This is a genomic window from Paenibacillus oryzisoli, assembly GCF_001653565.1.
In the GTDB taxonomy this organism is placed as follows: domain Bacteria; phylum Bacillota; class Bacilli; order Paenibacillales; family NBRC-103111; genus Paenibacillus_E; species Paenibacillus_E oryzisoli.
Genome location: NZ_LYPB01000071.1, coordinates 1 through 57,671, shown reverse-complemented (window position 1 = coordinate 57,671; position 57,671 = coordinate 1). Strand labels below are relative to the sequence as shown.

Here is a 57,671-nt window from a genome sequence, read left to right as displayed (position 1 = left end):
TTCTGCATCAGGGCGGTTGCCTGCTTTGAAGAATTCATTTTTGATCCAGTAGTCGTACCACTTGCGCTCCGCTTCTTTCGGGTCATACGTTGTAGGCATTTCCGTTTGTAATTTCGTTTCGGTCATCATAGTACCTCCATATCTGGCTAGTTGTTATAAACACAAAAAAACCTTTCGCCCCAAAAAGGACGAAAGGTATAGCTTCCGTGGTACCACCTTCATTTCATGCAATTGCCCAAATAGCAAATAACATGACACTTAAACAGATAACGGCTGCGACCGGAAAATGCTAATGCCTGCGAGAAATGAAACTCACACTTGCACTCACATTTACTGCTCCAGGGTGACTTCGATCGGATGTATCCTGAGGAACCTCTCAGCGCTGCAGTTCCACTCTCTGAAGGGCGTTCCGACTACTACTCCCTATCCTTGCAATTCCATATGTTGGTTTGAAAATGATTTACACTATATGATATCGAATTATCGACATATAGTCAATAATTACGAACCCACTTCTCAGGATTATTTTCTAGTATTGGGCGAAACGGTAGATTTTATACAAGGGCACAACATAAAGAGCCCCCAGCTGCGATCTGCAGCCAAAGGCTCTTGCCTATGTATAGGTATTTATTTGGGCAAATAAATAACTTGACCAACCACGATATCCTGATCGCCTAAACGATTCATCAATTGAAGCTCACGCGTCGTCAACTGATAACGCTTCGCGATTGAGTCTAGGGTGTCGTCTTTCTGCACGATACATAGTTTGAGCTTCCTGAACTCTTGCGACTCCGATCCCCTCTGGAGGAATAATCGCCGCCACTCTACCGGATCTACCCGCGATTCCGCCTCAAGAGCCGCTTGCGCCTCAGCTTCCGCAATCCGCTTGTCGGAAAGATACGTGCCTGCCTTAGATAATAGCGATTTGATGCCATATGGGTTAACCTCCACGGCGTCCGCTGCCTTCTTGCCAAAGGCAACTTTCAGTTCCTTTTTCTCCTCTGTAACGACGGTACTATCTCCATGCGGGGTCACTTTCAGCTCGATTTGTTCAAAATCCACACCTATCGAGCCATCTCCCGAAATGGCTTCTGGCTGAGCTGCAACCACCGTTGGTTCTGGTGTAGCAGCGATTAAAGTAGGAGTTGGCGTAGGCAAAGGCGTAGGAAGAACTGGCGTTGGCGCTGGTGGTGGTTGAATCACTTGTTGAACTTGTGGGACTTGTGGAGCTTGTTGGACTTCTGGAATCTGTGGCTCTTGATCATAAGGTGCTGGTATAGGTATAGGTCCTGATGCGTAAGGCATGATAGGCTCGGAACGTGGGTACTCAATTTGATGGACGAACGTAACCTCTTCATCCTCCCGCCAGCTTTCTTGCGGTACAGAAACCATTTCTACACCTTGCAAAGAAAGAACACCTGTTACATTAAGGCTTCGTGCAGATAAAAGGTCGATATCGAAATTCTCAATTTCCACCTGAATATCTTCTACACGATGAATACGATTCAAAGGCAGTGTAATTTCGACTGGAATCAAATGCTCAAGCGTGCGAGGACTCCCACCTTCTTCACTGAAATAGTTTCCTGTCAGTAGTAGATTCCCCTTCAGGATCGCTTGATCATCTAGCGTTATTACTTGAATATGCGGAAGTAATTCTACCTCATTCAATTCTTGTATAGCCGCCAAATTATCCTGTAAATGCACACGTTCATAAATATCAAAACGTAACCCTGGTTGTTGTTCAGACACCGAAATGTTCCTCCCTTCCGTTAATTCGAAACATCATGCAGCTCCGAATTGTTGGGTGATATACTTGATTGTCTCTCTAAGTATATGGGTGGATAAGGCCAGGCATGACTACATTTTTAATTCCTTGACATTTGATCCAACAACGTCTTGAAATCTAGTGGATACGGGGCGTGTACAACAACCTCATTTTGCGTAATCGGATGCTTATAAATTAGCCTTTCGCCATGAAGTGCTTGCCGTTCAAACAATCGCGAAGAGCCCCCATATAAGGTATCTCCAATGAGTGGATGTCCTAAATGACTGAGATGAACGCGAATCTGATGCGTCCTGCCGGTTTCCAGCTCCACTTCTACGAGCGCACCAGCTTTCATTTGCTGAAGAACGCGATAATGCGTAAGCGCTTGATCCCCATTAGGGGCCACTCTTCGTTTCCCTGGCTCATGTCGGTCCTTGGCGATCGGTTCATCAATCCATCCTTCCTTCTCTTTGAAAATTCCGTGAGCCAACGCAATATAGCGTCTATCAATTTGCTTCTCACGCATGGCTTCATCTAATAGGACATGCGCCCATTCATTTTTGGCATAAAGTACAACACCTGTCGTATCTTTATCTAGACGATGAATATGACGAACGCTGCATGCCTGTCCTGTCGCTTCATAATAGTAAGCTACCGCATTAGCCAGCGTCCCTCCTTGTGAGGCTTCAGCAGGGTGGACAGACTTACCAGCCGGTTTATTCACAACTAGAGTGAACTCATCTTCAAATATAACGTCTAATTGGTAAGATTCCGGTTTAAACACAGCTTTTTCCTGCGGAAATACTTTCAGCTGAATCTTATGATTGTCCGTGCGAATAAGCCCCTGAGAGGCTAAACGCAAGAAAAATTTGCGAGGCACAGGCAAATATGTCGCCAGTTCTTCCACAGCACCAGGTTTCAATGGTTTCCATTGTTCATTGGGAAGCGGTAACTCCATCCACTCCCCATCGCGCGACCAAGTCATCATGATTTCATACCTTTACGAAACGATAGGAAGATTGCTAGCAGCATGAGTAGAAATACAAAAACAATCGCCATGAGGTCGATCGGGAAATCAAAAAAGTAATAACGTTTCATAAGTAGAACGAGCTCCTTAAGGAAGAGGGATTATGTACACTTTATTTTAACAATTACCAATACCATTTGCATGCAAAAATATGATACTATTATACTTGTATTGTTTTTTTTCGACATTATCTATCATTTTATTAATAGAGCAGGAGAGGTTTACCTTGGGTAGTTCAATTGCAAATCATTTTCGAAATTATAGTTGGCTGAAGCGGACGTTACTTATCCTTGCAGCTTGTACATTTTTAAGTTCTAGCTTTCTATTTCTAACCCCACCTGGAACATTCATTCGCGAGTATTTGGCCAAAACCGTTATCACAACGCAGCATCGTGATTGGGCTTGGATCTTCGTAGGCGCACAGCGCCGAGACCAGATGGTTCTTGAAATGCAGAATCTAACCGAAGTTAACTCGATTGAGAAGCAAGATATAGAGGCAGTCCAGTTTAATACCAATCGTCCTATTGAAAGTCTCGTTAAAGTAGAAGATATTTCCGGCACCCTGTGGAAGGGTAAACGCATGTATGTATATGATCCTCGTTCAATCCGAGTAGTCGTGCCTTCCAAACAAGGTGAGGGTGAACGAATTACAGCTATGGTTCAACGAACAGGTGCTGTTGCCGGCGTCAATGGCGGTGGCTTCAATGATCCTGACGGCCTCGGAAACGGATTTGCCCCAATCGGTGCTATTATGTCCGGTGGCGAAATCCTTTATACCGACCAAGAGGGAAGTAACCCGCAACAAATTGTTGGATTTACCAAAGAAGGTACGCTTATTATTGGTAAATATACCATTAATGCCTTATTAGAGCTCGGTGTCACGGAAGCTGTGTCCTTCTACCCGCGTGTAATCGCGAACGGTAAACCGCTAATTACTAGTGGTGATGGCGGATGGGGACGTGCACCGCGTACAGCAGTTGGTCAAAAAGCAGACGGTACAGTTATCTTTATCGTCATTGATGGTCGTCAAACATCAAGTGTTGGCGCTACCCTGAAAGAAGTTCAGGATCTATTCTTAGAAGATGATGTAATCAATGCTGGATTCCTTGATGGCGGGGCATCCTCTGAGATGGTTTATAATAATGCACTGATTACCAAACCGTCGAGCCGTTATGGCGAGCGTCGCTTGCCTTCAGCTTTCTTAGTATTCGATCATCCTGAGAAAGTCGAAGTGAAGAACATCTGGGCTGGCTTGACGACGATTGATGCAGGCGGTGCTTCAACTCACCCTGAATTCTTGAAAGAACAAGCAGAACTGAAAGCACAAGGTAAATTACCTACACCAACACCGAAAGCAACGCCAACACCATCAGCGAAACCAGGAAACACATCAGAATCTGTCAAAGCAGGCGGGTCATCGTCACCTTCAAGCACGGAATCGACGAAACCGAACACGACGGATAAGCCGTCTACTGGAACACCAACGAATACAACTAATCCTACACCAACAAATACAGGCAACCCGACATCAACTCCTACTCCAACGCCAACGCCTAGTAGTGGGAATACGAATACGGGTGGTGTAAACACCGGTACCAACACGGGTAGTACCAAGCCAACGACGACGACAACACCGTCGCCTACACCTAGCACTACACCGAAACCAGCAACGAATGGAACGGAGACTGTACCGAACGCATCTACGTCTACTTCATCAACAGTTAAACCTAACTAGTAATTGAAATAGATGAGCAACAGCAATTTACTTATAGAAAGTTAGCATCCGTTTCAACGGATGCTAACTTTTTTTATACGTGTGTGGTCTCCTCTTCAGCGAGTAAAGCGCGCGGCGGGCGAGCTGGCGGGAACGTCAGCAGAAGGAAGTTGTATTAACTGGAAAATATGTAGGTAAAAATGCCGCTATTGTTGGGATCGAGTAAATTGGAAGTAACTAACTGTACTTTTTCCATCTATCTCTTAATTTGATTGAGAAATCGCAAATTTAACTGGAGATAATTTATCTATTCCCTTGAAGAACCCCCCTCAACTTTATCAGCATCCGTACATCGTACACTCATCACTCCGCACAAAATAAACGGCTACGCCGTCCTTTGAAGGACAGAAGCGTTTATCTAGAAATTCAGCATAATTCAGTAAGTAAAACTTATAAATTCTGATATTTTAAAATAAGAACAGCCCTCACGTAGTATATTCTACGGAGGGCTGCTCCTTTCTTATAATCGTTTCAACGCTTCACGATGAGCCTCGATCGTCGTTTCAATATCTGCATCGGAATGAACGGTAGACACGAACATCCCCTCAAACTGAGAAGGTGCTACCGACACACCTAGATCTAGCAAGTTGCCGAAGTAGGCATTGAATCGACCAAGATCGGATGTTTTGGCTGTGTCATAGTTAGTGACAGCTACTTCTGTGAAAAACGGACATACCATGGAACCTACACGGTTAATCGTGCTGGCAATACCGAACTCGGCAGCATTCGCAGCAAAGCCCGCTTCTAGTCTAGCTGATTTGCGTTCCAATTCATCATAAACATTTGGCTCACCTAGTAAAGACAAGGTTGCGAAACCAGCTGCCATAGCAAGTGGATTACCTGATAACGTACCCGCTTGGTAAATCGGACCTGCAGGAGCAATCTGCTCCATGATGTCTAAGCGGCCGCCATAGGCACCTACAGGAAGCCCACCACCGATCACTTTGCCAAGACAAGTTAAATCTGGAGTTACACCGTACAACCCCTGTGCACAGTTCTTATGCACACGGAAACCAGTCATAACTTCATCAAAAATCAACAAGGAGCCATATTGCTTGGTGATGTCACGAAGACCTTGCAAGAATCCATCTGCTGGAGGAACAACTCCCATATTGCCTGCAATGGGTTCTACGATAAGTGCAGCGATTTCTTCTCCGAACTTTTCAAATACAAGCTTCACAGATTCCAAATCATTATAGGGTACCGTGATTGTGTTGGATGCCACGCTGCTTGGGACACCAGGGCTGTCTGGTAAACCAAGTGTAGCAACTCCAGACCCAGCTTTGATCAACAGCGCATCTGCATGCCCATGATAGCTTCCTTCGAATTTGACGATCTTGTCACGCTTCGTGAATCCACGAGCCAGTCGCAACGCACTCATGGTAGCTTCCGTACCCGAATTAACCATGCGAACCATTTCAATGGATGGTACGCGTTCAATGACAAGCTTCGCCATCTCGGTTTCAAGCAATGTCGGAGCACCGAAGCTTGTACCTTTCATCGCCGTCACTTGAATGGCTTCGAGTACCTTCGGATGAGCATGACCTACGATAAGCGGGCCCCATGAGCCTACATAATCAATAAAAGTGTTCCCATCGATATCCGTTACACGCGAGCCCGAGCCACTCTCCATGAACAAAGGTGTTAAGCCCACCGATTTAAAAGCACGAACTGGACTGTTCACCCCACCAGGAATCAGCCCCCTTGCTTCTTGAAAAGCGGCCGCAGACTTTTTGTCGATTCTGCTCGAATTTACCATTATTTAGCCCCCAATATCGTAATCTTGTGATAAAATGAGGTCATATCCTACCCATAACTACCTATAAAGGCGGTACAACCTATGCTAGAGCTAATCAAGAAAGTTCCTTTGTTTGCCCAACTAAACGAGCATCAATTGAACGCGCTTATTGAAATTTGTACAAGACGTACTTATAAATCAGGTACAATCCTATTTCAGGAAAAAGAACTCGGTTCTGTTTTCTATATGGTCCTCAGCGGTTCCGTTAAGATCTACACAACCAGTACCTCTGGCGAGGAGAAAATACTGACGATCTGCAAAAGCACAGAAAGCTTCGGAGAGCTTTCGCTCATCGATGGCAAACCGCGTTCTGCCTCAGCCCAAACCTTGGAAGAATGCACACTCCTTACGATTACAGGCCAAAGCTTCCTTGATTTGCTTCGTAATCATTTTGACATTAGCTTAGGCATCATGCAAGAACTCAGTAATCGGTTGCGGGACACCAACCAACAAGTTTATGACTTAACGTTCGTCGATGCTAGAACACGGGTTATCAAAAGCTTAATCAAAATGGCGAACTCGCATGGCCTTCGTAAAGGAACCACAATCGTCATTAAGCTTGTTCTTAATTATGATGAAATATCTCAACTCGCTGGTGTTCAGAAATCAACGCTCATGCAAGTCATTCGCGATCTCGAAGAGAAGAAGATCCTAATGATCTCTCCAAGTGAATTCACTTTAGAGTTGACCAAGCTCCGTTAACAAACACGCAGTTGCTTATTATTTATCATGCATGTCTCAGAACAAGATCTCCAAGCAGCTTTGCCGCTTCTTTGCCTTGCCTTATGCAATCCGGCAGCCCGACACCATGAAACCCTGCACCCGTGACCAGTACGCGCGGCATGGCTGCAGTCAATTCTTTGTTGAAGTCCGCGATCGCTTCTAAATGGCCTACGGGGTATTGCGGCATGGAATGCATCAATCTTGTCACTTCAACGAAACTAGGTTCAGCCGTAATTCCAAGCAGATCACCTATATCTTGACGCGCTTTACTGATTAATTGTTCATCAGACCATGCCGGCCATTCCTGCTCGCCAGCGCGACCAATGTAACAACGAAGCAGCACCTTGCCTTCTGGGGCTGCATGCAGCCACTTGGCAGACGTTAACGTACACGCTGTAATGGTATACCCCTCATGCTTAGGAACAAGGAAACCCGAGGCATCTAGTTCAAATGGTATATCTTTACGATCGAACGCCATAATGACATTGGCTACAGATATATAGTCAATCTTCGCTAGCTTGCTTGCCGCCGGGAGTTCGGAAAGCAGCTTTGCCGCTTGATACGTTGGCGTGGTCACGATGACTCCGTCGACGACTTCACGATGACCGTCCTCGAAGATAACTTCCGTTTGCCCAGCCGCTACACGACGTACTGACACAACGCCAATGCCCGCACGTAAATCCACTGTACTTAACGCATCTACTAGACCTTCTACTAACGATTGCAGTCCTCGTCTGAACGTGACAAATACCGAGTTACGAACAGCCGCAGGCAAATGCGCGCTTTCCTCCGTCACATTCTTCCGGCTTGCCATCATCCCAAGAATTAGACTGCGATTCTTCTGCTCCATAGCCCGAAATTGCGGAAAGGTGGATTTCAAGCTCAGCTTATACGTATCCCCAGCGTAAATCCCTGCAAGCAGCGGCTCAACAATACGCTCAAGCACTTCCTTACCGAGTCGGCGCTCCAGAAAATGTCCAAGTGATTCATCCTCAGCAATATCCCTCTTTGGCAAAATCAAGTCCATCGCAGCGCGCAGCTTGCCAAGTGGCGAGAGAAGGCCTGTCTTCATGAAAGGTGTCATTTGAGTCGGGATTCCTAGAACCAAGCCAGGAGGCATCCTATGAAGTTTTCTCCCACGAACGATATACGTTTTCTTCGCTTTCGGATTCGTCCCTGTCAGCTCATTTTCCATGCCTAAATCATAAGCCAAATCAATAATGGGACGTTTACGAGCTAGGAAGGAATCAGGACCCTTTTCAATCACAAAACCGTCGTGCCCAATCGTATGAATTTTCCCGCCAAATGACGGAGATTTCTCAACGACAGAAATACGAAAGGGGCCACCTCCGCTGGCTTCATTCTCCGTCATCTGTTTTTTCAAATAAAAAGCAGCACTGAGCCCCGTAATACCTCCGCCAATAATCATATAATGAGGCACGTTGTTACTCATTGCGAACCAGCTGCCTCTTGCCATTTCTTGTAGACAACATCACTTAGTGTTTCCATATATAGCGGATCGGTGTTGAGTGACTCTGTACGTTCCAAATGAATTCCAAGCTCTTTGGCCAATCCTTGAGCTTCAATATCGATATCATAAAGTACTTCTAAATGATCAGAAACAAAACCGATTGGACAGAGGAGAATCTTATCCACGCCTTCTTCTAGCTTAATCATACGCATGACATCCATGATGTCCGGACCCAACCAAGGCATTGCGGTCTGGCCTGCACTCTGCCAACCGAACTGCCAATTCGTAAGACCAACCCGATCAGCAAGCGCTTTGGAAGTAGCTAGCAATTGATCCGGATACGGATCCTTCATTTCCAGAATTTTCTCTGGCAAGCTGTGCGCAGTAAAGATAACCTTCACGTTATCTCGATCCGCTTCAGCAAATCTCCCCAAAGCTTTCTCTACCCGCGTTTGCAGCGCATCCAGCAGCTTCTCATGAAGGTGATAATCCAGTACGAACGTTATGTTAAGTCCTAGCGCTTCCGCCTTATCCTTCGCTCTCTTCACATAGCCGCCAACACTCATTGTCGAATAATGAGGAGCTAGAACGACACCTACTGCCTCAGTGATGCCATCCTTAACCATCTGCTCAACACCATCTTCAACATACGGCTGAGCGTGCTTAAGGCCCTGATAACAGACAAATTCAAGCTCAGGATGCTCCTGACGAAGCGTAGCTTCGAGCCCCTTGACTTGTTTATTCGTATTTTCACGCAACGGGAAGAAGCCACCAACAATAGCCTCATAACGCGTTGTTAATTCATGCAATTGTTCAGGGGTAGGCGGATGACCACGACGGATATGGGTATAGTACGCTTCTACTTGATCTAAACTTTCCGGCGTACCATACGACATGACTAAGACACCTATACGTTTTGGGGCCATGTTAAACACCACTCTTTCCAGCTTGCTGGGTTAAAACGGAATGCGAGTAGGAATGAACAAACGTCGTTAATTCCTTTAATTTCTCAAGCGATGCTTCCGGGAACAAGCCATGTCCTAGGTTGAAAATAAACCCTGGCTGCTTCATCCCATCATCCATAATCGCCTTCGCTTGCGCTTCAATCACTGACATTGGTGCTGTTAAAATATAAGGATCCAGATTGCCCTGCACGGCATATCGGTTCTGAAGTCTTTCACGACCAACGGAAATCGGCACTCGCCAATCTAAGCCAATTACGTCGGCTTGAATCGTTGTCAAGTACGGCAGCAACTCACCTGAGCTAACGCCTGGGAAATAAATTTTCGGTTCTTTCAAATGGGATAGCTCTTTGAAAATCCGCATCATCGTAGGACGTACATAGACGTCGAAATCGGCTGGAGAGAGCGCCCCCACCCAGCTATCAAATACTTGAACGGCTTTCGCACCATTGGCGATATGTGCACGCAGATACGTAATGACCATATCTCCAAGCTTATCCATTAAAGCAAACCAGACTGCTGGTTCGGAATACATCATTTGCTTCGTGCGAATATAACTCTTGGAGGGTCTACCCTCAATCAAATAACTGGCGATCGTAAATGGCGCACCTGCGAATGAAATCAACGGTACTTCTAATTCTTTATCTAGAATACGAATCGTTTGAAGAATGTGGGACAAGTCTTTCTCCACATCAATTGGACGAAGTCGTTCAACATCTTGTGCCGTTCGAACCGGTGTATGAATGACAGGACCGATATCTTTCACAATATCGAAATCAACACCAAGCGATGCCACTGGGTTCATAATATCCGAGTACAAAATCGCGGCATCTACGCCCAGCTTTTTAATCGGCATCATGGTTACTTCAGCTGCAAGCTCTGGTTGCTGGCAAATTTCAAGCAAGGAATACTTTTCCTTGATCTTACGGTAGTCCGGGTCGTAGCGGCCAGCTTGACGCATATACCAAACAGGCAGCGTATCAACTTTTTCTTTCCGGCATGCTTTAATAAAATTATCGTTATAACTCATGAGGCACCTTCCTCTTGTTTCCATCTATTCTCATCCATTATGCCCTAATTATACCCCTCTCACAACCAACGTAAGCTTCTCTATTGCGACAAAAGTATGACAAAAGAACCACCCTCCTTCTGCTTAGGATCGCAGCGGACAAATGGTTCATGAATACATTACTTTTGCAAGTAGCGTGCGATATCTTTGGCGAAATAGGTAAGGATAATGTCGGCTCCAGCACGTTTGAAGCTCGTCATTGTTTCCATAACAATGGCTTCTTCGTTCACCCAGCCTTGCTGAGCAGCAGCCTTCACCATGGCGTACTCTGCGCTCACATTATAAGCGACAACAGGCAAATCGAAGTTATCTTTGAGCATACGGATAATGTCCATATAAGCAAGCGCTGGCTTCACCATTAGGAAGTCCGCTCCCTCAATCACGTCGCTTGATGCTTCGCGAAGCGCCTCACGGCCATTAGCAGGATCCATTTGATACGTTTTCCGATCACCGAATTGCGGCGTGGAATGCGCCGCATCACGGAAAGGACCGTAGTAAGCTGATGCATACTTAACGGAATAGGCCATGATCGGCGTGTTTTCATAACCAGCTTCATCCAGTCCAGTACGAATAGCTTGCACATAACCATCCATCATATTGGAAGGAGCAATGATGTCCGCCCCCGCTTTGGCTTGCGAAACAGCCGTGCGAACGAGTAGTTCCAAAGAAGGATCGTTTGCAACATCCGCTTGCCCTGTAATCGGGTGATGATGAATGACGCCGCAATGACCTGTATCCGTAAATTGACATAAGCAGGTATCCGCGATAATGAGCAAGTTAGGATTGATTTCTTTGATAAAGCGCGTTGCTTGTTGCACGATACCATCATCCATGAATGCGGACGTGCCTGTCGCATCCTTATGATCAGGTACGCCGAATAACAGAATCGCTTGAATGCCCAATTGCGTAATTTCATCGATTTCTTCTTTGACACGGTCTAGCGAGAAATGATACACACCTGGCATCGAGGCAATTTCTGACTTTACATTTGTACCGTGAGCAACAAAGATAGGTTGAACGACATCGTTCACCGTTACTTGATTTTCACGAACAAGATTACGAATAGCTGCATTACCGCGCAAGCGGCGGTTACGTACGATTGGAAAACTCATGATGGATTTCCGCCTCCTTGAATCATACTTTGTACCAAAGAAGCTACAGTCGCTTCCTTAGCCGTATATGTAATCGACAGACCAGCTTGAAGGACGGTTTCTGCCGTTTTGGGACCAATTACCGCAATCTCGACACCCTGCAACAGCGATAACGGATCTTCCGTACCGAGTTGCTTCAGTGCTTCCAGTAAATTTGTAACGGTTGATGAGCTTGTAAAAGTAATAATATGAATGCTTTGATTTTGCAAAAGATGAATAATCTCGTCCCCGTCATCCGTGGTCAGCACATTCTCGTAGAGGTCTACTTCTGTCACTTCAAGACCTAACTCTTTCAGTTTGGAAGGTAAATAATCACGAGCCAAATCCGCTGTCGGCAATAACACCTTCTGACCAGCGTTCAAATCCCCTTGAATGGCATCTAGGATGCCTTCTCCCTGGAACTTGGCTGGAAGCACGTCTGCCATGATACCACGCTCAGCAAGTGCTTCAGCTGTCTTAGGACCTACGGCAGCAATTCGTGCATTTCCCATTTTACGAACATCAATACGCAGCTCACGCATTCTGCGGAAGAAGAATTCAACGCCATTCACACTTGTTAGAACAATCCAGTCGAATTCCTGTAGTTTCTCAAGTGCTGAATCCAGGGCTTGCTGTACTTCTGGACGACTTGGCGCCTGTAAGCGAATCACGGGGAATTCAACAGGTTCTCCACCCAAATCATCAATCAGATCCACGAGCTCACTCGCTTGACTCCGAGCTCTCGTGACGAGCACTCGCTTGCCAAACAGCGGCTTCTTCTCCATCCATGCCAGCTTCTCACGAAGCTTAACAACTTCACCAACAATAATGACAGCCGGGGATTTGAAGTTCGCTTCTCGGACTTTATCTGTGATATCTGCAAGTGTACCTGTAATCGTCGCTTGATCTGCCCAAGTTCCCCAACGAACTAAGGCAACAGGCATTTCTGGGGGCTTCCCGCAACGAATCAATTCCCGGCAAATCTGCTCCAAATTGGCAACACCCATCAGGAACACCATCGTGCCAATTGCTTTGGCCAGATGTTCCCAATTCAAGCTGGAATACGTTTTATTCGGATACTCATGGCCCGTTACAATGGCAACTGATGAAGTGAAATCGCGATGCGTAACCGGAATACCTGCGTAAGCAGGAACAGCAATCGAAGAAGTGATTCCTGGGATAATATCATAGGTTATCCCGTTATCCACTAGAAGCTCCGCTTCTTCCCCGACGCGTCCGAATACACTCGGATCACCACCTTTGAGACGTGTTACGATCTTGCCTTGTAACGCCAAATCCACAAGCAACTGATTGATTTCTTCTTGTTTTAAAATGTGTTTATCTGGCAGCTTGCCAACAAAGATGAGTTCTGCTTCTGGTCTACGATGCTTCAATAAGCGTGGATTCGCCAGTCGATCATATACGATGACATCTGCTCTTTGGATCGCTTCCATCCCACGTACCGAGATGAGCTTAGGATCGCCAGGACCCGCTCCAACAAGAAAAACTCTTCCTTTGTTCACAGCAATCACTCCCTCACCTCAGCTAAAATCTTCTCGGCTCCTTGTGCGATGAGCATATCCGCAACGAGAGAACCCAGCGCTTCCGGATCGTTCCCGGAAGCCGTTTCCTTCAGCATGGTCACGCCATCAGGCGTCCCTACCATGCCCGTGAGGGTCAGCAGCGGGGCTTCGTCCCCGCTGCCGTTCTCGACGCTCGCGTAAGCGCCGAGCGGCACCTGGCAGCCTCCGTTGAGTCTGCCGAGGAAAGCCCGCTCCGCTCGCACAGCGAGCGCCGTTGGTTCATGCTGGAACTTGCCCAGCAAGTCCAGCACGAAAGCGTCGTTGCCGCGGCACTCGATGCACAGCGCTCCTTGCCCTACGGCAGGGAGGCATAGCTCGGGCGGCAAGTAGCTACTAATGCGATCTTGCCAGCCGATCCGGTGCAGACCGGCAGCGGCAAGCATAATCGCATCGAAGTTCTCTTCTTCGAGCTTGCGCAGCCTCGAATCAATATTGCCCCGGATCGACTCGATCCGGAGGTCCGGGCGGTGATGCTGCAGCTGGCTAGCACGGCGCAGCGAGCTTGTGCCGACGAGCGCGCCCTGCGGCAGCTCGTCCAGCGATCCAGCCCCGCGCGTGATCAGCGCATCGCGCGGATCTTCGCGCTTCGGGATCGCGCCTACAATAAGGCCTTCCGGAAGCTCGAACGGCATGTCTTTCATGCTATGAACGGCAATGTCAATCTCCCCGTCTGTCAGCGCTTGTTCGATTTCCTTCACGAACAAGCCTTTGCCACCGACTTTGGATAACGTGACGTCCAGAATACGATCGCCTTTGGTTACAATTTTCTTAATTTCAAATTGACATTCGATGCCATGTTCAGAAGCAAGCTGCTTCAAGAGTTCAACTGCTTGTCCTGTTTGCGTCAGTGCCAAGGCACTCTGTCTTGTCCCTACAATAATCGTTCTCATACGTCTCCGCCTCCTATACGTGCTGCCTAATCTCACTGATGAAAGACCAAGAAGGCAGTTCACTCTCTCCCTGCTCTTGCGTTTGCATCCAAACGGTATTATGTAATGCCGTAGTAAACTGCTGTTTCCAAGTTTCAAAGGTTCCCTCACGAATGTAACTCATGAGATCCCAGGCCAGCATTTCTTTAAATAATCGTTGTCGAGCTTCTTTATCTGTCACACGACTCTGAATCAACAGGCGGGTATCGGTAAGAAAATCCAAATAAATTTCATACTCATCACCATAAGCATTGTCGAGCTCCTTGGCAATTTTGCGAGCCGCTGAAGGACTTGCTCCTCCTGTAGACACTGTAATCACCAGCTTACCCCGGCGCACAACAGAAGGTAAAATAAAGGAACTAAGCTCAGGTTGATCCACAATATTGACGAGGCACCCAAAGCTATTCGCATCCCGTGCGATCTGCTTATTCACTTGTGCATCATTCGTTGCTGCAATGACTAATGTAAAGCGTCTCTCGCTATCAGCTTTCCAAAGTGACGGGTGATAAGATTGCCTGTGTACGATCACATTCGGTTGAAGAGCAAGCTCTCGTATACCCGTCGTGAAATCTGGACTGACTATAGTTACGATGGACCCAGCTTGCAACAACGAGCGCAGCTTCCGTTCAGCAATACGCCCACCGCCGATTATCAGGCACTTGCTATTCGCTAAATTCATCATAATGGGATACGGATACTGCCAGCTCATTAACTCCATATCCACCCATGAAAATCAGATACAAGGTTGGAAACAACGAAATTCAATACGACGATGCAGAAAGCTGCAAGGTTCCATACCGCTAGCCTATTCCCTGAAATCCGCATGGATTTATGTTGAAATAAATAAAACGAGTATGCTGCCAATACGAAGAAAGAATTAATTACTTTGGGATCGTAAAGCAGATTCCGATTTCCTTCAAGCACGACCCATACCACACCAAGACTTAAAGCCATGAGAAGCAACGGCCCTCCGATAATGACCGACAAATACGTATAGTGTTCAATTTTCTCAAGTGACGGCAGTCTCATAACCGCTTGAGAGAAATTTTTACTTTTTAACCTTGCATGTAGAAATATGTACATCCCTGAAAAAATAGCAGCAATTGAAAACGCGGCATAACTGCCAATCGCAAGCGAAATATGAATGAATAATAGCTCATCATTAATGTCCCAATTGGACTTGATCGGCACGACATTCGGATTTCCAAATATATTCAGTGCAAGGATTGCAAAACCAAGTACATTTACAAAAAATACGAACAATTCAATTCGGAAGAAACGGTTGATGACCAACGATATCGTGACAATCAGCCATGAAAACATAAAAAGAACGTCAGATCGAACGAAAGCCCATTCTGTCAAATGACCATATAAACTGATAGCCAAGTAAGCAGTTTGCAAAACCCATACAAACAAAAGCAGCCCCGTCCCCATCCGTTTCGCACTCCGGTTCGCATTGGCGAAATCCGAAAAGTAAAACAGTAGGCTCAGGGCATACATATAAATCATCGCATCAAACAACCAGCTACGTGTAACCATGGCACCTCTCCTAGGCGGTTAGCGCCTTATTATCAAGATGGGGCTAGAATATCCGCGTTCTGCAAACCACGAACAGACAACTTCTCATCCATTGTTTGTTTGCTTTCCACTTTGTTGAAGTGAGACTCTAGCTCTTGTGCTATTTGATCTGCCTGTTCTTGTTGTTTAAGCGTATCTTCTAATGCGAATAGCTTCGTGAAAATTTCCAATGCTTCGTCACCATGGCGCTCTCCGGCCATTTCTTTGATTCTTAGAATCGGATCACGCAACACTTGATTCACAATACTCTTCGTTAATTTGCGTATTACTTTAATTTCACGCTCATCCAGATCAGTCAGCTTATTCAGCATGTTCTCCATGGTTTCTTCGTGAATTTGATTCGCTTTCGTTTGCAGGGCACTAATCAGCGGACTGACACCAAGTGTCTTCGTCCATTGATCAAAAGCATTGATCTCCGACGTGATCATGATTTCAATCTTAGCCGCTTCTTTCTTCCTCTCCTGCAAATGCTTATCCACAATATGTTCCAAATCATCAATATCGTAAAGAAACACATTCGGCAAACCGCTAATCTCTGGATCCAGATCCCGAGGAACCGCGATATCCATCATAAAGAGCGGGCGAGATTTTCTCTTTTGCACATACGTTTGAATGTCCTTCTTCGTCAGAACGTATCCAGGAGCTCCTGTCGAGCTAATGATAATATCAACCTCAGGTAAATATTCCGGCATTTCTTCTAGCGTACAAGCCACACCGCTCCATTTGCCAGCTAACTCCATAGCTCTTTCCAACGTGCGATTCACAACGATAACTTTGTTGGCACCATTTGCATATAGATGCTTCACGGTCAACTCGCTCATCTTGCCCGCACCAATAATCATAATCGTCTTGTTCACATAGCTTCCGAAAATCCGTTTACCGAGTTCTACGGCTGCGTAGCTGATGGAGACAGGGTTATTACTAATGCCCGTTTCCGAATGTGCTTTCTTAGCAAGTGTGATCGCTTGTTTAAACAACGTGTTGAAATAAGAACCTGTTGCTTTCAATTGTTGAGACGCTAAAAAAGCATCTCTCACTTGTCCGAGAATCTGGGTTTCCCCGATGACCATCGAATCAAGTCCAGTTGTTACGTGGAACAAATGGTCGATTGCCTTTTCATTCTCATAATTATATAAATGCTTCTGGAACTGATCCTTCGTCACATGAAACCAACGCTCAAGAAAATGCGTCAAGTAATGACTGCACAGCTGAGGACGATCCACGACGGCATAAATTTCGGTGCGATTGCAGGTGGCAACAATGACACATTCCAAGATGCTTTTCGTTTCTTTCAGTTCCGCAATTGCCTTCGGTAAATCTTGATCTGAGAAAGCAAACTTCTCACGAATTTCTACAGGGGCTGTCCGATAATTCAAACCTACTGCGATAATATGCATGGGTACCACCTGCCTTTCCTTCTATTTAGAATCATTATAGCACAGCAAATCAGACATTCCGACAAAATATTTGAATAAATTATGAATGCTTGGGTTCTGATCGTTAGTTTTAACAGCTCTGTGCTCCTCTATACCTCTTAGGAAGAGAATCCCTTATTGCAGCCCTTTTTTTCTTAAAAAGGAAGTCAATTCCCGATCTAATTTCGACAGTTCGGTGTTCTGCGATGAAATGATATCGCCGTTCGAAGCCATCATTTTCGCATAGACTTCATACATCTCTCCAAATTGCTTCTGGGCTTCCTTCAATGTCACTGTCTCATCTGCTTTCAAAGCTCTGGCTCCACCAAGCTGCAACCGCTGTATGTATTGGGTTAATTGGTTCATGAAGCTAAGGGAGTCCAACTCCTCTTTACCCCCTGCTGCCAAAATCAGCCGCTCATGCGTGTATTCCGCTGAGTATAGCGCTCTCCTCACGGGATCGAGCTCATTGGTACTCTTACTCTGCAAGGCTTCTTCTAAAGAGCTCTTCAATATTTCCATTTGGAACAAGGATACTTGGAACAGCAAATGTGTGGCATCGTGGTCTTCCTTCTGATGGCCTAACATTTGGACGAGTTGATACACAGGCCAAATGATTAAGAAGAGAACAACGACGTACAGCACCGTTTTTCGGATTAGCTTTTGTTTCAAAGTTCTTCCCCCACTCCAATTGAATTGGACATGTATCACCAATATCATTGTATGGGGGTCTGAACAAACAAATAACCACGGATTTCTCCGTGGTCATCGTTATCATTAATGTGCAGAATTTTATTTAACAAGCTCTGCTTGCTTTATTTCAGGAGTTTCTACTTGTAGTTCACCCATTCCGCGAACAAGTTTCTTCGCATAGAACGTTTCTGGTTTTAGAACGGATACCATAAAGTCGATTGCTAATTGAGGGTCGACTGTCTCACCACAAGTATAACAATCAAGTGCGGCAAAACCTCTCTCAGGATAAGTATGAATGGAGAGATGACTCTCGGACAACATTACGAGAACTGTTGCTCCTTGTGGTTCAAATTGCTTGGATTGTACAGATAAAACAGTTGCTCCACATACCTCGGCAGCTTCGACCATCTGAGCTTGCAGCCATTCTGCATTGTTCAGAAGTTCAAAATCTACCCCCCAAGTATCAACAGCAACGTGTCTTCCGAAAGTTGAGTATTCTGTTTCCATCTTTCGGTTCCCCCTTCCTAGGAATAAAATGTGTGTAAAAATTTCATCCGCTAGGACCTACGTCATTCACTTCCCGAGGGTATAATCTCTCGCAACATTCAATGTCCTGAGTGAATCCTGGTTCCTATATTGTTTCAACGAGAATAAAAATAACATCTATCGACGAGAAATGCAATAGTTTTTTTTGTTAAAGGCCAACTGTCACATCGACGCCATATCTAAATTATGTTGCAAGGCCATTGCATGTGCCTGAAAACAAAGAGAGACCCAAAAATGGGTCTCCATAAATACAGCATGTATGGGTGATTATGCCTCCAATACGAACAAACGATGTGTCAGTTCATTGAGGCGAATGTCGATCTGTTGGTGTTCATCCCTAGCCTGCAGCATGTTTCGCATGTCAAGAAGATGATTGATTTGATCGTAGATCATTTCGATCTCTTGCTCAACTTCCTTCTTCTGGAACATCATCTGCATAAGACCAATGGTATCTTTGTGTTCATAGACAATTGTTAAAAGTTGACCTTTGATTTCCTCGATCTTCACAACGGTTCCGCGTTCATAATAATAAACCATGGTGTAGCTTGGATAAATCCGATTGACTTTCGCGCTGCCTTTGAATTCCGATACTGCTTTACGCATTAAATTAGCTAATAAGGTATTACTTAATCTGCAGGATCCTGTGCATTCATATAGGCCCGATTTCTTCTCAAATGAAAGGACGATTTCTTGACCTTCGCCATCTTGGAAAACAACTTCTTGATTCCCGTTTTCCAAAACTTTGACTTGCAGTGTCACGCCATGGTCAACAAACATTTGAAAAAACTTCAACATATCGGCTTCTGTTAACTGGAGGCAGGTTTTGACATATTCAGTCGCTAACCTTTGTGCCATAAAAATCCCTCGATTCTTTGTTTTCAAGCCATTAACTATTACCTTGCTTATTATTATACTACAAGCGTCCTTAATATTCCTGCCAGCAAATCATGATAATCAGCCAAATATTCTGAAAAATCCTTGATAAACTGGAATGCCGTTTAATTTCCCCCAGTTTACCTCACTTTCCCGCATACTTCTTTTTGATTTCCTCTATCTTTGAACTGTATGCTGGGCGATACGCAAAAAACCGTCCTGCGATTAGGACGGTTGCGGATCGGTTACAGCGCTAGTTAGAACTTCTTCGGTTTGAGGGTCCGGCTCGCCGTAAGCAATCGCTTGCTCTAGAATTCCCCACAGTTCATCTTTGCCGAGACCTAGCTCAGAAGAGAACATGAGCGGTTGAACTCCTTTATCCATCCCTAGTGTTTCACGTACAATCTTCAAATGTTTCGGCCATTTGCTCTTAGGAATCTTGTCCGCTTTGGTCGCAACAACAAGAACAGGTACATCCATGTGGCGAAGCCATTCATACATCGCCTGATCATCTTTGGAAGGCGGATGTCTCAAATCAACTAGCTGCATCACAAGGCGCAATGGCTCACGATTCAATAAATAGCTCTCAATAAATTTACCCCATTGCTCGCGCTTGGTTTTGGAAACCTTCGCATAGCCGTATCCAGGAAGATCAACAAAATATAAGTCCTGATTCACTTTATAATAGTTAAGCGTTTGAGTTTTGCCCGGTTGGGAACTGGTTCTAGCTAAGTTTTTGCGAGAAATCAGACAGTTGATGAGTGACGATTTTCCCACATTCGAACGCCCTGCCAAAGCAATCTCTGGCAAGGCATCCTCTGGATATTGGCTAGGTCCAACCGCGCTGATAATAAATTCAGCATGATTGACTTTCATGAATGATCAACTACTTTCTAAGTCGATCCGACGTTAGCCGTCGGCTTATTTGTGATAAGCGCATGTTCCAGCACTTGATCCATGTGGCTGACAGGGATGAACGTCATCTCTGTGCGAACACTTTCCGGTATTTCGATAATATCTTTCTCGTTATCTTGAGGTAAAAGGATGGTGCGAATCCCTGCACGATGTGCCGCTAACGCCTTTTCTTTCAAGCCGCCAATTGGTAGTACGCGGCCGCGAAGTGTAACCTCTCCAGTCATCGCAACCAAGCGTGAAACCGGTATATTCGTCAAGGCAGAGATTAATGCAGTAGCCATTGTAATCCCAGCAGATGGACCATCCTTCGGAATAGCACCTTCAGGGATGTGAATGTGTACATCATTCTTCTCGTGGAAATCCGGGGCAATCCCCAGGACTTCAGCGCGCGAACGCGTATAACTGAATGCTGCTTGCGCAGATTCCTTCATCACATCACCAAGCTTACCCGTCAAGGTTAACTTGCCAGTACCAGGCAATACAGATACCTCGATGACGAGTGTATCTCCTCCGACTTCCGTCCAAGCTAGACCTGTCACAGCACCGATCTGATCCTTCTCTTCGGCAACATTATATTTAAACTTAACGGGACCTAAATAATCAGTTAAGTTATCAACCGTTACATGAACAGGAGTCTCTGGGTCCGAGACAATCTTCTTCGCTGCTTTACGGTTCATGCCTGCCACTTGCTGTTCAAGATTACGAACGCCTGCTTCTCTCGTATATTCCCGCACGATCTTCATCAGTGCAGCCTCATCCACGACAAGTTGCTCTTCTTCAAGGCCGTGATCACGTTTCTGCTTAGGAAGTAAATATTTCTTGGCAATTTGGAGCTTCTCAATCTCCGTATAACCTGGAATATATAGAACCTCCATCCGATCTAACAGAGGACGAGGAATATTATGCACGGCATTCGCCGTGGTCACAAACATCACGTTGGACAAATCAAAGGGTACCTCAATGAAATGATCACTAAAAGTGCTATTTTGTTCCGGATCCAATACTTCAAGTAATGCTGAGGCCGGATCTCCACGGAAATCCATCGCCATCTTGTCAATTTCATCTAATAAGAAAACAGGATTGTTCGCGCCGGCGTTCTTCATCCCTTGAATGATTCGTCCTGGCATCGCGCCAACGTAAGTACGACGATGACCTCGGATTTCAGCTTCATCTCTCACGCCGCCTAACGAAATACGGATGAACTGTCTTCCCATCGATCGAGCTATAGAGCGCGCAATTGACGTTTTACCAACCCCAGGAGGGCCAACTAAACAAAGAATCGGACCCTTGAGCTTCTTGACTAGCTTCTGTACGGCTAAGTACTCCAGCACGCGCTCTTTCGGCTTCTCAAGACCAAAGTGATCCTCGTTCAGTATCTCTTCCGCCTTATCTAAATCCAAATCATCTTCGGTCTGTTTGTGCCAAGGTAGACCTAGCAACCAATCGATATAATTGCGAATGATGCCGCCTTCTGCTGAAGTTGCAGGCATTTTCTCCAATCGATCAATTTCTTTCTCAACCTTCTCGCGGACTTTATCCGGAAGCTCGGCTTCCGTAAGCTGGTTACGCAACTCGTCAACTTCACCAGCACGGCCTTCTTTGTCCCCAAGCTCTTTCTGAATAGCCTTCATTTGCTCACGGAGGTAGTATTCCTTCTGCGTTTTCTCCATTTGCTTCTTGACGCGCTGACTGATTTTGCGTTCGAGTTCAAGTACTTCCCGCTCGTTATTCAAAATATTAAGCATTTTCTCGAGCCGTTCACGAACCTCAACGGTCTCGAGAATATCTTGTTTATCTTTGATTTTAAGCGATAAATGACTGCAAATCACATCTGCCAATCGGCCAGGCTCATCAATATCAGATACCGCGGCTAATGTTTCAGGCGTCACTTTCTTAGAAAGATTGATGTAATGCTCGAACTGACTAAGTACGCTTCTCATCAGAGCATCAATCTCAGGATCTGAAATTTCTTGTTCAGGCAATTCTTTTACAGTGACCTCATAATATTCGTCATTCGTCAAGTACTCTACGATTTCAGCACGTAAAACACCTTCAACTAGAACACGAATCGTACCATTCGGTAATTTGAGCATTTGTCGCACTTTCGCAATAGTTCCGATGCGATAAATGTCCTCTTTCGTTGGTTCTTCTATGTTGATCTCTGATTGAGAGCAGAGGAGAATCATGCTGTCATCTACCATCGCCCGCTCGAGTGCTTTCACCGATTTTTCTCGTCCTACATCCAAGTGTAGAACCATGCTCGGATAGACCAGCAGTCCCCTAAGTGGCAATAACGGCAATCTGCGCACTTTCATTTTTCCAGGCCCCATCCTCTGCACCTCCAATAATAGGGATCCTTGAACCTCGGTTCAAAGTCTCACCTTGAAATAAAAAATAATAATAAGTTTCACATGATAAGTCGGCTTTATTGTAGATAAACGCACCTGTCCAAGGGAAGGTGTAGCCGTTTGTTTCATCTATGTGGAATTTTCTCCCTACGTTGCCTTTACATTTTAACAAAACTCTAAACAAAACACCAATTGAGGCCTAACGCACCATGTAAGGTAGCAAAAAGCCTCCCTTAAGAGTCAATTGTATGCTGTGAATTGGCATGTAGAATCGGTAACGTTGTCGTTGGAATCGTTCTTTCCATTGTGAAAGGTAATGGCATCACATGCTCATGTATCTCTATGCCCAGAGCCGCCGCAAGTACTTCTTCAATCGTTTCCGCCGCCACAACTTCAACGCCAGGTAGATCAACAAACAAAGCTTGCCAATTCTCCTTTGGAATAATGACACGAGTAGCGCCTGCCTGGAATGCTGCTTCTACTTTAGAAACAACACCGCCCACAGGCTTCACTTTCCCATGTATGCTCATCTCTCCCGTCATGGCTAATTTGTTATCTACAGGTATTTTATGTATGGCTGAGGCAATCGCAGTAGCCATCGAAATACCTGCGGATGGTCCATCAATCGGCACACCACCAGGGAAATTGATATGCAAATCATAATCCGACGTATTAAAACCAAGCTTGCGCAGCACGGTTAATACATTTTCAACAGAGCCTCTAGCCATGCTTTTACGACGAATGGTTCGGGATCCCCCACCCATTTCCTCCTCATCAACAACACCTGTAATATTGAATTTTCCTGTTCCCGCAATCGCAGTTGGAATCGCCGAAACTTCAATCTCTAATAGCGTGCCCAAATTAGGTCCATAAACCGCCAAACCATTAACGAAGCCAATTTGTGGTTGAGGTGGCACTTTGCGCTCTGGTCTAGGCGGAATTTGAGATGAATTCACGACCCACTCAATATCTGCTGCCGTGATCGAATCTCGTTTATCGGTTAGAGCAATACCTGCGGCTAATTGAATCACATTGACAGCTTCACGGCCATTTGTTGCATATTTCGTAACAACCTCTATCGCATCTTCACATTTTTTGAAACCAATTTTATCTAGCGCTTTTCTTGCAATTTCGCCGACTTCACCAGGCAAAAGTGGTCGGAAGAAAATCTCCAGACAGCGTGAACGAATCGCCGGAGGGATTTCACTCGGCGTGCGCGTTGTCGCTCCAACCAAACGGAAATCTGCCGGTAGCCCATTCTGAAATATATCATGAATATACCCTGGAATATTCGCATCCTCAGAGCTGTAATAGGCACTCTCTAAGAACACCTTACGGTCTTCTAACACCTTTAATAATTTGTTCATTTGCGTTGCGTGCAATTCACCAATTTCGTCGATGAACAAGATTCCCCCATGCGCCTTCGTTACAGCGCCAGGTTTCGGCTGCGGAATCCCTGCAACGCCCATTGCACCTGCGCCTTGATAAATGGGATCATGAACGGATCCAATCAAGGGATCAGCAATACCACGCTCGTCAAAACGAGCTGTTGTCGCATCTATCTCCGTAAATTTGGAATCCGGTCGAAATGGAGATTCTTGATTTTTCTTCGCTTCTTCTAAAATGACGCGCGCTGCAGCCGTTTTACCGACGCCTGGCGGACCGTATATGAGCACATGCTGCGGATTCGGGCCACAGAGCGCCGCTTTCAGCGCCTTCAACCCTTCGATTTGGCCAACAATATCTTGCACAGAAGAAGGTCTCGTTTTCTCTGACAGAGGTTTGGTTAACGAAATGGATCTCAATTTGCGCAATTTCTCCAGTTCTTTCCTAGACTCTCTATCTACTGCAGACTTGTTCGTCTGTTGATTTCGCAGTAAATTCCAGAAATACAACCCGATTACAACTGCAAAAAACACTTGAATGACCATTAGTATGATACTTAAACTCATGTGTTGAACCTCCTTGAACACGTCATCTTCGATTAGATACGTTATATGTTAGCCTATCTGCACCTGCTAATTTCCATTATTCCCGTGTAAAAGAAGGTTAATCCAATCCATGCAAACTTTTGCATCGCGTATGATAGCCCCCTTGCGGAAGAAGGATAAGGAGAGTTATTCTTCTAAAAGGATGTGGCGGGATTTGAAGAAATACTTGTTGATTATTCTACTTGCGCTATTTCTTTGCGTGCCTAATTCACAGTTAGCTTCGGCTGCTCGTTCTGATCCCCTTCTTCCTACCGCGGACATCATTCTTGACGTAGGACATGGCGGAATCGACAGCGGGACTATGGTTGGCAAGTATGAAGAAAAAGATATGAATCTAGCTATCGCCAAGAAAACATATAAATCACTTGTTAAAAAAGGGTATCGCGTCATTATAAACCGTACCGAGGACTATGCATTGAGCGATGACAATACGTGGTCATACGGAAGCAGACATCGCAAAGATCTCGCTCAGCGATCTGGCCTCGCCAATACCATTAAACCGAGCATGATGCTAAGTTTGCATATCAATTGGTCCAAAAAATCGAACACACGCGGACCGCTTGTCATTTATCAAAATCAATCTGACAGCATTCTGTTAGCAAGCCTTTTGCAAGATGCGTTAAACCAAGTTTATGGTACGGAAGAACTTCCTGTACTTGGTAAGAAATATCATGTACTCAAGTACACCAAATGTCCTTCCGTCATTGTTGAACTTGGATTTCTATCTAACAAATCAGATCGCAAACTCCTCAATGAGAGTCATCATCAAGCCAAGCTTGCCAAAGCCATTACGCAAGCGGTTGAACAATATTTCGCCATGACACAATCGAAATAATTAATCTATTTGACCATTTGGGAAATAGGAACAAACGTTGCTTCCTTCTGAATACTTGGAATGGCTTCATGGATGACATGAGCAGTCTTCTTACCTGGTGGCCCTACGTGGCCAATAGCAATCACTTCATCCTTGTCGTGTATTAATTTTCTAAGCTTAACCATTTGATTATTAATATGACTGTAGGTATACAGATCATCGAAGAATAATAAATTCTCGGCATGCGGAACGCCACGTGAATCCGCAATTTTACCGATTAAGCTTTTCGGCGTGGTTCGACTATCCAAGAGTATCAGATTTCGCTCTTTGCAAATCTCGATAAGAATCTTCATGACTCTTTCGTCCGCGGTTGCCTTAGAACCCATATGATTATTAATACCAATGGCATAAGGAACATCGTCAATCGCTGCAACGATCCGTTTGTGTATTTCTTCGTTGGACAAATCCGTTGTGATCGCTCCTGGACCCAGCCAGCTCTTCTTCCCTCTCACAGGCTCCATGGGAAGGTGTAGAATGACCTCGAGACCCCTGTCATGAGCTAATTGCGCATCTTGCTTCGTGGAAGGCAAGAAAGGCATGACAGCCACGGTAAACGGAATGGGCAGCTTCAGCATTTCCGCTGTCCCCTCCATGTTATTGCCGAAATCGTCAATGACGATGGCTACTTTCTTTGTAATCGCTCCTGTCGGCTGCTGCGGGATAATATTGGGCTCAGCATGTATAACTCCTGGACTCGCTATCAAGACAGCCCCCGTGAGTAGGGTAAACGCCATCTGTCGACATAAGGCATACGTTGGAAATAACTTCATCCTTTTCTCCTCCTACTAGGTTTCATCAGAAAGTCTTACTACAATTGAGCATGCTTTCCAGTTTTACTCATTATGCTTCACTTCCTAGCCAAATATGCGTTTAGGCGTGGACATGCAAAATAAACGGATACGCCGTCCTTTGAAGGACAGGAGCGTTTATCTAGAAATTCATCATAATTAGTAAGTAAAACTTATAAATTCTGATATTTCAAAAAAAAACCGTTAAAGAATCCTTATCGAGTTCTTTAACGGTTTGTTATTTCGTTTCTTATGAGATCTACTTAGTGCTGCTTGCGCCCAGGGATAACCCCAGTTTGTTCGTAGGAGGCTACAATAATATCAATTTCTTTTTTCAATTCAGCAAGCAATTCAGCCTCAGGCACTTTACGAATCATTTCTCCGTAACGGAACAACATCCCTTCACCACGAGCACCTGCGATGCCAATATCCGCTTCTCTCGCTTCACCAGGCCCGTTCACGGCACAACCCAATACAGACACCTTAATCGGCACTTTGATTTTGGCAATATAGTCTTCAACCTCATTAGCGATGGAGAATAAGTCAATATCCAAACGACCACATGTAGGGCAGGAAACCAGCGTCGCGGCATTCGTAATTAACCCAAACGTCTTGAGAAGTTCTCTAGCAACTTTAATCTCTTCAACAGGATCAGCACTTAAGGAAATACGCAGCGTGTTGCCGATACCCATGTTAAGCAAAGTCCCGATACCTGCCGCGCTTTTCACAGCACCTGTAAAGAGTGTACCTGCCTCCGTAATCCCAAGATGGAGTGGATAATTAAACGCCTTCGCAGCCTGAGAATACGCCGCAATCGCCATAGGGACATCAGAAGCCTTCAAAGAAACGATGATATCTTGGAAATCGAGCTCTTCCAATATATTAATGTGGAACAAGGCGCTTTCTACCATCGCTTCAGGCGTCGGATAGCCATACTTTTCAAGAAGATGATTCTCTAGGGAGCCTGCATTAACACCGATACGAATCGGAATGCCGCGCTCTTTGCATGCCTTCACGACGGCTTCGACTTTCTCACGGCGACCGATATTACCCGGATTAATACGAACTTTATCAATCCCATTCTCGATTGCAGCTAGTGCCAAACGATGATCAAAATGAATATCAGACACCAACGGAATATGAATTTGCTTCTTAATTTCCTTGATTGCTTCAGCAGCTTCTTTATTGTTGACCGTTACACGAACAAGCTGACAACCTGCTTCTTCAAGACGAAGAATCTCAGCAACCGTCGCTTTGACATCAGCTGTTTTGGTTGTACACATGCTTTGCATGATGACTTCATTACTGCCGCCGATCGTTAAATCGCCTACCCGAACGGCTCTGGTATCTCGTCTATGGAACATTTTGGTTTCTCTCCCCATGACACCAAACATCCTCCGCTCCAATTCCCAGAAATGGAAATCGGATTGGAGGCTGTCTGTTCATTTATATAAGATTAGGTTATGCACTTTCTTCCTTCTTCTTACCAGACGGCTGTGCGCCTTCTTTGCTTGTCAGAACCGGCGTAATCTTGTTCTGCACCGTTTCTTTGGAAACGACACAAGAAGATACGTCCGTTCTCGAAGGAACTTCAAACATCACATCAAGCATAATGCTTTCAATGATGGCTCTTAGACCACGAGCACCGGTATTCCGTTTAATCGCTTCTTTGGCAATCGCATCCAGTGCTTCTGCATCAAATTCAAGCGAAACGTTATCCATCTCGAGCATCTTCTGGTATTGTTTCACGAGTGCATTCTTGGGCTCGGAAAGAATACGCACAAGCGCTGCTTCATCAAGCGGCTCTAGTGTTGAAATAACCGGTAAACGGCCTACGAATTCCGGAATTAAACCGAATCTCAATAGATCCTCAGGAAGGACCATGGATAGGTATTCACCTGGTTTCAAATCAACTTTCATACCGTCAGTGCTAAAGCCGATTACTTTTTTGCCGATTCTGCGTTTGATAATTTGCTCTAACCCGTCAAATGCACCACCGCAAATAAATAGAATATTTGTCGTGTCGATTTGGATGAATTCTTGGTGCGGATGCTTACGACCACCTTGTGGAGGTACGGAAGCTACTGTGCCTTCAAGAATTTTGAGAAGAGCTTGTTGTACACCTTCACCGGAAACATCGCGTGTAATGGATGGGTTCTCGGATTTACGTGCAACTTTATCAATCTCATCGATATAGATAATGCCGCGCTCTGCTTTCTCAACATCGTAATCAGCCGCTTGGATCAGTTTGAGCAAGATGTTTTCAACATCTTCCCCTACGTAACCAGCTTCTGTCAACGAAGTTGCATCAGCAATTGCAAATGGCACATTCAAGATTTTAGCAAGTGTTTGCGCAAGAAGTGTTTTACCACTACCTGTAGGCCCTAGAAGGACGATATTACTTTTTTGAAGCTCAACATCTTCAAGCTTGTTCTGAGAGTTGATCCTTTTGTAGTGGTTATATACCGCAACAGCCAATGATTTTTTCGCTTGTTCTTGACCAATAACGTACTGATCCAAAATATTGCGAATTTCCTTTGGTTTCGGAACATCTTTCAGATCAAGTTCTTCTTCATGCCCTAATTCTTCTTCCACAATCTCCGTGCAAAGCTCTATGCATTCATCACAAATGTAAACTCCCGGTCCGGCAACAAGTTTGCGAACTTGGTCCTGGGATTTTCCACAAAAGGAACATTTGAGTTGGCCTTTTTCATCGTTAAATTTAAACATGGGATCACTCCTTTATTTCAAGTCGTTTCGAGTGATAACCTCGTCGATTAACCCGTATGCCTTCGCTTCTTCAGCGCTCATAAAGTTATCTCGGTCGGTGTCTCTTTCGATCTTTTCAAGCGGCTGTCCCGTTCGGTCCACGTAAATCTGGTTGAGTTTATGCTTGGTCTTGATAATCCAATCCGCATGGATTTTGATATCCGTTGCTTGACCCCTAACACCGCCGAGCGGTTGGTGAATCATTACTTCTGCATTCGGCAGCGCGTATCGCTTGCCTTTGGCCCCTGCTGTCAACAGCAAAGAACCCATACTTGCGGCCATACCTACACAAATCGTAGATACATCCGGTTTAATAAACTGCATGGTATCGAAGATACCCATTCCAGCCGTAACAGACCCACCAGGTGAGTTGATATATAGGTGAATATCTTTTTCAGGGTCCTGGGCGGATAAAAAGAGCAGCTGGGCAATGACCAAATTAGCCACATCGTCATCAATAGCTGTCCCGATGAAGATTATGCGGTCCTTAAGTAAACGCGAGTAGATATCGTAGGAACGCTCCCCACGAGCCTCTTGTTCTACAACCATAGGAATAAGACTCATTGTACCAACTCCTTTTGCGACTAGCGCCATGTTCTCTCAATTGCTTATACTGAGATTCATTTACAGTTTAACACGATTGGGCAACAATGTCATTTTTCTGAAATCAGCTATGTAAGCGGTAATACGTATGTACTAAAGCTTTTAGACGTAAATTAGGGTAAAAGAAAGGCACGTTGCTTGCGTACGTGCCTTTACTTACCTTATTTACACGGCTGCGGAAACATGCTTGCTATTTTGAAGCAAGAAATCAACCGTTTTTCTGATAACTAGATCATTGCTAAGACCTTCAAGAGATCCGTTGGAAGCAAACAGCTCACGAAGCTCAGCTGTTGTTTTTTGGTAAGAAGGTGCATACTTCTCAAGTTCCGCGTCAACTTCTTCGTCGGAAACTGTGATTTTTTCTGCAGCTGCGATAGCTTCAAGAACAAGGTTATTACGAACACGCTTCTCAGCATCTTCTTTCATTTGTTCTTTCAATGCGCTCTCGTTTTGACCGGAGAACTGGTAGTAAATCTCAAGCGTCATGCCTTGGGAGCGAAGACGTCTTTCGAATTCTTTTACCATGATATCAAGCTCAGCTTCTACCATCGCACCTGGAATTTCAACATCTGCGTTAGCAGCAGCTTTCTCAACAACTGCAGTTTCAAGTGCAGCTTCGGAATCTTTCTCTTTGCGCTCTTGCAAACGTTTTTGAAGCTCTTCTTTGTACTCTACAAGAGTATCGAACTCACTTACGTCTTTAGCAAACTCATCATCAAGCTCAGGCAAGTTTTTGCGTTTGATATCGTGAAGTTTCACTTTAAACAGCGCTGCTTTGCCTTTCAGATCTTCGGAGTGGTAGTTCTCAGGGAAGCTGACGTTAACGTCTTTCTCTTCGTCCTTACCAAGTCCGATAAGTTGCTCTTCGAAGCCTGGGATGAAGGAATTGGATCCAAGCTCAAGGGAATACTTCTCCGCTTTACCGCCTTCGAATGGCACTTCATCAACGAATCCTTCGAAATCGATGATAACGACATCGCCGTTAGCAGCTTGTCCTTCTTCAAGAACAACCAATTCAGCATGACGTTGTTGCAAACGTGCAAGCTCTTCATTCAATTCATCTTCTGAAACTGTAGCGTCAACTGCTTCAACTTCGATACCTTTGTAGTCGCCAAGCGTTACTTCAGGCTTCACAGTTACTTTTGCTTTGAATTTCATAACTTGACCTTTACCAAATTGTTCAACGTCTACTTCAGGGCGATCAACAGGCTCGATTTTGACCTCTTCAATCGCTTCTACGTAAACTGCTGGTAAGATGATATCAATAGCATCTTGGTACAAGCTCTCAACGCCGAATTTAGCTTCAAAGATGGAACGTGGCACTTTCCCTTTACGGAATCCTGGAACATTCACTTTCGCTGATACCTTTTTAAATGCTTTATCCAAAGCATCTGCTACACGTTCTGCCCCAACTTCAACTTCAAGAACGCCAACGTTCTTCTCTATTTTTTCCCAACTTGCTTTCATTTTATGCCTTCCCCTCCAAAAATGTACCATGACATATATTTTTCACGTTAAGCTCATTATAACCATTCTATTATACCATATAACATTTTCATTTCAAGCGAGCATTGTTCAGAGCTTTGTTCTTAACTTGGATCTGGGCTAAATTGCTTTACAAATGCGGTCAGCACATTGTGTGCACGTTTCCACTGAAGTGTCATCGCATCTACGATACCATAAGTCTCTAGCAGTTCTTCACGATCAACCGTACCGAACAATTTGTCTTGCAAAATCGCATGGAGCGCAGAGGCCCACACGTCTACAGCGCTTTCTTCTGTCCTTAGCAGCTCTGTGTAAATCGAGGTACCGTAAGCATAGGCTAGAAACTCCTGCCAAGTCTGCGTTGCAAAATAAACGAAGTCCGGTTGGCTTATTTCACTAATGTCCCCGACTCTACGAATCATATCACGAATTCGTAATGGAAAATCTTCCGCCGTAAGCGGCGTCTCATCGATTTCTACGAGAACGGTTCGGCCATTCTTAGGGAACTCAATGAAACCGTGCTCTCCCATTTGCTTAAGCGTTTGAAGAGCTTTGAATTGAAGATGAGGGTGTCTTGGTCTTTCGCATAGCCATGTCTTTACGAACTGACTAACCTCTGTTTGCTCGATAAAAGCAAGTTGTTCCAGTGCGCTTACTTGTTCTTCAAGCGAACCTTCCTGCAGCATGGTTTGAAGCCTCATTACAAATGCACCGTTATCCGAAGCTGATTTCTCATGAATATATTGGCGCAATAGATCCGATTCTTCCTCCGAGTCCTCTTCATCAACCACGGATGGTGAGAACATCGTTTCGGGAAACATGGTGAGCAGCCAATGACGTAAAGCTTCCCATTGATCAGATTTATTCGCATCGACATTATGAAATTGCAGCAAGTAGGTAAGGATCTCTAGCGCTTCTTTATACTGTTCGGATTGCAAGAGCTTCGTTAACTCGTCTTCATAGAACTTCTCTGTTTTAGGAAAAAGGATGACATTATCCAAAGTAGGATCTGACATAGGGATCACCTCCGTTCGTGGTCTCGCTTGTGCCAGTTTACTCTATCATCTCAGGGATTGCAAAAATAATTAAAAAATGAAGTTGACTCGCATAATACGTTATGATATATTAACTCTTGCTTCGCCAAACGGATCACGTCCAAGCGGTAAGAAGTGTCATAGGTCTCAGTAGCTCAGCTGGATAGAGCACACGCCTTCTAAGCGTGCGGTCGGGGGTTCGAATCCCTCCTGGGACGTCATTTTAATAAGAAAAGGCCGCGCAAATGCGCGGCCTTTTCTTATTTGTAAACTTATAGCATGTTTAACATCGTTTGTTTAAAATCTGTTGTAATTCCGCCGCAAATTTTGTCGAACATCCTCGTTTTTTGAGATAAAATATGATATAGCAGGTGTTAACAACTCAGAATTAGCTAAGTTCCTTATAAACTTAGAGGAGAGAACCGGATGCAAGACACAACGAAACAACAATTAGAAATTTTGTCTTCTATACAAAGCCATCTCGCTATGATTATGTTTGACAAGAGCGGCTATGTAACATGGGCAAATTCACTCTTCACTTCAGCCATGGGTTATACGGTGGAAGAAATTATCGGCTTCCATCATAGCAAGTTTTGTTTGCCTGAATTCGCGTCCAGTTCAGCCTATGAGAAGCTCTGGAAAGATTTGCGGGAAGGCAAGGCCTTTCAAGATAAAATTATCCGGGTTGCTAATGGTGGAGAACGGCTTACATTAGAAGCAACCTACATACCAATCTATAGTGAAGGTCATGTGGATGCAATCATCAAGGTCGCTACAGATGTTACGAGTCGTGAAACCCTCCTACAACAGAGTACGGCCTATTTGAACGCTATGGTAGAGAAGATTACCGCGAACACTGACGAAGTATTAGAAGCTTCGAAAGTAATCGTTACGCATATGTCAGAGATGAGCAGAGAATCTTCTACAGTCGAGAAGCAAGTCAGAAGCATCCAATCCGTAACTACGATTGTCAAAGAAATCGCTTCTCAGTCTCATCTATTAGGCTTGAACGCCGCACTTGAAGCTGCTCGTGCCGGTGAGCTTGGACGAGGCTTTGAGGTGGTTGCCAATGAAATTAGGAAAATGGCAGGTTCCAGCAAACAATCCGCTGAAGACATCTCCGATCAGTTAACGAATATATCACATTCAGTATCATCGATGATTCAGAGCATTGAGGATATAACGAAACATATTTCCATCAACTCCAATGCTATTGAACAATTAAAGAAAGACTATGATCATATCGCTTCGACTACGGAACATTTGGCATCCTCTATTTAAACGATGTACATAACCCCAGCGTAACCAATCGCCGTCTGCATTAATGAAAAACACCCCGCTGCAAGTGCAGCAAGGGTGCTGAAAGTTAATTCATCTACACCGACGGCCGATTTGGCTGGTGATGCCCTGGCTCCGTTGAATCGAGATTCGATTGAATACGAGATGATTGCTTCGAGTGATCAATGGCACTTTGCGTTTTCTGCATCATACTTTTCTTCTTGCCCATGGTGAGCAACTCCTTCTATTTATAGAATGAACGCCATCTTAGTATGGTGGGTTTCCGTTCTAAGTATGCTGGTTATGCTTTCCTACGGCTCGGCATCACTAAACTGAAGAGCGCAACAAAGAGCCTGTAGGTTACCCTACAGGCTCTTGCTCATGCCAAACGACGTTAGTGCATCTTGTGAGGCAAATTCTTGCCTGTATGACCGTCACCTTGTGTCCTTTTATTCTTCTCGGCTTTCCTCTGCTTCTCATGCAGCTTGCTAATGAAATGACTATCCATAAGCACTCGCCTCCTGAATAAAGAATGGCATTGCTCTAATAGAATGTCACACAAGCTCAGTATTTAATCGCATAGCTAAATTAATTATGGCGCCTCTGAATTCAACATCGGTTTGTGCTTTTTCATATAAAGATTCAAACGTAGCACGATTTTGTATAAATTCCGGTTCTGATTTAATCGCCGTTTGCGTCCAATTAATCAATACATTCTCAGCTTGTATCAGTTCGTTGTAAGCACGGTGCAAGCCAACTTTCTCAATGACTTCTTCCATTTCAGCTTGACCCAATTCTACGCCATCTTGTTTGGCATTCTCAATTCGAATATCAGCTTGTGTGCTAATTTGCAAAAAGTGCTCTTTCGATGCTAAATAATCAACTTGAGCTCTTGAATATTTGATTCCCATTGTCATCACCTTCGTTTATATAATGGCAGTACTTGGATTGATTGTAACAGTCTTGTCAACAAAACACAAAAACCACGGTGCATCTTACTTTTGTCATGTTCTGGACAGACATTTAATACCTCCCATTCGCATACCCTTTATCATTATGTGCTCCTCAAAAGAAAGGAAGGAACGTCTATGTGCGGAATAACGGGTTGGATAGATTGGCGGAAAGACTTGACCGGGTACCCGTCCATTCTAGAAAATATGACGGAAACGCTCCAACTGCGCGGACCTGATGCATCTGGCACCTGGATTACACAGCATTGTGCCCTCGGACATCGACGTCTAAGTGTTATGGATCCGCAGAATGGCGCTCAGCCTATGGTCCGTAAACAAGGCGACTATACGTATACCATCGTATATAATGGCGAACTCTATAATGCCCCAGAGTTAAAAAAAGAGCTTGAGCTTCGCGGTCATCATTTTCGAACAACATGTGATACCGAAGTCCTCCTTGTAGCCTTTATCGAGTGGGGAAAAGCTTGTATTGACCGCTTAAACGGCATCTTTGCTTTCGCGGCTTGGAATGACCAAGAGCAGTCACTGACTCTCGTACGGGATAGACTTGGCGTTAAGCCTCTTTTTTATTCCCATCAGGATAGTGTGCTATTATTCGGGTCTGAGCCAAAAGCCATTCTAGCTCACCCAGATTTCAAAGCAGAAGTTGGTGCCGAAGGCTTTGCTGAAATATTCGCTGTCGGACCGGCTAGAACGCCTGGACATGGGATTTATCGCAACATGTCGGAGCTGAAGCCAGGTCAATTTGCCATTTTTGATCGGAACGGGCTATCCATTCGAACGTACTGGAAGCTCGAAAGCCATCCCCATCCCGATGATATTGCGGGTACGGCCGCGCAAGTACAGCAATTGCTTCGGGATACGGCAGAGCGCCAACTCGTCTCGGATGTTCCGATCTGTACGCTCCTCTCTGGCGGACTCGATTCTAGCGCACTTACTGCGCTCGCTGCTACGCATTACCAGGAAAGCGGGAAAGGACCGCTGCATACTTTCTCTGTGGACTACAAGGATAACGACAAACATTTTAAAGCAAACCTATTCCAACCGAACTCAGATGCCCCTTGGATTAAGAGGATGACGGAACATTTAGGCACGGAGCATCATTACATTGAATTTGATACACCAGAGCTTGTGGAATCCCTGAAGACAGCCGTAATAGCCCGCGATACACCGGGGATGGCCGATGTCGACGGGTCTCTCTATTTATTTTGCCGCGAAATCAAAAAAGAAGCTACAGTTGCTATCTCTGGTGAGGCTGCTGATGAAATATTCGGGGGTTACCCATGGTTCCACAATGCAGAAGCTCTAGAAGCGAACACGTTCCCGTGGTCACTCAAGTTAGCGAATCGGGTCGACCTGCTCGCCTCCGATTTCATCGATTGGATTAAGCCTGTCGAATATGTCAGCAATCGATACCAGCAAGCCTTAAGCGAGGTGCCTCGTTTAGCCGGGGAAACCAAGCAGCAGAATCGGATGCGAGAAATGTCCTATTTGAATATCACACGCTTCATGCCTACATTGCTTGATCGTAAAGACCGCATGAGTATGGCCGTGGGCCTCGAGGTACGCGTACCCTTCTGTGATCATCGATTGGTTGAATATGTGTGGAACATTCCTTGGGAAATTAAAACCTCTGGCGATCGGGAAAAAGGCATATTACGTCAAGCCTTACGAGGTGTACTGCCTGAAGATGTGCTGACGAGGAAGAAAAGTCCATATCCGAAAACCCACAACCCGAATTATTTGACTGCTGTGAGAAAATGGGTTTTGGAAATTCTAGATGATCCTTCGTCCCCTATCTTGCCTTTTATCGATGTGAAAAAGATTCGCGCACTCGCCAGCTCCGAGTCCAATGACTTCAACCTCCCTTGGTTCGGTCAGTTAATGACGGGGCCGCAGCTATTCGCTTACTTAGCTCAAGTGGATCTGTGGCTGCGCACTTATAAGATATCGATCCGCTAGATGAACTTGTAGATGACACCTGAAAAATAAAAAAGACCTGCGCCACGCATTCACGTTGGCTGCAGGTCTTTTTATTTAGTTGGTTTGATCAGGAAGCTGATCCAAGAACATACGCAAGGCTTTGGCTCGATGACTCATTTCATTCTTCTCTTCCATGGTCAACTCAGCCATCGTCCGGCCCAGTGATGGGATGTAGAATAACGGATCATAACCAAATCCGCCTTCGCCACGTTTCTCGTGTATGATAAAACCTTGGCAGACATCTTCCGCTTCGATCACTTCATTCGCCACGGGGTCAATTAAACTGAGTGCACAAACGAAGGAGGCCTCACTCAATAAGGGAGGGTGGCCATCCCCAGCGCTAAGCTCGATCCGATCTTCCAACTCATGCAAAGCCTGAAGCAGTCTGGCATTATTGTCAGCATCCGTAGCATCTTCACCCGCGTAGCGTGCTGAATATACGCCTGGATCACCACCTAATGCCCTCACACACAAACCAGAATCATCAGCTAATACAGGAACATGAAGATGCGCTGAAATGATCTGTGCCTTAATGCGCGCATTCTCTGCAAAAGTCTTCCCACTCTCGACAATTTCAGGTAAATCCGAGTAATCCGCTAAGCTTCGAACCTTATATCCTTTCGCTCCGAAAAGCTTGGCGAACTCTTTCACCTTACCTTCATTGCGCGTTGCGATAACAACAAAATTACTTTGTAGCCGCATGCCCAGCACCTCGAATACGATCTGCGATCGGCCCTAGCACACCGGATTGTACCTCAATCATGGTGTTAATTCCCGCTTCGGCCAGCGCCAACAACTCATCAAGCTCTTTGCGGGAAAACGGCGCATCTTCGCCCGTCCCTTGAACTTCAACGAATTGACCTCGCCCCGTCATCACGACATTCATATCCACTTTGGCCTTGGAGTCCTCTTCGTAATTCAAATCCAGCTTCGGAGTTTCTCCAATAACACCAACACTAACTGCTGCGAGGAAGTCGTTGATTGGGAATTTGGCTAGGTTTTTATCAGTAGCAAGCTTGTTAATTGCGAATGCCATCGCTACGAAAGCACCGGTAATGGATGCCGTACGTGTACCGCCATCTGCCTGGATCACATCACAATCCAGCGTAATGGATCTTTCGCCAAGCGCTTCTAGGCTAACAACCGAACGTAGAGCTCGACCGATCAGACGTTGAATTTCCATCGTCCGTCCACCAAGTTTACCTTTTGCTGCTTCACGCTGATTACGAACTTGCGTTGCCCGCGGCAGCATTGCGTATTCCGCAGTAACCCAGCCTTTCCCTTGCCCTTTCATAAAAGGAGGAACACGTTCCTCTACTGTTGCTGTACAAATGACTTTCGTATCCCCAACCTCAATGAGGACCGAGCCTTCTGCGTGCTTTATATAATGAGGGGTTATTTGCATAGGTCGCAGGTCTTGATCCGTTCTTCCACCAATTCTCATAAATGTCTTTCTCCTCCTGTAGCTACATCTCATGCACAAATCCTTACGCCCCATTGTAACAAACTCATGGAGGAAAAGCATCCTAGCGCTAGTGAATCTGATAAAAAAAGGAAATCCACCAGGTATCCCTCCGTTAATAAACGTCGGGATCACCTGGTGGAACGTGAGTTTAGCAATGGGATTACAGCTTGATCGCAGGATTAATATGCGTTGGTCTCAAAACAGGTTTGCTGTAGTTTTGATTATCTGTAGAAGTAATTTTCACAGCGCCATCCACTTTAATTTGTACTTGTTTAAATGTAGTGTTCTCTGTTAAAGACAAGATGACGGATTGCAAAGCATCCGCAGAAGCTTTCTGATCTGTACCCAGCAGCTTGTTGGAGAAATCCACGGTAATTAAACCTTCGCCTGGCTTAATGCTCTTGAGCTCTGTTGTTGCATTGAGAACAGCACCAAGTCCCTTCTTCTGATCCGGACCTTTAATTAATTGCTCGACCACCGCCTTCGCAACATCGTCCGTTCTCTTAATTAGGCGAGTCACAGGGACATAATATTTGTAATTTTGATCATTTTGATTGAGGAAATAAAGCGTAACCGGTGTAGCTTGACCAAATTCGGTATCTTCTGACTTCTCCAGATTGATACCCATTGTACGTGCTAACGGTGCATCTAGCGGCGTTTTCCCTTTAGGCATTTCTTTCAAATCCTTACCATCCACGCGCAGTTGAACTTTATCAATCGTCTGGAAATTCGTCAAATTCCACGTGATAGCCTCAAGGAGCTTACGCTCATCCTTCACATCGTAATTTAGGAACTCTTTCGAGAAATCAACGATTGCACTCTTGTCTGATTTTACATTCAAACTAATAACCTTAGTTCCCTTCGGCAGAAGCGCTTGGAAACCAGAAGGAAGCTGACTTGTCTCTGGCCCGCCATCCACCATATACTCTAATGTTGTCTTAGCAACGGAGACTGTCTTCGGCAACGCTAGACTTAACGGAGTCACGAAGCCCTTGGCATCTTTCACATACACTGTCATTTGTGATGTGATATCTCCAGACATGTCGACGGTAACGGCAGCTGAAGTTGTCTTCGCATCTACGTCTGTACTTGCCCCAGGAGGAGCATCGATGTCACTTTTCTTTCCACTGCCCAAAATGGAACATCCCGTGGTCAGTAGAACAATCACCCCCGCTAAAGCGGCTGAACGGATCCAATGTTGATGTTTCATTTGCTTATTTCCTCCTTCGATTTCTGCTATTCGCATGGCCTGTACGATGCTTTTTCGTATTACTATGTATACGGGGCTTTGTCCGATTTATAACTACTTTTTGTCCACCTTTCTATGAATCACAAAAAAATTTCGTCGTTAAGAGGATTATGACCAATCTTCGTCATTTCGAACTGGTATGCTATACTAAATACCAGCGTGAAACCGATATACATAGTCACGATCAAACGGATTAACCACTTTCTGACACAGGATCAAGGAGGTCTTACTATGAGAACATTTTTGAAGGAAAAGACCCTCATTTTCAATGAATTTCGAGAAGAGGTTTTCAGTCACTATCCACAAGCTGTCATTGAAGAAGCAGTCGCTAGATTGCTTGTTGAAATAAAAGGCATTAAGAAAATTCCAACCGACTTAATTACAACCACATTGCTCGGGGTATTAAGTAAAACGGAAACTTTCAACGTCATGTCCACACTCATGGAACTTCAAAAAAAGGTGAAGCATGATGCTGAGCTGCTAGCTAGCATGAAAGACCCTGCCTATAACGTTCATCGCACCATTGCGATGTCCATTTGCGGATTATACGGGAGCGGCGCAATCTCATTATTCGGTTTCATCGACTGCAAATTCCGTTTCTTTTTCCCGACGAAAAGACCCAAATCCTTCATCTCCAAGGGGATTTGTGCGATTGTCGCCTCAACCGCGAGTGTCATTATTTCGGACAACGTGAAAGAGGATTACGCCAAACGCAATCTGCAAATGCTCGAGGCTCGAGGCGTGCTGCTGGATGATATGGTCGAGATTCTTGATCAATTGCAGCGCCCTTACAATCCCGATATGCCACGAAGTCTCTGTGAAGAGCATATTCTGGCGGTCCTTCGCAAACAGCAAACCTTCCATGCGCTTCAACTCGCGATCAAGATTGATACAGCGGTTGAGGCCAAAGAATTCAATCCACAATACAATCATATTGTTGGGATGGACGAAGGACTTTTCGGCGTTGATGAAAGCATCGCAACTGCTGTCCCTCTCATGTACGGGACGATTGCACTCACGAATTTCGGCTATCTCGATAAAGCCAAAATCGGTATTATCGAGCAACTCGACAGCGATCACGCTGATGGCAAATGCAATACCTTTATTGACGATATGGTCTGTGGAATTGTGGCAGCCGCTTGTGGTCGATTAGCGCATAATCATACGCCTACGTATAGTAAGCCTTTGAAGTGAGCTTTAGGGGAGAGAGAGTAAAGGTGCAGAGGTGCAGAGGCGCAGAAGATCTGAAGATCTGAAGATCTGAAGATCAGAAGATCAAGAGAACAGTCTAGGGCATTAGGCGACTTGAACCGAAAACCTGCCGGAATATCTCCACTCCCCTTCCGTCTAACGGAACGTAGATCCTTTATTTTGCGTTTTCAGCCCCTTTTCGTCACATAACGGAACGAGAGGACGCTATTTACGTGAAATCCGGGCAAAACATCGCTTATTTGCAATATTAGCGGATCTACGTTCCGTATCTCCGTGGAAGTATCAATTAATTGCATATTAGCGGATCTACGTTCCGTATCTCCGTAGAAGTATCAATTAATTGCATATTAGCGGATCTACGTTCCGTATCTCCTCTCAGACTCAACAAATCAAGCTACTGGTGGATGAGTACAACGCGTTTATGTAACTCATTCATGTATAGTTTGTGTAAGGAGTGCTGTTCGGATCGGAATATGTGTTGGAGTAGCTACGTAGTGTCGTGTTTCCGCGGGATGGAAGCGTTGCATACGGAATGTGGTTCTCTTATTTTTGCGAAAAACGGAAGTTCCATTATTCACCGCTTTCAGCGCTTTTACCCGAAATCTAAGTTTAAGCAACTACGTTCCTCAACTCTGAGAAATATAACGCTTAGAGTAAAAATTTGTGAAACCAAAATCCCCCTTCAACCACTCACGTTGAAGGGGGATTTAACTTATTTGGATATCGCGACGTAGTACACACGATCTGCTTGCGGGTCCACCTGCTGAATGCGGCCTTCGGCCTCCAGCAGGATTAGGTGTGCGATCGTCTCCGACAGCGCGAATCGCATCTGGTGAATACTCAGCCGGTCGCCGAACGTCGCCCGGCACACCTCATAAGCGCTCTGCGGCGCGCTTAGCTGCCCTTCCATGAGCGCGAGCCGCTCATGATGATGGCGCACGAGCTCCTCTGCGCGTGCGCTGAAGCCCTTCCATGGCTCCCGGTGCCCCGGGTAAGCCATCGCAACCGGCAGCCTGCCGATCTCCTGCAGGCTGCTCAAGTATGCGCCGAGCGGGTTTTCTTCCACCTGCGGGAGGAAGGAAACGTTCGGCGATATTTGCGGCAGGACGTGGTCGCCGCAAAATATCACCTGCGCCTCCGCATCGTAGAAGACCAGATGCCCAGCGGCATGGCCGGGGGTCTCGATGGCTTCATAGACGCGGTCGCCGAGGCGCACAGGCCCTTCACGCAGCAGGGTAACCTGCGGCTGCGGGGAGACCAGATCGACGAAGCTCACCATGTGCTTCGTCATCTCAATCAGCCCGGCTTCGGGGAAGCCATGCCGGGCAAAAAGCTCCAGGAGCAGCGGAGACATCGGCTGCTCCGGGCCCCACAGGAGCTGCACTTGCGCGTATCCGGTCTCCGAGAGGAGAACCGGTGCGCCCGTGCGCTCCTGGAACCAACCGGCCATCCCGTAGTGGTCGGGATGGTGGTGGGTGAGCACGATTTGTTCCACGTTCTCATACCCAATCCCTTGCTCCTCGAGCACTTGCTCCCAGAGCGCTTCCGCTTCCGGCGTGTGCAGTCCCGGATCGATTACCGTGTAACCGTTGCTGCCGCGAATCAGGTAAGCATTCACCCACCGCAAAGGGAATGGCAACGGCACTTTCACTTGTGTAATTTCATCTGTATGTACGGTCACGACGTTCATATCCCGGTAGTCATCCTTCCCTCTGTCCAACAAAAATCATCCGACTCGAAACTTCTGGCGAATACGCCTGACCTTCATAGTCACCGTATACATGATCAATATGTAATCCCGCTTTGGCCAACATCGCCTCAAATACCGGACGCTCGTACAACTTCACCTGTTCCAAATAATGCCGATCAGGTGCCCCCGCTTGAGAGATCGTGATCCGTTTGCGCACGCAGCCATTTTCGATCGTTCTCATCTCACGAATGGTCAAATCATCTACCTTCCGTTCCGACTGCGGGACCAAGTTCTCCTTCACATAAACCGGATTCAGAAAATCAATTATGAAACGACCTTCCTTTTTTAACAGTCGATGCATCTCGTGAAGCACTTTCTCATTCTGCTCATCTTCATCAAAATAACCAAAAGACGTAAACAAATTCACAACTGCATCAAACGGCTCACAGAGCGGTACATCCCGCATATCACCGTTAATCCAAGTCACTTGCTCTTTTCCACTCTGCTTAATGGCTTCCTGTAACAACACTTGCGACAAATCCACGCCTGTGACGGTATAACCACACTCCGCAAGCGCCATCGAATGCCGACCCATCCCACAACAAAGATCTAGAAGTCGAGCTCCTTGCTCAAGCTCCAACCAGTCCACCATTTTCTTCACTTCATCGTATGCGCCTTGCATGTCTCTATGTTTGTACACAAGTAAATAATCATCGCCAAAACTTTCTTGGTACCATGCCATCTTTTCAACACCCTCAGCTTTATAATAATAATTCTACGATTAAAATGTTATAAGAGCATCTTCTGTTTCATGATCGTTAAACCTTCTAGCACTTCTTCCCTGCTAAAATTCCCAGCCTTCAATTGCTCGTCCTGAGCCCCAAGCAGTTTTTCGTAAAAAATAAGACCTCGCTCCAGGATCTCTGACTTCTCCGGATGATCCTCCATGTAATGAAACAAAACATCTTCAACCTTCGCATAATTACCTTGTTTCTCATAATGTAGAAATAGCAACTTCTGTATCTCTTCTGGGATTCGCCAGCCCTTCAATAACTCCAAACTCTGTACCAATCTTAAGGCAATTTCCTGATTGACCTCATCTTCCGGCTCAACTTCATCTGAAAGCGATACATGGAGGAGTAGATCCAACGATTTCAAATAGGCCCAATACGCCTCCCCATCTTCTTCATGCTGCAGCAGCAGGTTTCCTTGCCCCACGAACATATCACTAATAACTAACGCCTTCGCCGTATCAATACTCCCTTGGTAGGATAGCAATTCCAGAATATCCTTACTGGATAATGACTGGAGGGAACGAATATTCAAACCCAACAAATGACGACTGACTTCATCTAGCTGTCTCTGCGCATCTTCAATTGGGATATGTTCCTTGTTAAAAAGAATCCGATGCAGCACCACCGTCAATTGTTCAATCTGTCGCATCAAATAATCACGCCTGAACATCCGAAGCAGCCCCTTTCGGTTACGAATACACCTTAATTCAGCTTACCACGCCTAGCGCTGAAACTCAAAAATACATTCCGCCTATTTTTCTCCGGATACCGCACCATTGACAGCAGCCCTTCATAAACTAATTTTGACTGTATCCCTTAACCTTGTAATTCCCAATACCCGAGCAAGGAGGGGTGACACACATCCATGGGCAGCGACCACAAAAACAAATTTTTACTTACGAACCGCGAACGCGAAGTATTCGAACTCTTAGTGCAGGACAAAACGACAAAGGATATCGCACAGCAGCTTTTCATTAGTGAAAAGACTGTGAGGAATCATATATCGAACGTCATGCAGAAATTAAATGTCAAGGGTCGTTCACAAGCGGTTGTAGAACTGATTAAGCTTGGGGAATTAAAGATCTGATTCCGTCACCAGCAAAGGGATCCATGCAAGCCACCCACCCTCCTTCGGAGGGGAACGGGGGCTTTTATGTTTGTCTTTAGATTCTATTCAACTCTCTATTCCATTTCTACATTGACCTAATGTACCAGTCACAGTGCCAATTAACTACCCAATTACCGGCACGAACAAAATTAACTGGATTTTGTACATCTAAAATTGCTTAAAATCCATTGAAATTAAATTTAGATGGATTTTATGTAGTTATATTGGCTCATTTTAGTAGAATTGAGGTAAATGGGATAAATTAACTGTACATTTTCCATCTAAATGGAATATTTAGCGTGATTCCGCGGAAATAACTGTATAAAATCCAGTTAAAGTATAAAACGATGTTTGTGGCGGTGACTCGAGGTGCCAGAGGATTCCAAGTTGAGGTTAGCCGAGCTGGATACTGATTGGTGGTTTGTGTTTGATGTTTGATGTTTGATGTTTGGTGTTTGATGTTTGATGTTTGATGTTTGATGTTTGGTGTTTGATGTTTGGTGTTTGGTGTTTGGTGTTTGGTGTTTGATCTTTGATCTTTGATGTTTGGTGTTTGTGTTTGGTTTGAAATTTGGTGGTTCGCAGTTCGGGGTTGTTAAGGCCCGGAGCCGGGTAATGGTGTAATGATCTAACCAAATAAACACCCCAGCTGGATTCCCAACTGGGGTGCTCTATTTCAATCCACTCTCTCAACCCTCACCGCACAAATCTTAAACTCTGGCATCCGACTCGTTGGATCCAAGGCGTCGTTCGTCAACACGTTGATCGAATGCTCGTCGCCCCAATGGAAAGGCACGAAGACGGTGCGAGGCTGGATCCCCTCGGTGACCTTGACTTGGAAGACCAAAGAACCACGCCGGCTGGTGATCCGGATTTTTTGTTCCACGCTTAGGCCGATTCGTTTGGCCAAAGATGGATGGATTTCGGCAACAGGTACAGGTGCCTTCTTATGAAGAGCTTCGGTGCGGCGCGTTTGCGCACCGCTTAAATAATGGTTGGCCAGACGCCCAGTAGTGAGCACGAAGGGAAAGTCGCTATCTATGGGTTCTGCAGGCATTTTCGGCTGTATGCCGAACAAGAGGGCTTTGCCATCCGCATGATGAAAATGATCTTGGAATAAATGCGGTGTTCCCGGATGGTCAGCTGACCCGCATGGCCAGAAGATCCCTTTCTCCTTTTGCAAACGTTCGTAAGTGATGCCGCTATAATCAGCTTTGCCACCTGCACTAGCTGCGGCTAGTTCACGAAACACGTCTTCAATACCCGCATATTGAAAGTAAGCGCCTCGTCCAAGTGCATCAGCCAGTTCGCTGATAATGTGATAATCAAGCTTGCAATTGCCTGGGGGCTCCATAGCTTTCTGCCGATGAAATACGCGCCCCTCCAAGTTGGTCATGGTCCCTTCTGCTTCAGCGAAGGAAGAACCGGGCAACAAGTAATGGGCATATCGTGCCGTTTCGGTTTCGAACATATCTACGACGACGAGTAGATCCAGCTTTTGCAATGCTCGCTCAACCATCCGATTATTCGGACTTGAAACGAGCGGATTCGATCCTAGCACAATTAATGCCTTAATCTCGCCTTCGTCGATTTTCTGCAACAGTTCGTAAGCTGAGACGCCTTTACCGGGCAACTCCTGCGGATCGATGCCCCACACTTTCGCCACATGCTCACGCGCAGCGGGATCTTCAATCAGGCGGTAACCCGGGAGCTGGTCGGCTTTCTGCCCATGCTCACGACCACCTTGGCCGTTCGCTTGCCCCGTCACAGCGCCATAACCGCAGCCTGAACGTCCTATTTTACCCGTGAGCAGTGCAAGGTTAATGTAATTGAGTGTATTCTCAACCCCATTCACTTGCTGCTCCAACCCTCTCGCCGTTAGCACGATGCCCGTCTCCGCCTTGGCGAAACCACGAGCGATTGTCCGTACCACCGCTTCAAGGATGCCCGTTACATACTCAACACGAGCCGGTGTAAATGATTTGACAGCTTCTTTCACTTGTTCGAAACCGGACGTACGTGATTGAATGAACTTGTGATCAACGAGATTCTCCTCGATCATGACATGCAAGAGTCCATTAATGAACACGGAATCAAAACCAGGTTGCAGCCTCACATGAATATCTGCCGTTTTGGAAGTCATGGTATTACGCGGATCAATGGTCACGATCACGGCGCCTTTTTTCTTTGCTTCCAATAGATAGGGCATCATCGTAGGCTGACATTCCGCAATATTCGTGCCTGCTAGGATGATATATTTCGCATTCGGAATTTCTGATAGAGGCATCGTCATCCCGCGATCGATACCGAAAGCTTTATTACTCGCAGCCGCTGCCGATGACATACAGTAACGACCGTTATAATCAATATATTTGGACCTAAGCGCTACGCGTGTAAACTTCCCAAGTAAGTAACTTACTTCATTCGTTAAGGATCCGCCGCCATAAACACCGATCGCATCGCGCCCATGTTCCGCTTGCAATGCGTGAATTCGCTGCGCAATATCCTCGTAAGCCGACTCCCAAGCGACTTGCCGCCAATGTCCTACTCTAGCCTTCTCCCTATAGAGCGGCTCCATAATCCGTTCCGCATGAACGACATGTTCCAAGGCATTCAAACCCTTTTGACATAAACGACCTGTTGCCACTGGGAAATGACCACTCGGCTTAATGGTTAAGCCCTCTGTCTTCTCACTAGGTATTATCTCCAAACCACACTGCATACTGCAAAAGCAACAATGGGAGGAGGGTTGTTCATCCGTTAATGTAACCAATGTTGATTTCATCGCTCCCACCCCCGCAGATCTAGCTCTCTTAATAGGTATATTTAGGTTATATAAGGGCTAACTAGCCATTTCATTATGGATGGGAAATCCGATATATACATCTCCAGCCTCATCTACTTTGGTCAGGTACGTTTTCACGCAGCCAGTATCCGGAGCTTGCACAAGACCAGAAGGCAAATGAATTTTGCGATCATGCATAGGGCAGAATACGTGGTCATCACAGACGATGCCTTCGGCAAGAACGCCCTCTTTATGGGGACAACGATTTTGGATCGCTTGAAGTTTACCACTTTTCAATTTGAATAAGGCAACCTCTTCTCCTTGATAACGAATCGTCCTCCCTGTATTAAAAGCTAAATCCTCATAGGAAACGGCTTGCACCCAGATCATTTGCTCATTTTGTGTAATCATTTTCTCTGCTCCTCCCTGTTTATCTCTCTATTTCTACTTCAGTTCAACAACTTCATAGAGATCACGTTGGATTTTCTTGCTATCGATGGCTTGCCTCCATGGATCTTGTGTTACGGATAAGGCCAAATCCATACGTTCACACAATTGTTTGCGCTCTGCCTCGTTCTCAACAACCTCACGAATATGCTCAATGCCCAGACGGTGCACCCATTCGCTCGTACGCTCGCCGTACTTCCCTGTTTCTCGGTAATATTGCAGATACGCTTCGGTATATTCGATGATTTCTTCTTCGGTCTTCACTGTGCTCATCAAATCACCAACGCGGACTTTCACGCCACCGTTGCCACCTGCATACAGCTCCCATCCGCCATCGACGGATACGACACCGAGATCCTTAATGCCTGATTCTGCACAGTTTCGCGGGCAGCCGGATACAGCAAGCTTCACTTTCGCCGGTGTATTCAAGCGTTCAAAACGCTTCTCCAACTCAATACCAACACCCATCGCATCCCCCGTACCAAAACGGCAGAACGTTTCGCCGACACATGTTTTCACGGTCCGTAGCGCTTTCCCATAAGCATACCCCGATGGCATATCCAAGGCTTCCCACATCGCGGTCAAATCTTCTTTTTTCACACCTAGCAAGTCGAGACGCTGTCCGCCAGTAAATTTCACTGTGGGCACGTTGAACTGTTCAGCAACCTCTGCAATGCGCTTAAGCTCCGTCGGATTCGTAACACCGCCATAGATCCGTGGAACAACAGAGTACGTACCGTCCTTTTGAATATTGGCATGCATACGCTCATTGACGAATCGGGACGTGCTGTCATCTTGATAAGATTCAGGGCGAATCATGCCCAAATAATAATTCAATGCTGGGCGGCATTTGGAGCAGCCTTCTTCATTTTTCCATTCAAGGACGTTCATAACTTCGCGTACATGGGATAAACCTTTTTCCCGAATCGCCGTAACGACTTCGTCACGCGTGTGCGTTGTACAGCCACAGATGGTTTCTTTTGCAGCATTTTTATCGTAGGACGCCCCAAGTGTATAAGCTAACAGATCACTCACTAGTGGCTTACATCCTCCACAGGAACGAGATGCTGTTGTACAGTTCTTCACTTCATCAACCGTCGTTAAACCTTGATCCTTAATGGCCGAACAGATGGTCCCTTTCGTTACACCGTTACAACCGCAGATAATCGCGTCATCCTTCATATCCGCTACACCAGAGGCCGCACCGCCACCGCCACTTGAACCATCCGTTAGAATCGCCGTTTTGCCCATCCCACTAATATCTGTTTCTTCCCTAATCATTTGCATAAGTCGCGTACCGTCAGCTGTATCACCAAAAAGTACGGCACCGATAATTTTATTATCCTTAATCACGACTTTCTTATAGACACCTGAGAATTCATCGTGAATACGAATCGCTTTGGTCCCTTCCGCCTCAACGAATTGACCGCCTGAGAATACATCAACACCAGATACTTTGAGCTTCGTGTACAAAATAGAACCTTCATACGGCCCCGTTTCTACGCCAGCCAAATGCTTTGCGAGTACGGCACCTTGCTCATAGAGCGGTGCTACTAGACCATACGCGATGCCTCTGTGCATCGCACATTCACCAACGGCGTACACATTCGGAACGCTTGTTTGCAAGTAATCATTGACAATGATGCCTGGATTGCATTCGATACCAGATTCCTTCGCAAGGGCTACATTCGGCCTGATGCCCACAGCCATTACGATAAGGTCGGCTTCAGCAATCGTGCCATCCTTAAATTTAAGGCCCGTGACGCGTTTATCTCCTACAATCTCTGCCGATTGCTTCTCTAATAGGAAGTTGATGCCTTGCTCTTCGAGAGCCCCTTGCAGCATTTTGGATGCTGTCCGATCCAGCTGACGTTCCATAATCGTATCCACGATATGAACGACATCGACTTTCATCCCGAGATTTAGGAAACCACGCGCTGCTTCTAAGCCTAGCAAACCGCCGCCGATGACAATCGCTTTCTTATACTTTTTAGCCGACTCTATCATAATTTCACAATCTCGGATCGTTCTATAGGCCATGACACCTTCTTTGTCTGCACCAGGCATAGGAATCATGAATGGGTTAGAGCCTGTTGCCAAAATCAATTTATCATAGGAAACCGTCATCCCTTTATCGCTTGTTACGGTTTGGAGCATTGTGTCGATTCCCGTGATGGTTTGATTCGTATATAAGGTAATATGATTGTTCGTATACCATTCATAAGGGTGGATGACGATATCCTCCACTTTGGAGTCGCCGGAGAGGACATAGGACAACAGAATTCGATTGTAGTTGGGATGAGGTTCACTGCCGAAAATCGTAACTTCATATTTATCTGGTGCTAGTTTGAGCAGATGCTCAACGGCATTAACACCTGCCATTCCGTTTCCGACCAGGACTAGCTTCTCTTTCTTGACTGTCATTGTGATCATCCTTCCATCCATATACTATGGCATTCAATTGAATTTAGATTGTTGTGGAAAAGGGTCATTTAGGAGCGGGGCTCCCAAATGACGAAGGTGGGATATGGAGCTTGAGCAGTTCGATTGTTGGGTTGAACTGCAAAGACGCTAGTCGTAACGTCTTTGCCCATACAGCCTGATGTGCAGGCTGCATGAGCAAAAACTTTACCGGTTGTGCCGCTGACCGAGTAGAGTCAGCGGCGTACCTTGCCTACGTTAAGCTTGAACTGTATCCATGTTGGAAGGAGCTGCTTTTACTTTACCGCCTTCACCAATCCATGTACGTTTCCATTGCCCTTGCACAACAGCAATAATGACGATACAGCCAATTGCAATTCCACTAAGAATGAGGAACCCTGGTGTGAACGAACCTGTGGATAGTTTCAGGTTGCCAAGAATTTTGGGCAAGAAGTAACCACCTAAACCTCCTGCTGCTCCAACAATCCCTGTCATTACACCGATTTCCGATTTGAAGCGTTGGGGCACAAGTTGGAATACCGAACCATTCCCCATCCCGAAAGCCATCATGGCAACGAAGAGCATGACCGTTGTTAATGAAAGGGCAGGAAGCGTGGAGATACCGGCCATCATTAAACCAACAACTCCGTAGAGCACCATTAACATGCGAATGCCGCCAATCTTATCTGCGAGCCATCCACCGACAGGACGGAAGAAGCTGCCGCCGATGACACAAAGTGTTGTAAAATCCGCAGCACGTACAGGCGAAAGTCCATATTGCGTATTAAAGAAAATCGTAAGATAAGAGGCCATTCCTACAAAACCACCGAAAGTAACACTATAGAAAATACAGAATAACCAAGAATCCTTTTGCTTCAATACTTTGCCGTACTCTGCAATCGTTTTTGGAGCTGGTTTATTGGGACTATCCTTAGCCAAAATACTAAAAATAACCAGTGTTATCGCGATTGGAATCATGGCAATTCCGAATACAACGTGCCAGTCGCCATAATGTTGTGCTAAACGATTGGCAAACAACGTAGCGAAAATCGTTCCGCTGTTTCCTGCCCCTGCAATCCCCATTGCTAATCCTTGATACTGCGGTGGATACCAAGAGCTCGCGAGCGGTAATGCTGCAGCAAAGCTTGCCCCTGCGATACCAAGCATCAGAGCTACAAAGTACATATCTCCCATCGTGTTCGCGAACTGCCATCCCCAGAATAGTGGAATTAAGGTTAACGAAAGTCCAATCTGTCCTGTTAGTTTGGGACCAATTTTATCCGTTAGTACACCGAGTACTAGTCGTAGGACCGCCCCACCCAATGTTGGCAAAGCAACCAAATTGGCTTTCTGTGCGGCATCTAACCCAAAATCTTTGGCAAGGATGACAGCTAGCGGTCCGAGGAGTACCCAAACCATGAAGCTCATGTCGAAATACAAGAATGAACTGAACAAAGACCCTTTGTGCCCCACTTGCATAAAACTTTTCCGATCAACCATGCAATCCCTCTCCTTTTGTGAGGCTTTTCGCCTTCTTTTTGTCCTATCCATTTGTTTGACTGCACGCCTGACAGAAAAGGCCGACAAACATTCCCGGTCAGTTACGGGATGTTTATCGGCCTCATTGCCACTGCTGCCACTTCCTCGTGAACAGCATGATAGATGTAGTTTTTTCATTACATTGAACATAAAAAGCCTATCCAGTTACGTATTGGTAAGGGGATAGGCACCGTTGCCTTCGCTTAAGTGGCACATCATTGTGCCGATTTCTTAACTTGATTATACGACGCGTTTAATTGTATGTCAATAAACATAACACAAAAATATTATTACAGAGAGTGCGGATAGGATATCGACAAATTTTAGGTGCATATGCTATAGTATTGCCGTATAATAATACCAAATAAGACTAAAACCTAACATGTACTTATCATGAGATAACGTTATTCAAGATGGAGGTATTCCCATGTTACAATCATTCATTCTGATCGACGAGTTCATGACAACTCGCTCAGCTACCTCCTCTGAGCCCTCACTTGCCCTTCGAACGGAAGACACTCAAGGAAAAGAATGTTTACCTGATGAAATCTTGAAGGATTTGGGGTTTCGTATTTATACTTCATCTAATATGAAAGAAATTTCCTTTATCATCCCTAAGATCGATGCTGTATTATTATCAGTAGGTCCCGAACAAGTCACAGATTGGCGAATACGTTTGCTGGCGCAGCGGAGTCTTCCCATCTTCTGGTGGTGTGATAAGCAAACTTTTCCTTCTAATGAATGTAAGATGGATGGGGGCATAGATGGTTTGATTGGCCCGACGATGAGCCCACTCGAAATTCATTGCGCGTTGATACTAGGTGTGAACCATTATTTCCAGCGAACAGAGTGGCATCAGGAGCGCGAACAACTGCTATCCAAGCTCGAAGAACGTAAATGGGTTGATCAGGCGAAGCGAATCTTATGCGAAATCAAAGGCATCTCAGAAGCTGAATCTTATGATTTCCTCCGCAAACAAGCAATGAATGAACGTAAGCGCATGGTTGACGTCGCAACCTCCATCGTCAAGGTATATCAGATACTACAGGATCAGAACAAAGGGGGCCGCAAACGATGATATCCTTATTAAAAGAAGTAGGCCGCGGTAAACGCGGAGCTAGAGATCTTACTTATGAAGAAGCTGCTCAAGCAGCCGAACTCATTCTTACGGGTGCAGCCACTCAAGCTCAAATCGGAGCTTTCCTTGTCGCTGAGCGAATTAAAATGGAATCCCCTGATGAAATCAAAGCCTTTATTCATGCATTACGTAATCGGATCAGCACTTATCCCATGGCAGGAAGTATCGATTGCGCCGGGCCTTATGATGGCCGCTCGCGCACATTTATCGCAACGCTACCAACCGCATTCGTACTCGCAGCCTGCGGATTGCCAACTACGCTGCACGGCAGTCCGAGCATGCCGCCCAAATGGGGCATCACCTTGTCCGATGTGCTTGCGACAATGGGCGTAAACGCACTTGAGGCATCACGCGAAGCACTGGTTTCTGCTGCAGCGCGAACAGGATTCTTGTTTACACCGACCGAAAGCTGGTGTGCGCCACTTGGCGATCTGCGTGAAATTCGCAAAGAACTCGGTTTGAGAACTGTATTCAACACGGCGGAGAAGCTGCTTCGTTTCACTGAAGCTCCTTATATGGCTGTTGGCGTGTTTCATGGCACTGTTTTTGAGAAGGTCACGAATTTATTGATCGAGCTCGGGGTTTCCCGCGGTATAGTGGTGCAAGGAATGGAAGGTTCCGAAGACCTGAGCGTAGAAAAACGAACTCGAACGTATCTCATTCAAGATGGGGCTAGCGAGCTATTCATTGTTGACCCTGAAATTTATGAGCTTATGGTTGAAGTGCCAGAAGTGGAATGGACAGCTGAACTACAAGCCGAAACAACATTGTCTGTATTGCGAGGAGATGCCTCCCTTCCTTACTTAAACATAGTTCTACTCAACAGCGCTGTCCGTTTGTGGGTTTCCCAGAAGGCAGGCTCCATTGAAGAAGGTATCTATATGGCTAGGCATGCGATAGAGCAAGGTGCTGCACTTCGCAAGTATACGGAGTGGACCGAAGCCATTAAACCTGTATCTACGACTTAAAAATGAAGAGGGTCCTAAAGCCATGTGGCTAGGATCCTCTTTTTTGTAGTGTGGGAGCCCAGGGAGTTCAGGGGATCGAACTAGCCAGCCCCCGCCCCCCGCAAAAGTGCATAATGGCAACCTTTCGCAGGAAAATCGCGGATTTTTAGCAAATGCGTGCAAAAAGGCAACTATTTCTACCTCTTCCGACCCTTTTACACCCTCAGGCCCCTAAAAGGTTGCCTTTTTGCACTTTTGATCTCCCTATTGGGCCATCCGCTCGAAAATAAGTGTATTTTCGCATCTTTGGTCTCCCCGCTGGATGCTACAGAGCACGAAACAAAGGAGCTACGCGCCAAAGCGCTAGCTCCTTATCTCTATTTTCCAATAAACTGTTGGGTAAACATTTTACCGCACGGTCCGCCATCTACAATGCCGATACCAATATGCGTGTAATCTTTGCTAAGTATATTCGCCTTATGCCCCGGTGAGTTCATTAACGCTTCATGCGCTGCCGCGACACTTTGATTACAAGCAATATTCTCCCCTGCTGCATTATACGTAATTCCGAATTTCTCCATCATATCGAAGGGTGAGCCGTACGTTGGTGAATCGTGAGAAAAATATTTGTTGTCTACCATATCTTGGCTCTTTAGACGAGCTGTCTTGGTAAGTTCCAGATCCGCTGTAAGCGCGGCAAGACCCATAGCTGCTCGCTCTTTATTTACAAGATCCAGCATTTGCTGCTCTTCTACCGTTAAACCTGACGTAGGTGGAACCTCTGGTACAGGTGTTGGACTCGGTGTAATATCCTGCTTCGGTGCAGGTGTTGGTGCTGGCGTTGGCGTCGCCTTCTTGGGAATTTTCAAATTCCCATAAGCCCAAAGTATGGATTGTAAGGTTTGATCGTCAATATTTCCCGTTACGGGCAAACCGTATCTACTTTGAAACGCTTTAACCCCAGCTTGTGTTTGATTGCCGTAATAACCTGTAATCGGGCCTGAGTAGTAACCTAGAGACTTCAACATCCCTTGAACGGCGTAGACATCAGGGCCTTTTGCACCTTTGCCATACGCAAATACAGTCGTTGTGGAAGCACTGAACAAGACCACACAGATGAGGACTATCCAGATCAACTTCTTTTTGCCTTGTAACATGCGTTACGTTCACTTCCTGTCGTCTTCAGTATCTTCGTCACACGATGGACGATAAGGGTAGCATTTCCTCCAAGGCAATCTTTTATCCAAATCATGAAAATTCTATCTCGCTCATCCCCTATTTACATATATCAATCAGAAAATGGAATTCTACACCTAAGAGAAATCTCCAACTCTAGACCGAGTTGAAACCAACCCTCAGCCATATTCGCGTTATTTTTGCTGCGATACTTGTGACTAGAGAAATAAAGATAGAGGGAGCGAGTCGTGTGACATGGTTTACGAAATGGGCTTTCAGTAACAGGGCAGCAGTCATTTTCTTGGTGCTATTAATCTTAGGCACGGGAATAGGCAGTTATTTTAAATTGCCAATGGAATTTTTGCCGAGTGCAGATTTTCCGCAGATTAGTGTTACGGTTGTCGGGCAAGGTTACGATGCCAAATCCATGCTAGATAGTGCAACTACCCCCATAGAGAAAGCTGTCTCCAGCGTACCAGGAAAGAAAGAAGTCTTCTCCACATCTTCCGATGGCTTTATGAAAATTGATTTGACATTTGATTCGGATATTTCAATGAAGGATGCCCAAGCCAGCGTGCAAGAAGCGCTATCCACAATTGTTCTCCCTGCGGGAATGTCGAAACCATTCGTTATTCGATTAAATACCTCGATGATTCCGCTCTCCTGGGTATCTCTTAACTTTAAAGATGGCATCACTAAACAAAATGTCGAGTTAGCTCAAGAGAAAATTTTGCCAGAGTATCAGAAAATTAGAGGTCTTGCTAGCGTAGCACTTGGTGGAACATCCGTATCCCAGGTGATCATTCACCCTGATCAAGGGAAGCTGGCCGCTGCGAAATTACCCCCTCAAGTGCTGATGGGCGTCCTTCAAGGGCAGAATGTCACTATGAATGTTGGTGAAAGACCCATTGATGGCAAAACGAGCGCTATTAAGGTCGTTGGCAATCTCGACGATCTCCAAACACTGAATCATTTAACAGTTGCACCAGGCGTCCAATTAAAAGATGTTGCAACGGTTGAAGTAGCCTCAAATAAAGATACACTGACTCGTATTAACGGCAAGGATTCCCTTACGTTGGTTGTAACCAAGGACGCTAGTTCCAATGCGGTTGATATCTCTAAGGAAGTTGATAAAATCTCAGAAGAAATCGCGACGAAATATCCAGGTGCGACAGCTGAGGTGATTTATTCCACAGCTGAATCTGTCGTCACTTCCGTGAACAGTATGATGAGAGAAGTGCTGCTTGGTTCCTTATTTGCAACAATCGTAATTCTGATCTTCCTTAGAAATGTTCGTTCCACATTCATTACAATTGTGTCTATTCCTCTTTCACTTGGATTAACATTATTCCTGCTGTCCCAATCCGGTGTGACATTGAATATTTTGACGCTTGGCGGTGTCGCAGTAGCCGTAGGTCGACTCGTTGATGACAGTATTGTTGTTATCGAAAATATTTTCCGAAGAACCCAGAAGTCGGAGTTCTCCAAAGAATTAATAATGGATGCCACACGCGAGGTGGCTAGAGCGATTACCGCTTCTACCTTAACAACGGTTGCCGTGTTCCTGCCGCTTGGGCTTCTGAAAGGCTCATTGCAAGCGTTCCTGCTTCCATTTGCCCTAACCGTTACTTACTCCCTGCTGTCCTCCTTGCTCGTAGCATTAACCGTCGTACCATTGATGAGCGCTTGGTTGCTGCGCAATACGAAACTAAAAGAGCATAAAGAGTCGCAAGGTCTAAGGAGCATTTTATCCTGGAGTTTGAACCATAAATTCATCTCCATATTGGTTTCTCTTATTCTGTTTGGGGGTTCGATTGCCCTTTACTTCGTCATGCCAAAAGGCGCAGTTGGAGGCTCCACTGCAAGCCAGTTGAGTGTTACACTTTCCTACACACCAGAAACTCCAATTTCAACCGTGCGCGACAAAGCCATGGAATTAGAGAGATTCATGCTTGGGCAAAGTGAGCTTGATCATCTCATTCTGCAACAAGGGAATACCGAAAATAATGCCAAATGGGGTAGTGTAGCACCTCCAACGAATGCAACCTTTCAAGTATTCATGAAAAAAGATGGTGATACACAGCATTTTATTGATGCGGTTCTCACTCAAAAATCTAAATATCCAGATGCCGATTTGCAAGCAGGCGGTGGCAGCTTCGATGGCAACAGCGGTTCAGCGATTACCGTTGATTTGACGGGAGATTCTGCCAAGAGTTTGGACCAAGCTGCAACGGATGTCATTGGGGCCATTAAAGGGATTGAAGGCGTCGAGAAAGTGACGAGTAATCAAAACGTAACGAAACCGGGCTACTCGATTACGGTTGATCCTGCACGCGCGAAACCTGAGGAAATCGCAGGCACGATCCGCTCCCTCATGAACCCAACACCGATAGGTTCCATGAAGCTGGAGAACAAAGAAATCCCAGTTGTGCTCGATGCTTTGATTAATCCGTCAACGATTTCAGACCTATCGAATATTCAAATCATGACAGCAACGGGACCAGCAGCCTTGACCTCTGTTGCGAAAATCGAAAAGACGAATGAGTCCAACACGATCCTTCATAAGAATAATCAACAATTCTTGCGTGTGACGGCGCTTGTTGACTCAACGAAACTCTCCAAAATCAATACAGAGATCACGAAAAACACGAAGGATTTGAAACTGCCGGCAGGCGTCGCTTTGATGGTAGGTGGAGCATCTGCTGAGCAATCCAGTGATTTTGCCGACTTATTCATGACCATGGGCATCTCCATTGGGATCGTACTCCTTATCATGATTATTACGTTCAAATCGTTCCGTGCTCCGATTGCGAGTTTGGTTTCCCTTCCATTCGCAGCTGTTGGTGCTATTGTCGGGATGATGATTACAAAAACGTCATTCGACGTAACCTCGATCTTCGGATTCTTGATGCTGATCGGTATCGTCGTGACGAATGCCATCGTGTTGATTGACCGTGTGAAGCAAAACGAAGAGCACATGACCATCCGTGAGTCTTTGCTGGAAGCCGCGGCTACTCGGATGCGTCCGATCTTAATGACAGCCGTAGCAACCATATGTGCAATGGTACCACTGGTCCTAGCCAAAGCCGAAGAAGGCAGCATCGTTTCCCGCGGCTTAGCAGTCGTTGTTATCGGAGGTCTGACTTCAGCAACGATTTTTACGCTGATTATGGTCCCGACGGTGTACGAGCTACTCCATGCTAGAAAAGCAAAACGCCAAAGAAGACGGCTTGGCAGTATGTAATAAGTGGTGGGGCTTGGGAGCGGGCGCGGGGAGGCGGAGCGATGGAGTTCAAGGGGGAGCGCGGGCGGGCGGGCGGAACGC

General features: G+C 45.7%; 49 protein-coding genes, 1 tRNA gene and 1 other annotated feature (1 of these 51 running past the window's edge). Of the genes, 11 read left to right on the top strand and 39 right to left on the bottom strand.

Annotation, left to right across the window (positions count from 1 at the left end; all coding sequences use genetic code 11):
* The 3 genes from A8708_RS16835 to A8708_RS16825 all read right to left on the bottom strand — a co-directional run.
* Positions 1–126: the beginning of a valine--tRNA ligase gene (locus A8708_RS16835; protein ID WP_068665451.1), read on the bottom strand. 2,535 nt of this gene lie to the left of the window's left edge; the window shows 126 of its 2,661 coding nt (coding positions 1–126); its start codon is at positions 124–126; its stop codon lies beyond the left edge, outside the window.
* Positions 127–181: 55 nt separating this feature from the next.
* Positions 182–439, bottom strand: a binding site (T-box leader).
* A gap of 188 nt (positions 440–627) precedes the next feature.
* The gene (locus A8708_RS16830) at positions 628–1,749 is read right to left on the bottom strand and encodes a LysM peptidoglycan-binding domain-containing protein (RefSeq protein WP_068665449.1); all 1,122 of its coding nucleotides are present in this window, start codon (positions 1,747–1,749) and stop codon (positions 628–630) included.
* Between the two features lie 116 nt (positions 1,750–1,865).
* Entirely contained in the window at positions 1,866–2,753 is an 888-nt protein-coding gene (locus A8708_RS16825) for an RluA family pseudouridine synthase (protein ID WP_239696730.1), read from the bottom strand.
* Positions 2,754–3,018: 265 nt separating this feature from the next.
* On the opposite strand from A8708_RS16825, the gene A8708_RS16820 reads away from it, so the two are divergent.
* Complete coding sequence (locus A8708_RS16820) at positions 3,019–4,527, top strand: phosphodiester glycosidase family protein (RefSeq protein WP_068665447.1); 1,509 nt, start codon at positions 3,019–3,021, stop codon at positions 4,525–4,527.
* Positions 4,528–5,026: 499 nt separating this feature from the next.
* On the opposite strand, the gene hemL is transcribed toward A8708_RS16820, so the two are convergent.
* The gene (gene hemL, locus A8708_RS16815) at positions 5,027–6,325 is read right to left on the bottom strand and encodes a glutamate-1-semialdehyde 2,1-aminomutase (RefSeq protein ID WP_167355899.1); all 1,299 of its coding nucleotides are present in this window, start codon (positions 6,323–6,325) and stop codon (positions 5,027–5,029) included.
* A gap of 81 nt (positions 6,326–6,406) precedes the next feature.
* On the opposite strand from hemL, the gene A8708_RS16810 reads away from it, so the two are divergent.
* Positions 6,407–7,066, top strand: a complete 660-nt coding sequence (locus tag A8708_RS16810) for a Crp/Fnr family transcriptional regulator (RefSeq protein ID WP_068665443.1) — start codon at positions 6,407–6,409, stop codon at positions 7,064–7,066.
* 25 nt (positions 7,067–7,091) lie between these two features.
* Here A8708_RS16810 and hemG read toward each other — a convergent pair whose 3' ends face one another.
* The 15 genes from hemG to lonB form a co-directional block, all read right to left on the bottom strand.
* The gene (hemG, locus tag A8708_RS16805) at positions 7,092–8,540 is read right to left on the bottom strand and encodes a protoporphyrinogen oxidase (RefSeq protein ID WP_068665441.1); all 1,449 of its coding nucleotides are present in this window, start codon (positions 8,538–8,540) and stop codon (positions 7,092–7,094) included.
* Entirely contained in the window at positions 8,537–9,484 is a 948-nt protein-coding gene (gene hemH, locus A8708_RS16800; RefSeq protein ID WP_068665439.1) for a ferrochelatase, read from the bottom strand. Before hemH ends, hemG begins: the two co-directional genes overlap by 4 nt.
* A 1-nt stretch (position 9,485) precedes the next feature.
* Entirely contained in the window at positions 9,486–10,550 is a 1,065-nt protein-coding gene (gene hemE, locus A8708_RS16795; protein ID WP_068665438.1) for a uroporphyrinogen decarboxylase, read from the bottom strand.
* Positions 10,551–10,708: 158 nt separating this feature from the next.
* Entirely contained in the window at positions 10,709–11,701 is a 993-nt protein-coding gene (hemB, locus tag A8708_RS16790) for a porphobilinogen synthase (protein ID WP_068665436.1), read from the bottom strand.
* The gene (gene cobA / locus A8708_RS16785) at positions 11,698–13,242 is read right to left on the bottom strand and encodes a uroporphyrinogen-III C-methyltransferase (protein ID WP_068665654.1); all 1,545 of its coding nucleotides are present in this window, start codon (positions 13,240–13,242) and stop codon (positions 11,698–11,700) included. Before cobA ends, hemB begins: the two co-directional genes overlap by 4 nt.
* A 5-nt stretch (positions 13,243–13,247) precedes the next feature.
* Complete coding sequence (gene hemC / locus A8708_RS16780) at positions 13,248–14,192, bottom strand: hydroxymethylbilane synthase (protein ID WP_068665434.1); 945 nt, start codon at positions 14,190–14,192, stop codon at positions 13,248–13,250.
* Between the two features lie 13 nt (positions 14,193–14,205).
* Entirely contained in the window at positions 14,206–14,910 is a 705-nt protein-coding gene (locus A8708_RS16775; protein ID WP_204787570.1) for a precorrin-2 dehydrogenase/sirohydrochlorin ferrochelatase family protein, read from the bottom strand.
* A gap of 29 nt (positions 14,911–14,939) precedes the next feature.
* The gene (locus A8708_RS16770) at positions 14,940–15,770 is read right to left on the bottom strand and encodes a cytochrome C assembly family protein (RefSeq protein ID WP_068665430.1); all 831 of its coding nucleotides are present in this window, start codon (positions 15,768–15,770) and stop codon (positions 14,940–14,942) included.
* Positions 15,771–15,802: 32 nt separating this feature from the next.
* A complete protein-coding gene (gene hemA, locus A8708_RS16765; protein ID WP_068665428.1) occupies positions 15,803–17,206 on the bottom strand; it encodes a glutamyl-tRNA reductase in 1,404 nt (467 codons plus the stop codon).
* Between the two features lie 153 nt (positions 17,207–17,359).
* A complete protein-coding gene (locus A8708_RS16760) occupies positions 17,360–17,896 on the bottom strand; it encodes a hypothetical protein (protein WP_068665426.1) in 537 nt (178 codons plus the stop codon).
* 120 nt (positions 17,897–18,016) lie between these two features.
* Positions 18,017–18,424 carry an adenosylmethionine decarboxylase gene (gene speD / locus A8708_RS16755; protein ID WP_056610310.1) on the bottom strand — a complete coding sequence of 136 codons (408 nt, stop codon included), beginning with the start codon at positions 18,422–18,424 and terminating at the stop codon, positions 18,017–18,019.
* Positions 18,425–18,730: 306 nt separating this feature from the next.
* Positions 18,731–19,318, bottom strand: a complete 588-nt coding sequence (locus A8708_RS16750) for a non-ribosomal peptide synthetase module (RefSeq protein ID WP_068665424.1) — start codon at positions 19,316–19,318, stop codon at positions 18,731–18,733.
* A 243-nt stretch (positions 19,319–19,561) separates the two neighbouring features.
* Positions 19,562–20,212, bottom strand: a complete 651-nt coding sequence (gene yihA, locus A8708_RS16745; protein WP_068665423.1) for a ribosome biogenesis GTP-binding protein YihA/YsxC — start codon at positions 20,210–20,212, stop codon at positions 19,562–19,564.
* Positions 20,213–20,229: 17 nt separating this feature from the next.
* Positions 20,230–22,581 carry an endopeptidase La gene (gene lon / locus A8708_RS16740; protein ID WP_068665421.1) on the bottom strand — a complete coding sequence of 784 codons (2,352 nt, stop codon included), beginning with the start codon at positions 22,579–22,581 and terminating at the stop codon, positions 20,230–20,232.
* Between the two features lie 251 nt (positions 22,582–22,832).
* Complete coding sequence (gene lonB / locus A8708_RS16735) at positions 22,833–24,551, bottom strand: ATP-dependent protease LonB (RefSeq protein ID WP_068665419.1); 1,719 nt, start codon at positions 24,549–24,551, stop codon at positions 22,833–22,835.
* A gap of 193 nt (positions 24,552–24,744) precedes the next feature.
* On the opposite strand from lonB, the gene A8708_RS16730 reads away from it, so the two are divergent.
* Positions 24,745–25,425: an N-acetylmuramoyl-L-alanine amidase family protein gene (locus A8708_RS16730; protein WP_167355898.1), complete on the top strand. Its 681-nt coding sequence runs from the start codon at positions 24,745–24,747 to the stop codon at positions 25,423–25,425.
* 5 nt (positions 25,426–25,430) lie between these two features.
* Here A8708_RS16730 and A8708_RS16725 read toward each other — a convergent pair whose 3' ends face one another.
* From A8708_RS16725 to A8708_RS16700, 6 genes are all read right to left on the bottom strand, one after another.
* On the bottom strand, positions 25,431–26,234 hold the full coding sequence (locus A8708_RS16725) for a divergent polysaccharide deacetylase family protein (protein WP_068665417.1): 804 nt from the start codon (positions 26,232–26,234) through the stop codon (positions 25,431–25,433).
* Positions 26,235–26,515: 281 nt separating this feature from the next.
* Positions 26,516–27,616 carry a flavodoxin-dependent (E)-4-hydroxy-3-methylbut-2-enyl-diphosphate synthase gene (gene ispG / locus A8708_RS16720; protein WP_068665415.1) on the bottom strand — a complete coding sequence of 367 codons (1,101 nt, stop codon included), beginning with the start codon at positions 27,614–27,616 and terminating at the stop codon, positions 26,516–26,518.
* A 97-nt stretch (positions 27,617–27,713) separates the two neighbouring features.
* Positions 27,714–28,982, bottom strand: a complete 1,269-nt coding sequence (gene clpX / locus A8708_RS16715; RefSeq protein ID WP_068665413.1) for an ATP-dependent protease ATP-binding subunit ClpX — start codon at positions 28,980–28,982, stop codon at positions 27,714–27,716.
* 12 nt (positions 28,983–28,994) lie between these two features.
* On the bottom strand, positions 28,995–29,585 hold the full coding sequence (clpP, locus tag A8708_RS16710) for an ATP-dependent Clp endopeptidase proteolytic subunit ClpP (RefSeq protein WP_068665411.1): 591 nt from the start codon (positions 29,583–29,585) through the stop codon (positions 28,995–28,997).
* Between the two features lie 204 nt (positions 29,586–29,789).
* Positions 29,790–31,091, bottom strand: a complete 1,302-nt coding sequence (gene tig, locus A8708_RS16705; protein ID WP_068665409.1) for a trigger factor — start codon at positions 31,089–31,091, stop codon at positions 29,790–29,792.
* 122 nt (positions 31,092–31,213) lie between these two features.
* Positions 31,214–32,125, bottom strand: a complete 912-nt coding sequence (locus tag A8708_RS16700; protein WP_068665407.1) for a hypothetical protein — start codon at positions 32,123–32,125, stop codon at positions 31,214–31,216.
* 162 nt (positions 32,126–32,287) lie between these two features.
* On the opposite strand from A8708_RS16700, the gene A8708_RS16695 reads away from it, so the two are divergent.
* Together A8708_RS16695 and A8708_RS16690 are read left to right on the top strand one after the other, a co-directional pair.
* Positions 32,288–32,361: transfer RNA gene (locus A8708_RS16695), tRNA-Arg, on the top strand.
* 208 nt (positions 32,362–32,569) lie between these two features.
* Positions 32,570–33,424, top strand: a complete 855-nt coding sequence (locus tag A8708_RS16690; protein WP_068665405.1) for a methyl-accepting chemotaxis protein — start codon at positions 32,570–32,572, stop codon at positions 33,422–33,424.
* 94 nt (positions 33,425–33,518) lie between these two features.
* Here A8708_RS16690 and A8708_RS36850 read toward each other — a convergent pair whose 3' ends face one another.
* From A8708_RS36850 to A8708_RS16685, 3 genes are all read right to left on the bottom strand, one after another.
* Positions 33,519–33,650: a hypothetical protein gene (locus tag A8708_RS36850; RefSeq protein WP_268796183.1), complete on the bottom strand. Its 132-nt coding sequence runs from the start codon at positions 33,648–33,650 to the stop codon at positions 33,519–33,521.
* Positions 33,651–33,815: 165 nt separating this feature from the next.
* A complete protein-coding gene (locus A8708_RS34895; protein WP_082595252.1) occupies positions 33,816–33,929 on the bottom strand; it encodes a DUF4023 family protein in 114 nt (37 codons plus the stop codon).
* A 46-nt stretch (positions 33,930–33,975) separates the two neighbouring features.
* Positions 33,976–34,341, bottom strand: coding sequence for a hypothetical protein (locus tag A8708_RS16685; protein WP_420848567.1), 366 nt, complete (start codon positions 34,339–34,341; stop codon positions 33,976–33,978).
* A 168-nt stretch (positions 34,342–34,509) separates the two neighbouring features.
* On the opposite strand from A8708_RS16685, the gene asnB reads away from it, so the two are divergent.
* Positions 34,510–36,354 carry an asparagine synthase (glutamine-hydrolyzing) gene (asnB, locus tag A8708_RS16680; protein ID WP_068665401.1) on the top strand — a complete coding sequence of 615 codons (1,845 nt, stop codon included), beginning with the start codon at positions 34,510–34,512 and terminating at the stop codon, positions 36,352–36,354.
* A 75-nt stretch (positions 36,355–36,429) separates the two neighbouring features.
* Here the strand turns inward: asnB and A8708_RS16675 are convergent, their stop codons facing one another.
* From A8708_RS16675 to A8708_RS16665, 3 genes are all read right to left on the bottom strand, one after another.
* Entirely contained in the window at positions 36,430–37,077 is a 648-nt protein-coding gene (locus A8708_RS16675) for an XTP/dITP diphosphatase (RefSeq protein WP_068665399.1), read from the bottom strand.
* Positions 37,061–37,819, bottom strand: coding sequence for a ribonuclease PH (rph, locus tag A8708_RS16670; RefSeq protein WP_068665397.1), 759 nt, complete (start codon positions 37,817–37,819; stop codon positions 37,061–37,063). The genes A8708_RS16675 and rph overlap by 17 nt, the downstream gene beginning before the upstream one ends.
* Before the next feature lie 181 nt (positions 37,820–38,000).
* Positions 38,001–39,050, bottom strand: a complete 1,050-nt coding sequence (locus tag A8708_RS16665; protein ID WP_068665395.1) for a GerMN domain-containing protein — start codon at positions 39,048–39,050, stop codon at positions 38,001–38,003.
* Between the two features lie 270 nt (positions 39,051–39,320).
* On the opposite strand from A8708_RS16665, the gene A8708_RS34890 reads away from it, so the two are divergent.
* Positions 39,321–40,283, top strand: a complete 963-nt coding sequence (locus A8708_RS34890) for a phosphatidylglycerophosphatase A family protein (RefSeq protein ID WP_082927576.1) — start codon at positions 39,321–39,323, stop codon at positions 40,281–40,283.
* 730 nt (positions 40,284–41,013) lie between these two features.
* Here the strand turns inward: A8708_RS34890 and A8708_RS16655 are convergent.
* The 3 genes from A8708_RS16655 to A8708_RS16645 are packed head-to-tail and all read right to left on the bottom strand — an operon-like array spanning position 41,014 to position 43,455.
* On the bottom strand, positions 41,014–41,991 hold the full coding sequence (locus A8708_RS16655; RefSeq protein ID WP_068665393.1) for an MBL fold metallo-hydrolase: 978 nt from the start codon (positions 41,989–41,991) through the stop codon (positions 41,014–41,016).
* A gap of 10 nt (positions 41,992–42,001) precedes the next feature.
* A complete protein-coding gene (locus A8708_RS16650; protein WP_068665391.1) occupies positions 42,002–42,733 on the bottom strand; it encodes a class I SAM-dependent methyltransferase in 732 nt (243 codons plus the stop codon).
* Between the two features lie 47 nt (positions 42,734–42,780).
* Complete coding sequence (locus tag A8708_RS16645; RefSeq protein WP_068665390.1) at positions 42,781–43,455, bottom strand: DUF6483 family protein; 675 nt, start codon at positions 43,453–43,455, stop codon at positions 42,781–42,783.
* A 195-nt stretch (positions 43,456–43,650) separates the two neighbouring features.
* On the opposite strand from A8708_RS16645, the gene A8708_RS16640 reads away from it, so the two are divergent.
* Entirely contained in the window at positions 43,651–43,872 is a 222-nt protein-coding gene (locus A8708_RS16640) for a helix-turn-helix domain-containing protein (RefSeq protein WP_028556998.1), read from the top strand.
* Between the two features lie 697 nt (positions 43,873–44,569).
* Here the strand turns inward: A8708_RS16640 and A8708_RS16635 are convergent.
* The 4 genes from A8708_RS16635 to A8708_RS16620 all read right to left on the bottom strand — a co-directional run bounded on the left by A8708_RS16635 (position 44,570) and on the right by A8708_RS16620 (position 51,046).
* Positions 44,570–46,678 carry a molybdopterin oxidoreductase family protein gene (locus tag A8708_RS16635; protein ID WP_082927574.1) on the bottom strand — a complete coding sequence of 703 codons (2,109 nt, stop codon included), beginning with the start codon at positions 46,676–46,678 and terminating at the stop codon, positions 44,570–44,572.
* 57 nt (positions 46,679–46,735) lie between these two features.
* Positions 46,736–47,089 carry a nitrite reductase small subunit NirD gene (nirD, locus tag A8708_RS16630; protein ID WP_068665387.1) on the bottom strand — a complete coding sequence of 118 codons (354 nt, stop codon included), beginning with the start codon at positions 47,087–47,089 and terminating at the stop codon, positions 46,736–46,738.
* 33 nt (positions 47,090–47,122) lie between these two features.
* Positions 47,123–49,549 carry a nitrite reductase large subunit NirB gene (gene nirB / locus A8708_RS16625; protein WP_068665385.1) on the bottom strand — a complete coding sequence of 809 codons (2,427 nt, stop codon included), beginning with the start codon at positions 49,547–49,549 and terminating at the stop codon, positions 47,123–47,125.
* 255 nt (positions 49,550–49,804) lie between these two features.
* Complete coding sequence (locus tag A8708_RS16620) at positions 49,805–51,046, bottom strand: nitrate/nitrite transporter (protein WP_068665383.1); 1,242 nt, start codon at positions 51,044–51,046, stop codon at positions 49,805–49,807.
* 466 nt (positions 51,047–51,512) lie between these two features.
* On the opposite strand from A8708_RS16620, the gene A8708_RS16615 reads away from it, so the two are divergent.
* Positions 51,513–52,163 carry an ANTAR domain-containing response regulator gene (locus A8708_RS16615; RefSeq protein ID WP_239696729.1) on the top strand — a complete coding sequence of 217 codons (651 nt, stop codon included), beginning with the start codon at positions 51,513–51,515 and terminating at the stop codon, positions 52,161–52,163.
* Complete coding sequence (locus A8708_RS16610) at positions 52,160–53,191, top strand: anthranilate phosphoribosyltransferase (protein ID WP_068665381.1); 1,032 nt, start codon at positions 52,160–52,162, stop codon at positions 53,189–53,191. The genes A8708_RS16615 and A8708_RS16610 overlap by 4 nt, the downstream gene beginning before the upstream one ends.
* A gap of 356 nt (positions 53,192–53,547) precedes the next feature.
* Here the strand turns inward: A8708_RS16610 and A8708_RS16605 are convergent, their stop codons facing one another.
* Positions 53,548–54,327 carry a peptidoglycan-binding protein gene (locus A8708_RS16605; RefSeq protein WP_068665379.1) on the bottom strand — a complete coding sequence of 260 codons (780 nt, stop codon included), beginning with the start codon at positions 54,325–54,327 and terminating at the stop codon, positions 53,548–53,550.
* Positions 54,328–54,596: 269 nt separating this feature from the next.
* On the opposite strand from A8708_RS16605, the gene A8708_RS16600 reads away from it, so the two are divergent.
* On the top strand, positions 54,597–57,590 hold the full coding sequence (locus A8708_RS16600) for an efflux RND transporter permease subunit (protein WP_068665377.1): 2,994 nt from the start codon (positions 54,597–54,599) through the stop codon (positions 57,588–57,590).
* Positions 57,591–57,671: the final 81 nt, after the last annotated feature.

Coding starts and splice junctions, on each gene's coding strand:
- A8708_RS16825 (WP_239696730.1), bottom strand. CDS start 2,753: ATGATGACTTGGTCGCGCGATGGGGAGTGGATGGAGTTACCGCTTCCC.
- hemL (WP_167355899.1), bottom strand. CDS start 6,325: ATGGTAAATTCGAGCAGAATCGACAAAAAGTCTGCGGCCGCTTTTCAA.
- A8708_RS16810 (WP_068665443.1), top strand. CDS start 6,407: ATGCTAGAGCTAATCAAGAAAGTTCCTTTGTTTGCCCAACTAAACGAG.
- hemG (WP_068665441.1), bottom strand. CDS start 8,540: ATGAGTAACAACGTGCCTCATTATATGATTATTGGCGGAGGTATTACG.
- hemH (WP_068665439.1), bottom strand. CDS start 9,484: ATGGCCCCAAAACGTATAGGTGTCTTAGTCATGTCGTATGGTACGCCG.
- hemE (WP_068665438.1), bottom strand. CDS start 10,550: ATGAGTTATAACGATAATTTTATTAAAGCATGCCGGAAAGAAAAAGTT.
- hemB (WP_068665436.1), bottom strand. CDS start 11,701: ATGAGTTTTCCAATCGTACGTAACCGCCGCTTGCGCGGTAATGCAGCT.
- hemC (WP_068665434.1), bottom strand. CDS start 14,192: ATGAGAACGATTATTGTAGGGACAAGACAGAGTGCCTTGGCACTGACG.
- A8708_RS16775 (WP_204787570.1), bottom strand. CDS start 14,910: ATGAATTTAGCGAATAGCAAGTGCCTGATAATCGGCGGTGGGCGTATT.
- A8708_RS16770 (WP_068665430.1), bottom strand. CDS start 15,770: ATGGTTACACGTAGCTGGTTGTTTGATGCGATGATTTATATGTATGCC.
- hemA (WP_068665428.1), bottom strand. CDS start 17,206: ATGCATATTATCGCAGTAGGTTTGAATTATCGGACAGCCCCTGTAGAA.
- speD (WP_056610310.1), bottom strand. CDS start 18,424: ATGGAAACAGAATACTCAACTTTCGGAAGACACGTTGCTGTTGATACT.
- A8708_RS16750 (WP_068665424.1), bottom strand. CDS start 19,318: ATGGCACAAAGGTTAGCGACTGAATATGTCAAAACCTGCCTCCAGTTA.
- yihA (WP_068665423.1), bottom strand. CDS start 20,212: ATGAAAGTCAATCATGCTGAATTTATTATCAGCGCGGTTGGACCTAGC.
- lon (WP_068665421.1), bottom strand. CDS start 22,581: ATGGGGCCTGGAAAAATGAAAGTGCGCAGATTGCCGTTATTGCCACTT.
- lonB (WP_068665419.1), bottom strand. CDS start 24,551: ATGAGTTTAAGTATCATACTAATGGTCATTCAAGTGTTTTTTGCAGTT.
- A8708_RS16725 (WP_068665417.1), bottom strand. CDS start 26,234: ATGAAGTTATTTCCAACGTATGCCTTATGTCGACAGATGGCGTTTACC.
- ispG (WP_068665415.1), bottom strand. CDS start 27,616: ATGTTCCATAGACGAGATACCAGAGCCGTTCGGGTAGGCGATTTAACG.
- clpX (WP_068665413.1), bottom strand. CDS start 28,982: ATGTTTAAATTTAACGATGAAAAAGGCCAACTCAAATGTTCCTTTTGT.
- clpP (WP_068665411.1), bottom strand. CDS start 29,585: ATGAGTCTTATTCCTATGGTTGTAGAACAAGAGGCTCGTGGGGAGCGT.
- tig (WP_068665409.1), bottom strand. CDS start 31,091: ATGAAAGCAAGTTGGGAAAAAATAGAGAAGAACGTTGGCGTTCTTGAA.
- A8708_RS16700 (WP_068665407.1), bottom strand. CDS start 32,125: ATGTCAGATCCTACTTTGGATAATGTCATCCTTTTTCCTAAAACAGAG.
- A8708_RS16690 (WP_068665405.1), top strand. CDS start 32,570: ATGCAAGACACAACGAAACAACAATTAGAAATTTTGTCTTCTATACAA.
- A8708_RS36850 (WP_268796183.1), bottom strand. CDS start 33,650: ATGGGCAAGAAGAAAAGTATGATGCAGAAAACGCAAAGTGCCATTGAT.
- A8708_RS34895 (WP_082595252.1), bottom strand. CDS start 33,929: ATGGATAGTCATTTCATTAGCAAGCTGCATGAGAAGCAGAGGAAAGCC.
- asnB (WP_068665401.1), top strand. CDS start 34,510: ATGTGCGGAATAACGGGTTGGATAGATTGGCGGAAAGACTTGACCGGG.
- A8708_RS16675 (WP_068665399.1), bottom strand. CDS start 37,077: ATGCGGCTACAAAGTAATTTTGTTGTTATCGCAACGCGCAATGAAGGT.
- rph (WP_068665397.1), bottom strand. CDS start 37,819: ATGAGAATTGGTGGAAGAACGGATCAAGACCTGCGACCTATGCAAATA.
- A8708_RS16665 (WP_068665395.1), bottom strand. CDS start 39,050: ATGAAACATCAACATTGGATCCGTTCAGCCGCTTTAGCGGGGGTGATT.
- A8708_RS34890 (WP_082927576.1), top strand. CDS start 39,321: ATGAGAACATTTTTGAAGGAAAAGACCCTCATTTTCAATGAATTTCGA.
- A8708_RS16655 (WP_068665393.1), bottom strand. CDS start 41,991: ATGAACGTCGTGACCGTACATACAGATGAAATTACACAAGTGAAAGTG.
- A8708_RS16650 (WP_068665391.1), bottom strand. CDS start 42,733: ATGGCATGGTACCAAGAAAGTTTTGGCGATGATTATTTACTTGTGTAC.
- A8708_RS16645 (WP_068665390.1), bottom strand. CDS start 43,455: ATGTTCAGGCGTGATTATTTGATGCGACAGATTGAACAATTGACGGTG.
- A8708_RS16640 (WP_028556998.1), top strand. CDS start 43,651: ATGGGCAGCGACCACAAAAACAAATTTTTACTTACGAACCGCGAACGC.
- A8708_RS16635 (WP_082927574.1), bottom strand. CDS start 46,678: ATGAAATCAACATTGGTTACATTAACGGATGAACAACCCTCCTCCCAT.
- nirD (WP_068665387.1), bottom strand. CDS start 47,089: ATGATTACACAAAATGAGCAAATGATCTGGGTGCAAGCCGTTTCCTAT.
- nirB (WP_068665385.1), bottom strand. CDS start 49,549: ATGACAGTCAAGAAAGAGAAGCTAGTCCTGGTCGGAAACGGAATGGCA.
- A8708_RS16620 (WP_068665383.1), bottom strand. CDS start 51,046: ATGGTTGATCGGAAAAGTTTTATGCAAGTGGGGCACAAAGGGTCTTTG.
- A8708_RS16615 (WP_239696729.1), top strand. CDS start 51,513: ATGTTACAATCATTCATTCTGATCGACGAGTTCATGACAACTCGCTCA.
- A8708_RS16610 (WP_068665381.1), top strand. CDS start 52,160: ATGATATCCTTATTAAAAGAAGTAGGCCGCGGTAAACGCGGAGCTAGA.
- A8708_RS16605 (WP_068665379.1), bottom strand. CDS start 54,327: ATGTTACAAGGCAAAAAGAAGTTGATCTGGATAGTCCTCATCTGTGTG.